Source organism: Halomonas sp. OfavH-34-E, from assembly GCF_024124525.1.
GTDB classification, from domain to species: domain Bacteria; phylum Pseudomonadota; class Gammaproteobacteria; order Pseudomonadales; family Halomonadaceae; genus Halomonas; species Halomonas litopenaei.
The window spans coordinates 1-57,671 of record NZ_JAMXRY010000015.1; the positions used below are offsets into that span (position 1 = coordinate 1).

Annotated in this window: 43 protein-coding genes and 2 pseudogenes (1 of these 45 running past the window's edge); 4 read left to right on the forward strand and 41 right to left on the reverse strand. The window is 62.1% G+C overall.

The window, feature by feature from the left end; genetic code table 11:
- From NH448_RS08425 to NH448_RS08465, 9 genes and pseudogenes are all read right to left on the reverse strand, one after another.
- Nucleotides 1-662 (reverse strand): annotated as a pseudogene (locus NH448_RS08425) (hypothetical protein); the annotation flags it as partial.
- Nucleotides 659-2,788, reverse strand: coding sequence for a DUF3483 domain-containing protein (locus NH448_RS08430; protein ID WP_253028666.1), 2,130 nt, complete (start codon nt 2,786-2,788; stop codon nt 659-661). The pseudogene NH448_RS08425 and the gene NH448_RS08430, both read right to left, overlap by 4 nt.
- 60 nt (nt 2,789-2,848) lie before the next feature.
- Entirely contained in the window at nt 2,849-4,951 is a 2,103-nt protein-coding gene (locus NH448_RS08435) for an NADH:flavin oxidoreductase (RefSeq protein WP_045994975.1), read from the reverse strand.
- Nucleotides 4,952-5,193: 242 nt separating this feature from the next.
- Nucleotides 5,194-5,739 (reverse strand): DUF5943 domain-containing protein, encoded by a 546-nt coding sequence (locus NH448_RS08440; protein WP_045994976.1) that lies wholly within the window; start codon nt 5,737-5,739, stop codon nt 5,194-5,196.
- A gap of 42 nt (nt 5,740-5,781) precedes the next feature.
- Nucleotides 5,782-6,795, reverse strand: coding sequence for a dipeptidase (locus NH448_RS08445; RefSeq protein WP_045994977.1), 1,014 nt, complete (start codon nt 6,793-6,795; stop codon nt 5,782-5,784).
- Nucleotides 6,796-7,078: 283 nt separating this feature from the next.
- Entirely contained in the window at nt 7,079-7,777 is a 699-nt protein-coding gene (gene mtgA, locus NH448_RS08450; RefSeq protein WP_045994978.1) for a monofunctional biosynthetic peptidoglycan transglycosylase, read from the reverse strand.
- 197 nt (nt 7,778-7,974) lie between these two features.
- The gene (locus NH448_RS08455; RefSeq protein ID WP_045994991.1) at nt 7,975-9,090 is read right to left on the reverse strand and encodes a GlxA family transcriptional regulator; all 1,116 of its coding nucleotides are present in this window, start codon (nt 9,088-9,090) and stop codon (nt 7,975-7,977) included.
- A 574-nt stretch (nt 9,091-9,664) separates the two neighbouring features.
- Nucleotides 9,665-10,522 (reverse strand): S-formylglutathione hydrolase, encoded by an 858-nt coding sequence (gene fghA / locus NH448_RS08460; RefSeq protein WP_045994979.1) that lies wholly within the window; start codon nt 10,520-10,522, stop codon nt 9,665-9,667.
- 209 nt (nt 10,523-10,731) lie between these two features.
- Nucleotides 10,732-11,841: an S-(hydroxymethyl)glutathione dehydrogenase/class III alcohol dehydrogenase gene (locus NH448_RS08465; protein ID WP_045994980.1), complete on the reverse strand. Its 1,110-nt coding sequence runs from the start codon at nt 11,839-11,841 to the stop codon at nt 10,732-10,734.
- Between the two features lie 184 nt (nt 11,842-12,025).
- Between NH448_RS08465 and NH448_RS08470 the strand changes: the two genes are divergently transcribed.
- Nucleotides 12,026-12,955 (forward strand): LysR family transcriptional regulator, encoded by a 930-nt coding sequence (locus NH448_RS08470; RefSeq protein ID WP_045994981.1) that lies wholly within the window; start codon nt 12,026-12,028, stop codon nt 12,953-12,955.
- Between the two features lie 96 nt (nt 12,956-13,051).
- On the opposite strand, the gene NH448_RS08475 is transcribed toward NH448_RS08470, so the two are convergent.
- The gene (locus NH448_RS08475) at nt 13,052-13,993 is read right to left on the reverse strand and encodes a tetratricopeptide repeat protein (RefSeq protein ID WP_083970666.1); all 942 of its coding nucleotides are present in this window, start codon (nt 13,991-13,993) and stop codon (nt 13,052-13,054) included.
- A complete protein-coding gene (locus NH448_RS08480; protein WP_253028667.1) occupies nt 13,966-14,133 on the reverse strand; it encodes a hypothetical protein in 168 nt (55 codons plus the stop codon). Before NH448_RS08480 ends, NH448_RS08475 begins: the two co-directional genes overlap by 28 nt.
- Before the next feature lie 56 nt (nt 14,134-14,189).
- On the opposite strand from NH448_RS08480, the pseudogene NH448_RS08485 reads away from it, so the two are divergent.
- Nucleotides 14,190-14,426 (forward strand): annotated as a pseudogene (locus NH448_RS08485) (IS30 family transposase); the annotation flags it as partial.
- 246 nt (nt 14,427-14,672) lie between these two features.
- On the opposite strand, the gene NH448_RS08490 reads toward NH448_RS08485, so the two are convergent.
- The 28 genes from NH448_RS08490 to NH448_RS08625 all read right to left on the reverse strand — a co-directional run bounded on the left by NH448_RS08490 (nt 14,673) and on the right by NH448_RS08625 (nt 53,182).
- Entirely contained in the window at nt 14,673-15,710 is a 1,038-nt protein-coding gene (locus NH448_RS08490; RefSeq protein ID WP_157033143.1) for a DUF6708 domain-containing protein, read from the reverse strand.
- An 8-nt stretch (nt 15,711-15,718) separates the two neighbouring features.
- Nucleotides 15,719-18,556: a T6SS effector BTH_I2691 family protein gene (locus NH448_RS08495; RefSeq protein ID WP_253028668.1), complete on the reverse strand. Its 2,838-nt coding sequence runs from the start codon at nt 18,554-18,556 to the stop codon at nt 15,719-15,721.
- Nucleotides 18,544-19,434: a DUF4123 domain-containing protein gene (locus NH448_RS08500; RefSeq protein WP_083970667.1), complete on the reverse strand. Its 891-nt coding sequence runs from the start codon at nt 19,432-19,434 to the stop codon at nt 18,544-18,546. Before NH448_RS08500 ends, NH448_RS08495 begins: the two co-directional genes overlap by 13 nt.
- Nucleotide 19,435: 1 nt before the next feature.
- Nucleotides 19,436-22,105, reverse strand: coding sequence for a type VI secretion system Vgr family protein (tssI, locus tag NH448_RS08505; protein ID WP_045994985.1), 2,670 nt, complete (start codon nt 22,103-22,105; stop codon nt 19,436-19,438).
- Nucleotides 22,106-22,175: 70 nt separating this feature from the next.
- Nucleotides 22,176-22,454: a PAAR domain-containing protein gene (locus NH448_RS08510; RefSeq protein ID WP_045994986.1), complete on the reverse strand. Its 279-nt coding sequence runs from the start codon at nt 22,452-22,454 to the stop codon at nt 22,176-22,178.
- A gap of 2 nt (nt 22,455-22,456) precedes the next feature.
- Nucleotides 22,457-23,584, reverse strand: coding sequence for a hypothetical protein (locus tag NH448_RS08515; RefSeq protein ID WP_253028669.1), 1,128 nt, complete (start codon nt 23,582-23,584; stop codon nt 22,457-22,459).
- Between the two features lie 74 nt (nt 23,585-23,658).
- A complete protein-coding gene (gene tssA, locus NH448_RS08520) occupies nt 23,659-24,777 on the reverse strand; it encodes a type VI secretion system protein TssA (protein ID WP_052704276.1) in 1,119 nt (372 codons plus the stop codon).
- A 377-nt stretch (nt 24,778-25,154) separates the two neighbouring features.
- Nucleotides 25,155-25,700 carry a type VI secretion system tube protein Hcp gene (locus NH448_RS08525; RefSeq protein ID WP_045991880.1) on the reverse strand — a complete coding sequence of 182 codons (546 nt, stop codon included), beginning with the start codon at nt 25,698-25,700 and terminating at the stop codon, nt 25,155-25,157.
- Between the two features lie 199 nt (nt 25,701-25,899).
- Nucleotides 25,900-28,368, reverse strand: a complete 2,469-nt coding sequence (gene tssM / locus NH448_RS08530; protein ID WP_239452516.1) for a type VI secretion system membrane subunit TssM — start codon at nt 28,366-28,368, stop codon at nt 25,900-25,902.
- Nucleotides 28,365-29,330 carry a type VI secretion system-associated protein TagF gene (tagF, locus tag NH448_RS08535; RefSeq protein ID WP_052704275.1) on the reverse strand — a complete coding sequence of 322 codons (966 nt, stop codon included), beginning with the start codon at nt 29,328-29,330 and terminating at the stop codon, nt 28,365-28,367. Before tagF ends, tssM begins: the two co-directional genes overlap by 4 nt.
- Nucleotides 29,331-29,361: 31 nt before the next feature.
- On the reverse strand, nt 29,362-33,447 hold the full coding sequence (locus NH448_RS08540; RefSeq protein ID WP_045991879.1) for a type VI secretion protein IcmF/TssM N-terminal domain-containing protein: 4,086 nt from the start codon (nt 33,445-33,447) through the stop codon (nt 29,362-29,364).
- Nucleotides 33,448-33,459: 12 nt separating this feature from the next.
- On the reverse strand, nt 33,460-34,221 hold the full coding sequence (icmH, locus tag NH448_RS08545) for a type IVB secretion system protein IcmH/DotU (RefSeq protein WP_083970266.1): 762 nt from the start codon (nt 34,219-34,221) through the stop codon (nt 33,460-33,462).
- Nucleotides 34,218-35,561, reverse strand: coding sequence for a type VI secretion system baseplate subunit TssK (tssK, locus tag NH448_RS08550; RefSeq protein WP_045991878.1), 1,344 nt, complete (start codon nt 35,559-35,561; stop codon nt 34,218-34,220). The genes icmH and tssK overlap by 4 nt, the downstream gene beginning before the upstream one ends.
- A 19-nt stretch (nt 35,562-35,580) precedes the next feature.
- On the reverse strand, nt 35,581-36,189 hold the full coding sequence (gene tssJ / locus NH448_RS08555; protein ID WP_045991877.1) for a type VI secretion system lipoprotein TssJ: 609 nt from the start codon (nt 36,187-36,189) through the stop codon (nt 35,581-35,583).
- A gap of 10 nt (nt 36,190-36,199) precedes the next feature.
- On the reverse strand, nt 36,200-38,866 hold the full coding sequence (gene tssH / locus NH448_RS08560) for a type VI secretion system ATPase TssH (protein WP_045991876.1): 2,667 nt from the start codon (nt 38,864-38,866) through the stop codon (nt 36,200-36,202).
- Nucleotides 38,863-39,966: a type VI secretion system baseplate subunit TssG gene (tssG, locus tag NH448_RS08565; RefSeq protein ID WP_045991875.1), complete on the reverse strand. Its 1,104-nt coding sequence runs from the start codon at nt 39,964-39,966 to the stop codon at nt 38,863-38,865. The genes tssH and tssG overlap by 4 nt, the downstream gene beginning before the upstream one ends.
- Nucleotides 39,930-41,765 carry a type VI secretion system baseplate subunit TssF gene (tssF, locus tag NH448_RS08570; protein WP_045991874.1) on the reverse strand — a complete coding sequence of 612 codons (1,836 nt, stop codon included), beginning with the start codon at nt 41,763-41,765 and terminating at the stop codon, nt 39,930-39,932. Before tssF ends, tssG begins: the two co-directional genes overlap by 37 nt.
- Nucleotides 41,765-42,226, reverse strand: coding sequence for a type VI secretion system baseplate subunit TssE (gene tssE, locus NH448_RS08575; RefSeq protein ID WP_239452515.1), 462 nt, complete (start codon nt 42,224-42,226; stop codon nt 41,765-41,767). The genes tssF and tssE overlap by 1 nt, the downstream gene beginning before the upstream one ends.
- A 94-nt stretch (nt 42,227-42,320) precedes the next feature.
- Entirely contained in the window at nt 42,321-43,811 is a 1,491-nt protein-coding gene (gene tssC, locus NH448_RS08580; protein ID WP_045991872.1) for a type VI secretion system contractile sheath large subunit, read from the reverse strand.
- A gap of 15 nt (nt 43,812-43,826) precedes the next feature.
- Nucleotides 43,827-44,357: a type VI secretion system contractile sheath small subunit gene (gene tssB / locus NH448_RS08585; RefSeq protein WP_045991871.1), complete on the reverse strand. Its 531-nt coding sequence runs from the start codon at nt 44,355-44,357 to the stop codon at nt 43,827-43,829.
- A 45-nt stretch (nt 44,358-44,402) separates the two neighbouring features.
- Complete coding sequence (locus NH448_RS08590; protein WP_045991870.1) at nt 44,403-45,155, reverse strand: hypothetical protein; 753 nt, start codon at nt 45,153-45,155, stop codon at nt 44,403-44,405.
- A 142-nt stretch (nt 45,156-45,297) separates the two neighbouring features.
- Nucleotides 45,298-45,714, reverse strand: coding sequence for a hypothetical protein (locus NH448_RS08595; protein ID WP_157033014.1), 417 nt, complete (start codon nt 45,712-45,714; stop codon nt 45,298-45,300).
- An 894-nt stretch (nt 45,715-46,608) separates the two neighbouring features.
- The gene (locus tag NH448_RS08600) at nt 46,609-47,595 is read right to left on the reverse strand and encodes a branched-chain amino acid ABC transporter permease (RefSeq protein ID WP_045991868.1); all 987 of its coding nucleotides are present in this window, start codon (nt 47,593-47,595) and stop codon (nt 46,609-46,611) included.
- 1 nt (nt 47,596) lies between these two features.
- Nucleotides 47,597-48,484, reverse strand: coding sequence for a branched-chain amino acid ABC transporter permease (locus NH448_RS08605; RefSeq protein WP_045991867.1), 888 nt, complete (start codon nt 48,482-48,484; stop codon nt 47,597-47,599).
- 70 nt (nt 48,485-48,554) lie between these two features.
- Nucleotides 48,555-49,802, reverse strand: coding sequence for an ABC transporter substrate-binding protein (locus NH448_RS08610; protein WP_045991866.1), 1,248 nt, complete (start codon nt 49,800-49,802; stop codon nt 48,555-48,557).
- Nucleotides 49,803-49,941: 139 nt separating this feature from the next.
- Complete coding sequence (locus tag NH448_RS08615) at nt 49,942-50,694, reverse strand: ABC transporter ATP-binding protein (RefSeq protein ID WP_045991865.1); 753 nt, start codon at nt 50,692-50,694, stop codon at nt 49,942-49,944.
- Nucleotides 50,691-51,467, reverse strand: a complete 777-nt coding sequence (locus tag NH448_RS08620) for an ABC transporter ATP-binding protein (RefSeq protein ID WP_045991864.1) — start codon at nt 51,465-51,467, stop codon at nt 50,691-50,693. The genes NH448_RS08615 and NH448_RS08620 overlap by 4 nt, the downstream gene beginning before the upstream one ends.
- A 335-nt stretch (nt 51,468-51,802) precedes the next feature.
- Entirely contained in the window at nt 51,803-53,182 is a 1,380-nt protein-coding gene (locus NH448_RS08625) for an L-serine ammonia-lyase (protein ID WP_045991863.1), read from the reverse strand.
- Nucleotides 53,183-53,421: 239 nt separating this feature from the next.
- On the opposite strand from NH448_RS08625, the gene NH448_RS08630 reads away from it, so the two are divergent.
- Both NH448_RS08630 and NH448_RS08635 read left to right on the forward strand, forming a co-directional pair.
- Nucleotides 53,422-54,345 (forward strand): LysR substrate-binding domain-containing protein, encoded by a 924-nt coding sequence (locus NH448_RS08630; RefSeq protein WP_108448077.1) that lies wholly within the window; start codon nt 53,422-53,424, stop codon nt 54,343-54,345.
- A 179-nt stretch (nt 54,346-54,524) separates the two neighbouring features.
- A complete protein-coding gene (locus tag NH448_RS08635) occupies nt 54,525-55,172 on the forward strand; it encodes a hypothetical protein (RefSeq protein ID WP_045991861.1) in 648 nt (215 codons plus the stop codon).
- A 216-nt stretch (nt 55,173-55,388) separates the two neighbouring features.
- Here NH448_RS08635 and rpoD read toward each other — a convergent pair whose 3' ends face one another.
- Together rpoD and dnaG are read right to left on the reverse strand one after the other, a co-directional pair.
- A complete protein-coding gene (gene rpoD, locus NH448_RS08640) occupies nt 55,389-57,224 on the reverse strand; it encodes an RNA polymerase sigma factor RpoD (RefSeq protein WP_045991860.1) in 1,836 nt (611 codons plus the stop codon).
- A 312-nt stretch (nt 57,225-57,536) separates the two neighbouring features.
- Nucleotides 57,537-57,671: the 3' portion of a DNA primase gene (gene dnaG / locus NH448_RS08645; RefSeq protein ID WP_045991859.1), read on the reverse strand. 1,680 nt of this gene lie beyond the right edge of the window; 135 of the gene's 1,815 nt are visible here — the last part of the coding sequence; its start codon lies beyond the right edge, outside the window; the stop codon is at nt 57,537-57,539.

Genomic DNA, 57,671 nt, shown 5'->3' on the forward strand with positions numbered 1-57,671 from the left:
TCCAGGGCGGTATCGGGAAACAGCCAATGGCGCGGCGCCAGCGCGTCGTCCACTCGGGTGCAGGCCGCCAGACGTGCCTCGGGGGCATAACCCTCCGCCACCGCCAGGCAGACCACCCGATCGGCCCCGGCCTCGCCGAGCGCCTGCTCCAGCGCGGGTGGCGGCGAATCCCCGAACAGGATGGCCACCACGGCCAGTTCAGCTCCCTCTGGCTTGGAACCGCTATCGGCCAGTCGACGGGCCAGGCCGAACAGATCGCGATCGTGCTCGGTCAGCCTGCCGGTGGCGGTATCCGGGACCACCGCGATCCAGCCCGCCGGGGCTTCCAGCGTCACCGCTCGGCGCCGGTCGCGGGCGGCCTGAACGGTTGCGGTCTGGGCGCGACCTGCAGGCGACGCGGTGGCTCCCGCCTGGACACCGCTGCGGTCGATACGCCGACGACCGTTGGGGCCAATAAAGCCCACCGCGTGCGGGTTCCGGCGCAACCGTCCCTGGGGGCCCATCCACGCCGGTGGCGAGGTGGCGCCCTCCAAAGCGGCCAGCACCGACTGATGCTGCGGATGCAAACGATTGCGGGCGATCCACTCTTGCCGGGGATCGCGACGCCGCCGAGCCGTCTCTACCGGGGTGCTGCCTCGCGTCGCTTTATCGGACGGGTTCATTGGCTCAGCTCCTCTACGTCACGGCCCACGCCTCGGTTCACGGCCGGGTCGGCGCCTCTTGCCACACCTCCTTTTGCGGCGACCGTCCTGTCGTGTGCTTGCGCCTTGCGCGCTTGGCGCTTGCCGGTGGGCAGCTCGATCAGCGCCTCCGCCACCAGCTCGGCGATATCGCGCACCTGGGCGGTGGCATCGACCACCCCTTCGAGCATGGCGGTGCACTGGGGGCAGCCCACCGCCACCAGCTCGGCGCCGGTCTCGGCCACGTCGGCCATGCGCATGTCGGGAATCCGCCGCTCGCCGGGCACGTCGGTGATCGGGGCGCCGCCACCCCCACCGCAGCAGCGCGAACGGAAACCGGAGCGCTGCATCTCGGATAGCTCGATGCCGAGCGCCGCCAGCACCTGGCGCGGCGCCTCGTATTCGCCGTTGTAGCGCCCCAGGTAGCAAGGGTCGTGGTAGGTGACACGGCCGCGCTGACGGGACTCGAGCGTGAGCCGTCCGTCGGCGATCAACTCCTGGATAAAGGTGCTGTGGTGGCGCACCCGGTAGTCGCCGCCGAAGGCGCCGTACTCATTGCCGAGCACGTGGAAGCTGTGGGGGTCACAGGTGACGATGGTCTGAAAGCGATAGTGTGAAAGCGTCGCCACATTGGCCCGGGCCAGACGCTGAAAGGTCGCCTCGTCTCCCAGCCGGCGTGCCACGTCGCCGCTATCGCACTCCTCGTTGCCAAGCACGGCAAAGTCCACCGACGCCGCCCGCAGGATCTTGACCAGGGCGCGCAGAGTACGCTGATTACGCATGTCGAAGGCGCCGTCCCCCAGCCACAGCAGCACATCCACCTGGCCGTAGTCGCGCATCAGCGGGAGCGCCAGGTCGGCCGCCCAGTGCATGCGTGACCCGGGGGCAAAGCCGCCGGGATTGTCGGTGGCGATCAGATTGTCGAGCACCGCCGCGCCCTTGCCCGGGGTCTTGCCGCGCTCCAGGGTCAGGTGGCGGCGCAGATCGACGATGGCGTCCACGTGCTCGATCATCATCGGGCACTCTTCCACGCAGGCCCGGCAGGTGGTGCAGGACCACAGGGTATCGGCATCGAGCAAGGCGCCCCCCGCCTCGACGACGATGGGTCCTCCCGGCCGGCCCTGGTTCTGAGACTTGTCTTGACCTCTATCTTGAGTGAGCGGCCGGCCGGGATAGGGCGAACCGTGGTAGCTGTCGGCGCTGGCACCGGTCATGCCCCGCACCATGTCCTGGATCAGCTTCTTGGGATTGAGCGGCTGGCCGGCGGCGAAGGCCGGGCACACCGCCTCACAGCGCCCGCACTGCACGCAGGCATCGAAGCCCAGGCGCTGGTTCCAGGTGAAGTCCTCGGGACACGCCACCCCCAGCGGCGCCTCGGGGTCGTCCAGATCGAGCGCCTTGAGCCCAGTGGAGCGCGGCGTGCGCCCCTCGCGCTCGCTTGAGCGCGTGGAAAAGCGCTCTGCCCGGCGATGCCAGGCCAGGTGCAGCGCACCGGCGAAGGCGTGCTTCATCGGCCCGCCCCAGGTCATGCCCAGCAACATCTCGGCGAGTCCCAGCGCGAGCCCCACCAGCAGCACGCCGGCAAGCGTCCAGCCGAGGATGCCGCCGAGCCAGCCTGGCGGCAGCAGCGAGGACAGCAGACTGACCAGTGCAACGCCGGCAAGGCTTGCCGAGAAAACCGTGAGGCTCCTGGGCAGGCGCATCCAGGGGCCACATGACAGCCGCGCCGGCGGCGAGCGCCGCCGCCTGGCGACCAGCCTGGCACCGACCAGCATCAGCACGCTGGCGGCCAGCATCAGGCCGGTCAGGCCGAGCCTTAGCCCCGCCGGCATCGGCACCAGCAACACCAGCAGCATCAGCAGCGCAGCGGCGACGAAGCCCCCGGCGGTGGCCACGTGGGTGTGGGCGAAGGCCTTGTCCCGGGCCACCACGTGGTGCAGATCCACCAGATAGCGGCGTGGCATCGCCGCCAGGCCCGCCAACCAGGGCACCGGCGAGGGCCGCCCACGTCGCCACAGGGTGAAGCGTCTGGCCCCACCCACCAGGGTCAGTGTCAGCACGGCCAGCACCAGCACGGCCAGCAGGTCAGGAAGAACGGTTGCGGGCATCTTCTATCTCCTCTCGACGAGGGTCAGGCGGGCGGCGACAGGGCCGCACTCGTGGCTCGCTCAAACGTCCTTGCACAGACGCAGGGCGTCATAGATGGCGGCGTGCACATTGCGCGGCGCCACCCCGTCGCCCAGTCGGAACAGCACGAAACCGGCGCTGCGATCTCCAGCGCTGCGACCTTCTCCGTCCAGGTACGCCAGGCAGGGCTGCGGCCTGGCCGCATAGAGCGCTTCCAGATCGACCTGACCGCGATTGAGCGAGGCCTCCTTCATCTCGAGGTAAAGCCGCTCGTCCGGGCGCACGCCGTTCTCCACCACGATCTGGTCGACCACACGCTCTTCCTGGACCCCGCTGTACTCGTTCTCGAGCACCGCCACCAGCGACGCCCCCTCGCGGTAGACCTCGTGCAGCATCAGGTCCGAGGTCATGATGACCTCCTTCTCGTACAGGCTGCGGTAGTAGGTGGGGAAGGTGGTGCCCCCCACCGCGGCCCCGGGCTTGATGTCGTCGGTGACGATCTCGACCCGGGCGCCCTTGTCGGCCAGAAAGTCGGCAGCGGACACCCCGGAGAACTCGCAGATGGAATCGAATACGAGCACGTTCTGGCCCGGTGCCACCTTGCCCGAGAGGATGTCCCAGGTGCTGACGACCAGGCTCTTTTCCGGGTCAGGGTCGAAGCCCCAGTCGGCGTACTGGTCGAGAAACGGCCGTCCGCCGGTGGCCAGCACCACCAGGTCGGGCCTCAGGTCATCGATGGTGGGTACATCGGCCCGGGTGCCCAGGCGCAGGTCCACCTTGAGCCGGGCAAGTTCGAGCTGATACCAGCGGGTAATCCCGGCGATCTGGTCGCGACTCGGGGCCCTGGCCGCCAGAGTGATCTGGCCGCCCAGGCTGTCCTCGGCCTCGAACAGGGTCACTTCGTGGCCGCGCTCGGCCAGCACCCGGGCGGCCTCCATGCCACCGGGGCCGCCACCCACCACCACCGCGCGACGCCTCCGGCCTTCGCTCTGGCTGATGACATGCGGCAGGCCCATGTACTCCCGCGATGTCGCCGCGTTCTGGATGCACAGCACGTCGAGGCCCTGGTACTGGCGATCGATGCAGTAGTTGGCGCCGACGCACTGACGGATCTGGTCGACCTGGCCCATCTTGATCTTGGCGATCAGGTGGGGGTCGGCGATATGCGCCCGGGTCATCCCCACCAGGTCGACGTAGCCACCTTCGAGGATGCGGTTGGCCTGGGTCGGGTCCTTGATGTTCTGGGCGTGGATCACCGGCACGCTGACCACTTCCTTGATGCCTGCGGCCAGGTGCAGGAAGGGCTCCGGCGGATAGGACATGTTGGGAATGACGTTGGCCAGGGAGTTGTGGGTGTCACAGCCGGAGCCGACCACGCCGAAGAAGTCTACCTTGCCGGTGGCGTCGTAGTAGGCGGCGATGGCCTTCATGTCGTCGTGGGTCAGGCCATCGGGGTGGAACTCGTCGCCGCAGATGCGCATGCCCACCACGAAGTCGTCGCCGACCTCGGCACGCACCGCCTTGAGCACCTCCAGGCCAAAGCGCATGCGGCCCTCGAAGGTGCCGCCCCAGGCATCCTCGCGCTTGTTGACGCGTGGGCTCCAGAACTGGTCGATCAGGTGCTGGTGCACGGCGGACAGCTCGACCCCATCGAGACCGCCCTCCTTGGCCCGGCGAGCGGCCTGGGCGAAGTCACCGACGATGCGCCAGATTTCCTCCTCCTCGATGGTCTTGCAGGTGGAGCGATGGACCGGCTCGCGAATGCCCGAGGGTGACACCAGGGTGGGCCAGTCGTGGCCATCCCAGCGCGAACGACGCCCCATATGGGTAATCTGGATCATTATCTTGCCGCCGTGACGGTGCACCGCCTCGGCCAGATTCTGAAAGTGCGGGATGATGCGGTCGGTGGACAGGTTCACCGAACTCCACCAGGCCTGGGGGCTGTCGATGGAGACCACCGAGGAGCCGCCGCAGATGCATAGCCCGCAGCCGCCCTTGGCCTTCTCCTCGTAGTAGCGCACGTAGCGCTCCGTGGTCATGCCACCGTCGGTGGCGTGGACCTCGGCGTGGGCGGTGCTGACCACGCGATTGCGAATGGTCTGACTGCCGATGGTGATCGGCTCGAAGATCGCGTCAAAGGCCATGGGGAAACTCCTCTGCCCGGACGAAGGTGGAACCACGGCAGACGCCTTGGCCTGCGGTGGTCGCTGACGGGAGCCGCTGGCTGAGCTCGCCGACGGGTGTCGCTGGCTGGCCTCGCCGACGGAGGTTGCTGGCTGGGCTCGCCGACGGGGGTTGCTGAATAGGGTCGCCGATCGGGTTCGCCGAACAGCGTCACCTGACAGGAACACCAGAGCTGCGCACCGAATCGACGAGATAGCGCAGCTCAGCGAGACACGGTGGCGAGCGGCTGGACCTCGAAGCGGCCTACCTCGCAGCCTGGCTCGGCGGCGCTCTGGGTCTGCTCGGCACTGGTACGCAGTGCCGACCCCGAGGCCGCCAGGATCTGGTCCATGGCACCGGCGAACCAGCCGGTGAACATGTACTCGACCCGGTAGCCGACCTTGCCCAGCTGGTAGACGAAGGCGCTGTGTTCCAGTCGCACCCGGGCGGTACCCGCCTCCAGGTCGATGGCCTCGGTGATGAAGCGGCCCCAGCCTCGCTGGGACAGACGCGTCATGTAGTGCTCGAACACCGCCTCGCCGGCCAGACCGTGCAACTCGGCCTCCTTCTCGCACCAGTGCCAGGCGCTCTTGTAGCCGGCGTGGTAGAGAATCTCGGCGTAGGCCTCGACGCCCAGCGCCTGCTCCACGGCGATATGGTTGTTGATAAAGAAGTGTCGCGGCACATACAGCATCGGCAGGGCGTCGGTGGTCCAGACACCGGTCTCGACGTCCACCTCTATGGGCAGTTCAGGCGCCATCTTGGTCACGGTCGACTCCTTGGCAGGCGTTATTGTTGTGGTGGTTGTGTGCTATTCGCCCCAGACATCGGCCAGCACCCGTACCCAGTTCTCGCCCATGATCTTGCGCACCTGGGCCTCGCTGAGGCCGTGGCGTAGCAGCGCTTCGGTGAGGTTGCCGAACTCGCCGATGGTGCGAATGCCCTTGGGATTGATGATCTCGCCAAAGGAGGTCAGGCGACGGGCGTAGCCCTTGTCGTGGGTCAGCCACTCGAAGAAGGCCTGGTCGTGGCCCTGGGTGAAGTCGGTGCCGATACCGATGGCGTCTTCGCCGACGATATTCATCACGTAGACGATGGCCTCGACGTAGTCGTCGATGGTGGCGTTGACCCCGGCCCGCAGGAAGGGGGTGAACATGGTTACGCCGACGAAGCCGCCGTGGTCGGCGATGAACTTGAGCTCCTCGTCGGACTTGTTGCGCGGGTGTTCCTTGAGCCCGGAGGGCAGGCAGTGGGAATAACAGACCGGCCTGGACGACTCGAGGATCACTTCGCGCGAGGTGTTGGCGCCAACGTGAGACAGGTCACACATCACCCCGACCCGGTTCATCTCGGCGACGATCTCGCGACCGAAGCCGGACAGGCCACCGTCGCGCTCGTAGCAGCCGGTGCCCACCAGGTTCTGGGTGTTGTAGCAGAGCTGGACGATACCGACGCCGAGCTTCTTGAAGATCTCGACGTAGCCGATCTGGTCCTCGAAGGCATGGGCATTCTGAAAGCCGAAGATGATGCCGGTCTTGTCTTCCTGCTTGGCACGCCGGATGTCCGCGGTGGTGCGCACCGGCAGCACCAGGTCGCTGCACTCTTCCATCAGCGCGTTGGTGGCCACGATATTGTCCACCGTGGCCTGGAACCCCTCCCACACCGACACGGTGCAGTTGGCCGCCGACAGCCCACCACGGCGCATGTCTTCGAGGAGTTCACGGCTCCACTTGGCGATGATCAGACCGTCGATCACCGTGGCCTCGCGGTGAAGCGCCCGGGCGTCGATGGCACCAGTTTCGGTTTGCGTCAGAGGGGAGTTCATCGCTGTTGTCCTTACCCGCTTCAGGGAGAGCGCCAGCAGCAGAACGCTGGCGTTGTGCGGGCAGGATAGCGCCGCCCCGGGGGGCCACGACGCCTGATTGCGACGACGAGAATTCCAAAAGCGTCACCGCCGTTCCGGCAGCGACAAAAGGCACCCGTGGGCAAAGGAACGAAGCGAAACGACGCGCCTCAAAACACCGCGAAGACGTGCCGGAAGCAAAGGGGCAAAGGGAAAGAAGCGAATGGACAGAACCCAAAGGATCAAGGACTGCGACGCCTGCCGGCTACAGCTTCTCCAGGTAGCCAAGGCCCAGGTTATTCATCTGTCGCTGAATCCAGGCGGCGTGACGGGCGGTGCGCGGCCCCGGGTGCGAGGCGCTGCGCTCTCGCGGGTTGGGCAGCACCGCCGCCAGGCGGGCCGCCTGGGCGGCGCTCAACTGATCGGCACCGACGCCAAAGTAGTGGCGACTGGCGGCCTCCAGGCCAAAGACCCCCCGGTCGAATTCGACGATATTGAGATAGACCTCGAGGATGCGCTCCTTGGGCCACAGCAGTTCCATCAGGGTGGCGAACCAGGCCTCGAACACCTTGCGCACATAGTCCCGCCCGGTCCACAGAAACAGATTCTTGGCGGTCTGCTGGGTAATGGTGCTGGCCCCGCGCAGCGAGCCTCCGTTCATGGCGGACTCGATGGCACGCTTCAACTCCACCAGGTCGAAGCCATGATGATCGGGGAAGCGCTGGTCTTCCGCCGCAATCACCGCCAGCTTGGCGTTGTCTGACAGCTCATCCCAGGGACGCCAGCGCTGCTGGATGTCCAGCGGCTCGCCGGAGAACCAGGACGAGACCTCGCGCTCCAGCATCACCATGGAGCCGAACACCGGCACCACGCGAAACACCAGCACCAGCACCACTGACCCCAGCGCAAAGGCAAGGGTGGCGCGTAGCAGAAGTCGGCTGAGAGGGCGCCACCAGTTGCGCATGCATCGGGCTCGGTTGGAATCGATCCGGGGAGTATATCAAGGCCTTGGGTGGGGCGGGCAATCGCCGCTGTCAGCATTTACCGGTGTGGCCAAAGGCCCTCCTGCCGATATCTGGCGTCCAGGCATACCGAAGCCTGCTCCCTGGCCTCGGCCAGCAAATTCGGCCAGCGAAGGCGCATTGTTCAACACGCCCTTCGCTACTTGGGCAACACCTTGAAGCTGCCGTAGGTCGGCTCCCCCCGCGCTTCTTCCAACGCCGACAGCGCCCGGGATACCGGTTCGTCAGGGGCAGCCGCCAGCAGCGGGGATACGGTGCTACCGGCCACCACCGGCGAGAAGGCGCTCCAGCCCAGTCGCTCCTCCCGCGGCGGCAGGCCGAAGCACTCGCGGTAGCACTTGGAGAAGTGCGGGGTGGAGACGAAGCCACAGGCGGCGGCGATGTCGATGATCGACATCGAGGTCTGCTTCAACAGCTGACGGGCGCGATTGAGCCGCAGGCGCATGTAATAGCGCGACGGCGAGCAGTGCAGGTTGCGCTGGAACAGCCTTTCCAGCTGGCGCCGCGACAGGCTGACGTAGCGGGCCAGCTCGTCCAGGTCGATGGGCTCTTCAAGGTTGTTCTCCATCAGCGCGACGATCTCCTGCAGTCGCGGCTGGGTGGTGCCGAGCATATGCTTGAGCGGCACCCGCTGCTGGTCCTGCTCGCCACGCACCCGATCGCACACGAACATGTCGGAAATGCCCGCCGCCAGCTCGCGCCCATGGTCACGCCCGATCAGCGTCAGCATCATGTCCAGCGGCGCCGTGCCGCCGGAGCAGGTGAAACGGTCCCGGTCCATGGCGAAAAGCTTCGACGTCAGGCCGATGCCCGGGTAGGCCTCCTGCAGCGCTGCCTGGCACTCCCAATGGGTGCTGACCTCATAACCCTCGAGCAGCCCGGCCCGGGCCAGCGCCCAGGCGCCGGTACACACCGAGCCAAATCGCTTGAGGTGGCGTGCCTGGGCCTTCAGCCAGCTGACGTGGCCCTGGTGCACATGGCGGGTCGGCGCCACGCCGCCGCAGACCACGACCATATCCAGCGACAGCGGCACCGTGATCGACGAGTCCGGCGTCACGGTCAGGCCGTCGCTGGCCTGAAGCGGCGCACCATCCAGGCTCAGGGTGAACCAGCGATAGAGTTCCTGGCCCGATAACTGGTTGGCCATGCGCAGCGGCTCGATGGCCGAGGCCAGCGAGATCAGGGTGAAATGCTCGAGCAGCAGAAAACCTACGGTCTGTGGCCCCTCGGGCCGGCTGGGCAGGGTCATGGTCATCTTCTCCACAGCGTCGGCCTCCTCGTCGCAAGCCACGAGGTACCGTCACGTCCATTTGTTGTTATCGCGACGTCGTAAACGGAACAGGACTCGCGCATGGTGTCGACACCCTCGACGTTGCCAGCGTCGCTACGGGTATCGCAGGCAGGAGCGTCCGTGCTTTTCTCCGACGACTTTACGCCTGGCGACTGAGTCTCGGCATCACAATAATCGCTATCGGCTGCCGCTTGACCAGTCGTCTCCGACAATGATGTCGCAGGTGACTATGACGAGGTCGCATCTGTCATCTGACAAGGCAAAGGATCGGCCATATTTCCCCATTCACGACAGGGCTATCTCTACAGGCGACCCGTCGATGCCTTGCCGGGACGCCGCCTTTGGCTCGCCAGCCAGCGCACGCCCCCCTGCCCGGACACGCCAAAACCCAGCACTCTCTTCCCCCACTCCATGGTCCGGAAGTTCAGGCCGCAGAAATCCCGGGCAAAAAAATAAGCCCAGAAACGCCACGGCCCCCGATGATCGGGGGCCGTGGAGGATACCTTGGAGGGTACTGCAGGTTGGCGAGAAGTCTCGCTCAGCGCTTGGCGTAGAGCTTCTCGGCGTGGTAGCGCAGGTGATCCTCGATAAAGGTCGCGATGAAGAAGTAGCTGTGGTCGTAGCCGGGCTGGCGACGCAGGATCAGCGGGTGATCGCGCTCGGCACAGACCGCCTCCAGCCGCTCCGGACACAACTGCTCATCGAGGAAGTCATCGGCGTCGCCCTGGTCGATGAACAACGGCTGACGTGAGGCGCCACGAGCCACCAGTTCACAGGCGTCGTACTGGGTCCACTTGCTGGAATCCTCGCCCAGATAGGCCGAGAACGCCTTGCGCCCCCAGGGGCACTGGGTCGGATTGACGATCGGCGAGAACGCCGACACCGAGCGGTAGTGCCCCGGCTTGCGCAGCGCCAGAATCAAGGCACCGTGGCCTCCCATGGAATGACCACTGATGGACTCGCGACCGTTGAGCGGGAAGTGCTGACGAACCACCGAAGGCAGCTCTTCGGTGACGTAGTCATACATCCGGTAGTGAGCCTTCCACGGCTCCTGGGTGGCATTGACGTAGAAGCCCGCCCCGGAACCCAGATCGTAGCTGTCGTGCTCACCCGGCAGGTCAGTCCCCCTGGGACTGGTGTCGGGGCAGAGGATGGCGATGCCCAGTTCCGCCGCCAGCCGATGGGCACCGGCCTTCTGCATGAAGTTTTCGTCGGTGCAGGTCAGCCCCGACAGCCACCACAGCAGCGGCACCTTTTCCGTCTCGGCCTGGGGCGGCAGATAGATGGCGAAGGTCATCTCGCAGTCCAGCGCCCGCGAATGATGACGATAGCGCTTGTGCCAGCCGCCGAAGCTGCGATTGGCGCTGACCAGTTCCAGATGTTCGCTCATGGACATGGCGACTTCCCCTCAACGATGAAGCCCCGAGGTCCGGGGCGGATAAAACGACGCGGTGCGTTCTGGCGGATGACGCGGCCGTCTGGCGGTGGGGCGAGCTGGCATCAATACTGCGCCAGCATTCGACTCACCGCCAATCGGCGCCCGCCTGGCCCATCGCTTGGGTCAGGCGGGCGTGGCCTCATCAGCGCCGTCTCGATGCTACCGGCTCAGTAATGCAGTACGGTGCGGATGCTCTCGCCGGCGTGAAGCAGGTCGAAGGCTTCGTTGATCTTCTCGAACTCCATGTTGTGGGTGATGAAGTCGTCGATGTTCAGCTCGCCCTTCATGTACTGCTCGACGTAGCCCGGCAGCTGGCTACGGCCCTTGACGCCACCGAAGGCGGAGCCCTTCCATACCCGACCGGTCACCAGCTGGAAAGGCCGGGTGGAGATCTCTTCGCCGGCGCCGGCGACACCGATGACGATCGACTCGCCCCAGCCCTTGTGACAGCACTCCAGCGCCGAGCGCATAACGTTGACGTTGCCGATGCACTCGAAGGAGTAGTCGACGCCGCCGTCGGTCAGGTCGACGATCACCTGCTGGATGGAATCGCTGTAGTCCTTCGGATTGACGAAGTCGGTGGCGCCAAACTGCTTGGCCAGCTCGAACTTGTCCGGATTCACGTCGATGGCGATGATACGACCGGCCTTGGCCATCACCGCACCCTGGATTACCGCAAGGCCGATGGCACCGAGACCGAACACAGCCACGGTGGCGCCCGGCTCGACCTTGGCGGTGTTCATCACCGCGCCGATCCCGGTGGTCACCCCGCAGCCGAGCAGGCAGATCTTGTCCAGCGGCGCTTCCTTGGACACCTTGGCCAGCGAGACCTCCGGCACCACGGTGTACTCGCTGAAGGTGGAAGTGCCCATATAGTGATAGAGCGGCTTGCCGTCCAGCGAGAAGCGCGTGGTGCCGTCAGGCATCTGGCCCTTGCCCTGGGTGGCACGGACCGAGCTGCACAGGTTGGTCTTGCCCGAACGGCAGAACTTGCACTCGCCGCACTCGGCCGTGTACAGCGGGATGACGTGGTCGCCGGGCTTCAGGCTGGTGACGCCCTCCCCCACTTCTTCCACCACACCGGCACCCTCGTGACCCAGTACCGACGGAAACAGCCCCTCCGGGTCGGCTCCGGACAGGGTATAGGCGTCGGTGTGACAGACGCTGGTAGCGACCACCCTGACCAGCACTTCGCCGGCCTTGGGGCCTTCGACATCGATTTCGGTCAGGGTAAGCGGCTTGCCGGCTTCCAGGGCAATGGCGGCGCGAGACTTCATGGCAATCTCCTCGGATCGGGGGTTGCACGCCAGGCATGAACGACCAAGCCTGGCGCACTGACGTAAGGGGCACGGGTCATCCTGACCCGGTTGATGATGACCACAGTCTAGACCTCGCTACGGACTGGGATAAAGCACGCATTCGGCATAACATTGTTGCTGTCTCGCAACAATGGAGAGCGCCATGCATCCCTGGGCCGGCATTGAAGCCTTTATCGAAGTGGTACGCCTGAAGTCCTTTGCCGCCGCCGCCCGACGCCTGGGTGTATCCAGCTCCCACGTCAGCCGACAGGTGGCCGCACTGGAGAGCCGCCTCGATACGCCGCTTCTGTATCGCACCACCCGCCAGATAAGCCTGACCGAGGCCGGTCGCCTCTACTATCAGCAGTGCGAGGCGCTGGTCGACGGCTTTCGCGAGGCCGACGCCGTGGTCAAGGACTTCGAGGCCCATCCCAGGGGCGAGCTGGCGCTGACCTGCGCCACCACCTTTGGCGAGCGCTACGTGGCGCCTCTGATCAATGACCTGTTGATCCAGTACCCCCAGCTCGGCGTGCGCCTGCACTTCACCAACCGCCAGGTGGACCTGATCGAGGAAGGCTTCGATATCGGCATCCGCATGGGCACGCTGGAGGACAGCACCATGATCGCCCGCCGCCTGGCCGATCGTCGCGAGTACGTGGTGGGCTCCCCCGACTACTTCCAGCGCTATTCGCAGCCCCACGCCCTGTCCGAGCTGAAGCACCACCGCTGCCTGCATGGCTCACGTGATCGCTGGCGCTTCGCCGTCGACGGCATTCCCCGGGAAGTGGCGATCAAGGGGCCCTGGCAGGGCAACTCCGGCCCGGCCCTGCTCGACGCCGTGCTGAAGGGCGTGGGCCTGGGTCAGCTTCCCGACTACTACGTCGAGCATCACCTGGCCCGTGGCGAACTTGTCTCGGTACTCGACACCTACCGTCACAGCGATACCGGCGTTTGGGCCGTCACCCCCCACCACCGCCACCGCTCCCCAAAGGTCCGCGTGGTCATCGACTACCTGGCCGAACATCTCGCAGAGCGCCTGCCACCGCGATATCGCGACAGGCGAGGCATCGACGAGCCAGCGCCATCCGATTAACCCCAGCGACAAAAAGGCCCTCGATACGCTTTCGTATCGAGGGCCTTCGACAGCTGGTCACCAAAAGCCTTGCCTCCTATTGCCTGCCACCTGCGACTACTGAAAGGTCCCATCCTCCTGATACTCAAGCCCGTAGTAGCTGGGCACATAGATATTGTGTTCTTCCTGCCACTCCCGAGAAAGGCGGATGGCCTCACGGATCTGCTCAGGGGTCATCTTTTCTTCGAGGCGGGCTTTGTCGGGAGCGCTGCCGGGTGAGAGAAGGTCGTAATATTTATAAGCTTGGACGAGGTCGATATCCGTACCTATCCCTTCTTCGTAAAAGCCCCCTAAGCTTGTGAAGCCTACCATCTCATCGCCGTAAGTCATTCCGTCCATTTTTAACAACCAATCCATTGCTTCTTTGTCGTTTCTCACTACCCCCCTGCCCTCATGAGTAAGCCCAGCCAGATTCAACGAAGATACTCGATCTCCTTGCATAGCTGCCTTTTCATACCAGTAATATGATTGAGAAAAATCCTGTTCGACAACTCCGCTAAGTCTCACACCTCGATACACATGACCCAGCACTCTTTGAGATTTCACCAAACCTAGTTCTGCCGATGCTTCTAAGTACTCCAATGCTATTTCAGTATTTTTACATACACCAATCCCTTTATAATATATATCAAACAAACTATATCCAGCTTCTACGACGCCTAGTGACCACGCCTTCTTTAAAAGCTCCACGCCTCTTTGTTCATCCCTCAGCCGGTCATGCCCAGTAACATTCCCAAAGTTCAAAACACCTTCCAAATAAACATAATAAGGATTTTCATCATCGGATTTTTGAGCTATTTCATTAGGTGTACTAGAAGAAAAAACCAGTTCTAATGCAAGAGGGCCTGGATCTGGATTATACACTCTTGCAATTTCAGAAATATCCTTAACATCTACATCATCATTGCAGGAATCACATGCGACCAAAAAACATGAAACCACTAAAATAACAAAAAATAACCTCACCATTCTCACGCAACAACTAAAATAAGATAACATTTAAAACCGCTCCGAGCACGTTCCTCATTTCCCAAGCCGCCATCAAATACGACGGAAAGCTCTACAAATTCGTCAATTTCAAAATTTCCAAACGACTCATCTAAAAAAACGCTAAAAAACCCGGCGGTCTCAATGAGCAAGTGCAACACCTGATCGATCGGGTGTTGCACTTGCTCATTGAGACCGCCCAGCCACCTACTTCGCGGATCCACACAGCCCGTGGCAACGTGGGTCTAACGAGAATACCATTGGTCTGCTTCGACAGTATCTGCCCAAAGGAACGGACCTATCGACCTACACCCAGGAGGAGCTCGATGAGATCGCAGACTCACTCAATACCAGGCCTAGAGAGACGTTGAACGCCAAGACGCCTCTGGAGGTATACGCGGAGGTTCTCCAGAAGTCAGTGCCCGGATCTCCGGCACTCCAATAGTGTTGCGCTTGTAGGTTGAGACCGTCAAGTTCCACAGCTTTCCGCTCAGATCGACGTGACAACAAGTGGAGGTCCTTCGTTTTTGACCAAGCGCTACATGCTTGTCAGATAGCGACCCGGAGGCGTCGATTTTTTGAAGAAAACTTATGCAGACACACTCTAATGCAGGATAATCACGAAGTACCTAAAGGTCGGAAAGTTGAGGCTCTGCCATGTGCATAACATTAAAAATAATACGCTCCTCTACTATCCATTGACAAACATCATGAAATAAGTATAAGCCGCCCAGATAATCCCTGAAAGAGTAATTAAACTACCAATGCAGAAACATATAATAGGCCAAGTGCCTTCGACGAAACTAAATGGTGCATTATCATCTGCAGTCTTAGCATAGGGGTCATCCTTTTCAGTTTGGCACTGGGCCTCCACATCGTCCGGCCATTGAGGTCTTTTGCTGGTATATACAGCCACCATTCGCCCCCAGACCAACGGCACATAAAGAGGAGAAAGAAGCAACTGAGCAATAGGGGAAAAAGCTAGCATGCCAAGCCCTCTAACGATACAAAAAGACAAACTCTCTCTCTCCTTGTCGACAGGCATACATAACTCAATTAAATCTGAATTTTTTTCGTATCCATCGGGTTCCTCCATATAGCGACGAATAAATTCCCATATTCCTAGCGCATACTCCTTTTCACCCCAAGCAGGGTATCCAAGAGAAAATGTTTGTAACACATTTTTTCGATCTCCATCAAGAACATGCGCCCTAATCTCGTAGAACGACTTAGGAAACCAAGCGATTTTATTTTCTGCCAAATAGACAAAAATATCTTCCCACTTCACTTTAACCATATCTCCTCTAGGTAGAATAGCATAAACCATTCTGCTCTTTCTGTTTAGGCGCACTGGGTAGTGTGTCAACTGAAATGCCTCCAAACGAAAAAATGACCAACCAAGAGCAATAGGACCAGCGCACGTCACTACTACAAATATGAAAAACAACCAGTCGCCGCCTAGAAGCGTGGCCAGACCCACTACTGAAAGGCCAAGGCCGCCAAGCATGAAAAACATAACACCAGCAAATACACCTTGTCCTTTATGGACGTACCAACGATCCACCATCTCCATATAGCAATCATTGATCTTTATAACAGATATCAAATCTCTTGCTGGAGTTTCCTGTTCCCTACTTTTGCTAATTTCCGAATCAATTTCTTCCTTTCGCAATTTGCGGCGAACAGGAAAACCATGAAACTTACCATTTGTCAATCCCACTAAATCCATACCACCTCCTAATCAAAGAGTTCTTTCATTGCTTCTGTTTGAGATTTAAAGTCAGCAAAGCCATCATGATTTCTATCAACACCAAAATAAGAGCGGCGAATCCAATGTTGAAGGCTATCTTTCACCACAATAAACAACGCTATATTTACTGCAACTGCTATGCCGGCCAATATCCACCCCCATCCGGGCACAGTGATAGTTGCAAGAATGGCATTTCTGCTAACAAAAGTTATTAACAAAAACGATGCCCCCCCTGCCAGTGAAGAACAAAAATATAAAAAAGCCTCAAGATTCTGACCTCTTTCAAGGGCATTCTTCGTGGCATAAAAGTCAAGACCACTAAACAAAAAAGCGGAAACAGAACCAAATACACGAACTCCACCCAAAAGGCCGCTGTTAAGCCTGCTACTCTCCCATATCTGCAACCTACCACCGAACAGAGCTCTTCGACTCAGTAACGCATGTCCCAATTCAAATGCAGCTCCTACTGTTCCCGCTGTAATAGCTATCAACTTGCTCCCAATAAGAAACTTACTCTTTGCGTCCGTGGCTTCGAATATTGTATTCGCCTGAAATAAGAGCGTTGTTCCACCTATAATCATACTAACGATACTTAACTGTATATTACGATTGGCCAAGGCTCCCCAGGCCGACCCCGTCAATGCTGCATGGGATAAATGTTGGCTTACCGGTTCTGACATAAGGCTTGCTGATGCGGCTCTTATGGCTCCTTGGTCATCTATTGCATCTGCAACATCAAGAATCTTATAATAATCGTAACTTACTCGATAGTTCCCTCGACCACCAACTGCTCCGGATATTTCAGCAGCGTGCCTTGTAGCCATCAGCATTCTACGGTCAAAAATTTCTGCATCCACGTTGCCAAAGCGTCGGTTAACTTCTCCCATGCTCTTTCTGAGGTCTGCAACAACCATTCTTAACGTGGCATCGTTCACAGATATTTTTACTATCGGCCTCTCGGCGATCATACCGAGAAGCAGGAAGGCTGGCTTCGTTCTAGCCGTAGGCTCATCCTTCAATAATTTGACATAGGGAGAGATTATCGCTGCCAATAACCTTCCCAACGTACCCTTGTGTTCCGGCAAATCTTCAAACACCTTGAGGTACGCGGCTATTACACCCTGCCACGGCAGACTAATTACGTCACCGTGACTGACATCAATATTATTTATTGAGCTAGTCATCTCTGACTTTAGCTTGCTTGAGTCAACCAAAAGACCGCGCAGCAACAAGTTGTCACGTGATACGTCTACACTGCTTAACCAGGCAACGTACTGATCATGTAACGTTTTATACTGCTGCGTATCTGCTAAACAGCGCGCAACAGTCGCGGCAAACGCTACACCCGATTCAGTGTCACTATCATCGTGGTTAGCCTCAAGATAGACAAGTAAACACTTAGACTTTAACCACTTTTTATAAGCGTCACCCAGAGGAGCCATCACTTCTCTTTCGAATCTTTCCTTCGCTGGCCCGAATTCTTCCCTTTCCCACCTTTCCATCATTGTGGGACCATCATCTTCACCAGGACTGCTTCGAGCCAACATCTTGTCATATTTTGCCCATGCATCGTCCGCACACTGTTTCACATACTCACTTTCGACCGCATCATAGTTACGCTCTCTGATAGCCTCCCTACTATAGTATTCATCTAACGCCGGAGTCGACTCCCACCCTGGCCCCCCCGAACTTTGAGTAATAGCTCTGTCCTTTTGTATTTGATCGTATGTACGATCTGCTCGTTCTCTAGCCCTCTCCAAAACTTCGGTTATTGCCCTTTCCCTGATAGCCTCCTCTACCCCATTAATCATCGATGCCGTTACGACTTGCCACCTATGCTCAGGTGATTCTAAAAACTGCTTTGTTCGAGCGGTCATCAAGGACGCAAGGTCATAGGTGATTCCAGCAGGATCATCCAGCGCTACCATCATCGGTAACATATCATCAGCATTTGCCTGGATTTCGGCCCATTCAATCAGACCATCAATCTGCCCTTGCACCCCGATGATGTCAGATACGCTCGAGCCTAGCGAGGTCGGGGGCGGCCAAGAGGCGTCATCCTGCTGATCACGAATACCGGTACGGCTCCATGGGTAACGCGATTCGGCCAGTCTGTCACTGAGTTCTCTGAGCGGCGCCGCATGCTTGCCTTTCCCACCTGGTGTGCCAAGTGACAGCGGCTTTTTTTTATCATTGCCATATTTTGCTGGAATACCGCGCCAATCCGAAAGTGAAATACAACGCATCTGATCACGTCGACGACTTGCACCTTCACCAACGTGTGCATTAGTTGCATGCTCGTGCCAGACACGCTTCGTCCAAGCCGTTTCAGAATATGCAAAGTAAACATCCCCACCATTCTCAGGATCAAGAATAGTAATACAACGTCCAGGGTAATGATGTTCGGGATTATCCTTACAAGTAATCTCTTCACCTTTCGATGGAGGCTGAAGTAGTGCGTCAATACCTCCCTGAATTTCGTTTGGATTCATTGCGACCAAAACATCATGATCAATCTCAAGAACGTAGGGATATAAAAACCCCATTGGAGTCACTAAGTACCCGCTCCAAGTACTCCTGACTTCGTGATAAACATACAGGTATCCCGGGCGCAGAAGTCGAAGTGTATATACTTGCCCTTCTGGCAGCTCTACGTCTTCTACTCCCACACCGAAAGGGTAGTCAAGTCGTGGTGCTTGCGTCTTCTCCACAACATCCGTACGTGCTACTGCATAGCGCAGCGGCAAAACAGGAAGTCCTTTTTTTTCACAGTATGGACACTCGGCTATAGACCGCTGATTTTTTTTGCTCATCACCGCCCCCATGTATAATATTGCTTATTTACTTCACCAGCCATGCGTTTCATATCAACCTCGTCAAGGTCAAAGCATACCTCGCGATAATCGACGCCTCGCCCTTGTATACAAGCAATACGCTCGGCCAATATCGGATGCGAATGTATCTGAGGGTGAAAGCGCACACCCTGTTCAACAAAAAGTATTCGCCCGTACGTATCCTCCGACGACAGGACATCATCTGCTTTTTCAAACAGGTGATCGATCAGTGCCCATAGAGAGGGTGACTGGTGTAGCTGCGGCATTCGAATCACCAAATGGTCAATCATTCGGTTTACTTCAACCACGTTATCGATGCGCTTCCACTGAGATGAAGTTGGCATTAAATGGAAGATCGACGCTTCCATATAAGGCCGATGGCTTCGACAGTACCATTGCCCCTTCTCATCCGGCCAAACCCATTCGGTGATGGGGCCAAGTAACCTATCAACCTGTTCCGGTTCAAATATCCAGGAAAAGTGTCGAAAAACATGTGGATCGTAATAGCGCAACCACCAGTGCCTCGGGTCTCCTGGACGACGTTGGACCAGGTGATGCTTGAGATGCGCCGCGACATCGTCAGCGGTGGCATGGCTGGCGAGCAACGCACAGAAGTAGGAGACGCCACGCTTCTGATAACGAAGGATGCGCTCGAAGATGGTCTTTCGATCATCGTGAGACAGCCCCTTCAAGCTGATTAACTGAGGCAATATGTGTGGCCGCATCTTGGCTTTCGTCGGCGCCAACGGTATGGCGGGCAAGCCTTTCCAGTCGTCTTGCTCGACGTTTAGCGGGTTGAGCAACGCATACGAATATTTGGTCAACCATTCAACCGGCAGGCTTTCAACAATGGGGTGGTGGCTCGACATCTCAGGACCTCCCCAACGGAGTAGCACCTGCCCGCGTCTGCTCCGCTCCCTTAAGCTGGCTTTCACACCCTCCTTCGGGCAGTTCTGGTAACGCACCCTCCAGGCTCGCGGGGCCTGAAAAGTTGTGCTGGGCACCCTTGATGTCGATCTTGCCCGGGGCATGCACTTCGATATTGCCGTCCTTGAGCCGCACATAGGCGCCGGCGCAGGTGAGCAGGATCTCCTTGGCGGCACTGACTTCCACGCTGTCCTCGGTGGAGGTCACGCTCAGGGTCTTCTCGGCGGTCAGGGCCATCGCGTCACTCTGGGCCTGCACCTCGACCTTGCCCTGGGCGGCGAACAGCTTGATCCCGGCGCGCTGGATAAACAGCGACAGGCGTTCGGAAAACGCGCCGATCAGGCTACGCCCGGCGGCCAGGTTGATGTCCTCGCCGCTGGTCACCGTCAGCGACTTGCCCTGGGCGAAATGGGTCGACTGCGGGGTGCTCATGGCGATGCCGGCGGGTGAGGCCAGGTGCAACCAGGGGCTCTCTAGCCGCCCGGCCTCGCCCCGCCCTGCCAGGCTTGCGCCTTTGGCGGTGGACTGATCGGCGGACTGGTCAACGTCCTGGCCAGACGCTGCCCCGCTGGACTCACCGTAGGTGGCCTTGGCGTCCTCGCTGGCCCGCTTGATGTCGCCGCGCACCTCCAGCGCTTCGGCGTCGTGTTCGGCGGCGCTCTGGCTGAGGGTATCGGCGAGCTGCCAGGCGCTGTCGAGTTCACGGTAGACCGGGGACAGCGCGAGCTGTTCGCCGCTGGCACCGAGCTGCCCCCAACTGGTCAGCAGCAGGCCGGCGTTGGCGCGCACCGCGCCGTAGGCGTCGGTGCGCAACTCGAAGCCGGTACCACGAAAGGCGCCCCTGGTGTTGCCCTGCTGGTGGATCAGGTAGCCCAGGTTCAGTTGGCTCTTGGCGTGCTCGGAGTTAAGGCGTACCCGCTCCTGATCGGTGGCATCATCAAACACCAGTTCGTTGTACTTGCCGCCCCGGTAGGTCTTGGACTTGAAGCCCGACAGCAGGCCGTTGGAGTGCCATTCGGGACGCTGGTCACCGTTGTAGACCCGTCCGGTGACCAGCGGGCGATCCGGGTCACCCTCCAGGAAGTCGACGATCACCTCCTGGCCGATGCGTGGCACGAACACGCCGCCCCAGCCGCCGCTGGCGTTGGGCTGGGCGACCCTGAGCCAGCAGCTCGATTGGGCGTCATTGCCACCCAGCCTGTCCCAGTGGAACTGCACCTTGACCCGATTGAGCCGGTCGGTGTGGATCTCTTCACCTTCGGGGCCGACCACGATGGCGGTCTGGGGGCCGCCGACCACCGGACGGGGGTGATCGAGCGACGAACGGTAGGGCTGGCTCAAGCGCTGGGCTTCGAAGTCGACCAGGTAGTGGCCGGTCCCGGCACGCTGATAGTCGTCGCGGTGGAGGCTCTCGTCTTCCAGGCCGTGGGCCCGGCGGGCATGATCAAGCTCCTGCTGCAGGCTGCCCGGCAGGGTGGTCAGGTGGGCCGACACCGGCAGAGCGTTCTCGGCGTGCACGCTAAGGCCCAGCAACAGAAAGGTGCGCTCGTCGCTGTCGCCGTGCTGGTGGCGTTCGTGCTGGGTCAGCTCGAAGTGACGTCCAACCTGAAGCTGGCGGGCACCACCGGCACCAAAGAAGCGCTTGGCCTTTGATTCCAGCGCTTCGAGCCGGTTGGCAGTCAGACGTTCGCCGCGAAAGTGGTCGCGATAGTAGTACTCGCCAGGGCTGTCGTAGACCTCCTGGTCGGTCAGGTTGCCCTGATTGTGCAGGGTGTCCAGCGAGGTTCGCTTGATCAGCCTTGGCTGCTTGTAGTCGAAGGTGCCAAGGCTGACCCGGTTGGGTTGCTGCTGTCGCCGTCCGCCCCACTGGGTGATAGCGTCCTCGGTCTCGGTGGCGTCCTGGCGGTGGAAGCGGATCTGGTGAGGCGCGACCGCATCGCAGGTCGCCACGTCATCGGTGATCACCAGCCGATGACCGAGCCCTGCAGCGCCAGTCGCCGCGTTCTCGCTCTCGCCCGCGTTCTTACCGTCATTTTCCGGGTTGCCCAGATGCTCGAAGTAATAGAACAGGCCCTCCTGCTCCATCAGGCGATTGACAAAGTGGTAGTCGCTTTCCCGGTACTGGACGCAGTAGCTGCGCGCCGGGTACTCGCGCCTCAGATCGAAGCGCCAGCCGCCGTGGGCCACCTCGTGGCCCTGAAACACCCGCTCGATCACCTCGATGGCGCTGTGGTCCTGGAAGATGCGACTGTCGCGGCCAAGCTCGAGCATGGTCAGCCAGGGAACCAGGCTCAACTGGTAGTAGTAGACGCCGCCGTCCTCGCCCAGCAGCGCGGCGGACTCCACCAGCGCCGAGAGTTGCCGATACTGGCCATCGGCCTGGCGTATCGACAGTGTCGCGGGTCTGGCCATCAGCGATTTGAGCTCGATGTTGCCGGACTGAGAGATGGCGTCGAGCCGGTAACGAAACGGCCGCGAGATACGTTCCTCACCCACCAGACGATGGGGGATCAGCTCGACACCCTCCAGCGCCAGGGTGACTAGCCGCTGATGCTGCGACAGGCTGACGTCGAACGACGCCAGCATCTTGTCCAACCACGATGAGTTATTCATTGCCTTTGTCCTTTGCTGCGATGCCCGAAGGGCCTTCCTTGGCGACGACGGCGAGCGAAAAAGGGCGTTGTCAGCCGAGTCCGTGGACGCCACCACAAGCCGAGATCAAGGTCGCGCCGCAGGCGGTGTGGCAGCCGTGAAAGGCCACGCTCTTGCCGTTCAGGGTGATGGTGGGGTGGCCTTCGACGATGGGGCAGACGCCATGGCCCTTCTGCGGGCAGGCCACCATGTCCCCGACCACCGCGACCGGGGTGCCGTTGAGCAGGTAGTTGGACTGGGCGCTGACCACGGTGCCGCCGTGGCTGGTGGTATCGCCCAGGACGATGATGCCGTCACCAGAATTGAACATGTCTATACCCCACGTTGTGATTGCACCCCGCCGACTCCCTCGGCAACGGCGCTACAAGGCAAGAGGAAGGCAGTACCACTCGTTGTCTCGCTTGCTACTTCAAGTATTAGTGCACTGCCAGCGTGTTTTTTTTCGGTCAAGGCAGCAATTGCCAAGACAATCTGAACCGCATTGAGAGCACTACCCGACCAGCCACAGAAGCTATCCGTAAAGTAAATATCTTCGATAGTGTCAGGATGGCCCCAGCGATCAAGTAACGCAGCACATACATCGGACACCCTCTCCGGTAGTTTTCCGACATCAGCAATCGCAACGGAAGGTTCGCTATCAACTAAATCTGAAGAAACTGTATTGAGGAGTTCTCTCATACAATCCAGTCGCGATCGTCTGGACTGCTGTGCTCGTGCACTGTGGTGTAAATTTACCGATGGACTAAGCCACCAACCATCTTGGAAAGCGCTGCTATTTCCCTCGATTCGCTGAAGTAGCACTGCTGCACATGCTTCCCCTGGATGCGTGCCTTTATAGCGCGGTGGGCTCGCCAAAAGCGATTGCTGCTCAAGCTGGATGACCCCACTGCTCGAGCAAAAAGAGTCAGCACTAATCCAGAGTATGTAGGGACTAGTTAGCACCGACGCGGCAACTGCCGCGTGCAGACCAATGCTATTATCAAGGCATATCAACTTACCCATACTCTGATAAAAAGAAGATGCTTTCAGCAGCTCCCTAATGTACTCAAGAAATGCGTGAGTGCTAACAAGGCCATCGGATGGAAAACTCACTGCGATATCGAACCCCATATCAGAGATCGCATTTTTGGGAGCTTTATCCAACAAATCTAGAGCTTCCAACGCCAGAGAATGTACCAACTCCAATAGTCGCGTCGTCTTCTGATCAATAGCCTGTCCATCCGGCGATGAAGCAATAGGTATCGTGTCTACGACCTTATGACACAGGAAGCAATTCCCACCAGGAGACTGGACGCCTTCCAACGGTGTAGGCACCGCAGGTGCTGGAACATTCCCCCACCCCACCAGTCCCGCCGAGGTCAGCGCCACGCCATCGATCACCCTCAGCCGGTCAGGGTCGTAGCGCCGTTCCGGTGCTGGCGTTGCCTGCTGCCTGGCCATCTGCTCGAGGGTCGATTGCCGTGGCCTGAGGCGGTCGTACAGCGACGCCCTGCTTGAATCCCTGTCCCCTCGGTTCATGAGCTGTGCTCGTCTCTGGTCTGGGTGCCCAGGGTTTCGCGGATGCTGTCGACGACGTTGTCCTCGCGAATCACGTCACGCAGCCAGTCTTCCAGCGGCATCCGCCCCCAGCGCACCGCTCGTTCGACCAGATAAGGTACCGGGCTGTGGGGCTCGGCGGCCTTGAAGTACTGGGCTACCGCACCGAGCATGGCAAAGGCTTCTTCGCGGGTCTCCGGGGTGGTGCGAAGCGCGCCGCTTGGACGTTGAGATCGCGCCGGGGTGCTGGCCTGCGGTGTGGGCGAGTGTTCCGGGATGCTGTCGTCTTGTGCTGGATCCTCGACGACGTCGAGACGAACGCCCTTGTCACCCAGCAGGCGCTCGATCAAGCCAAGACAGTCCTTGAGTACCGTCGAAAGTCGGCTGAAGCTCGGCGCCAGGTCTCCGAGCCGGGCGACCAGCACGTCGTCCAGCGCCGAAAGCGCGTGCAGGCAGGCTTCGATATGGCGGTAGAGTTCGATCAGTCGTTCGGGGTCTGTCAGCACCACCGAACGCTGGAAGATCTCGGCATTGATCTTGCCTTCCTTGAGCGCTTCGTCCATGACGGTGGGGTCATTGCGCGCCAGGTTCTCTACCTGGCGTGACTCTTCGTAGCGATCCAGGCCATAGCCGTGATCACTGCTCTGAGCCCCGCCCTGACCATCGAGCAGGGCGATGCTGCCGACCATCGACGCCAGGGTGTCGTCCAGCCAGGTGAAGCGCCCCAGACGTTCTTCCTCACCCTCTTCCAGGGTGGGATAGAGCCCCCCCCAGTAGGTCTCGCACAGGGCCGCCACCAGCTCCAACCCAAAGGCCAGGCCTGCAAAGCCGTCACGGTGGGCCAGTCCTTCGCACAGCCAGCCGGCCAGCATCAGGTCCTTGCTTTGCTCGGCCAGGGCCTGAGACGACAGCGCGATCACCGCATTCCAGTCGGCGCGCTTGAGGTCCGACTGCCAGTCACCCTGGCTTAGATAGCTGGGGTCGGCTCGCCGTGCTTCCTTGATCTCGTCGACCACCAGCGAAAAGCTCAGGTCCTCCCCTACTCCCTGCTCACCGATCGGCGCGAGCAGGGCCTCGCGATTCCATTCATCGACCATGGGCGTTGTCTCCTGCATCTAAGGTCACACCGGGGGCATCCCTTGCCCCGGGCGCTTGTGGTTCTGGTAGTCGTCACTGGTGGCCGTCACCGGCGTCCACCATGAGGTGTCGTCCTCGATGATCGATCCCAGGCAGCCGGGTTCCGCGGTGTTCTTTCAGGCGTCCTGGTCCGGCCTTGTGGTCTGGCTTGCTTTCCTTGGCGTGTTTTCCTTGGCTTGCTTTCCTTGGCCTTCTGGCCTGGCTTCCTGGTCAGCCCCCGGAGATAACACCACGGGCTCGAGGGGCTGACCGGGAAGCACGGCCATGGGTTGCCCCATGGCCGTAACCCGCCCGACGTCTCTTCAACCAGCAGATGTCAGGCGTTCCCAAGCGTTGATCAGGAGTACACGCGGTTGCGGGTACGGTCCCAGCCACCGGCGATGTTGCCGCCACCCTGGCCGTCCTGACGCTTCTGCTGGGTGTAGGTGACCTTGATTCGCGAGTAGTTGAACTTGATCTCCTCGGTCGGCAGGTCGTGACGGGAGTCATGCACGGAGTCCGTGCCACCGCCGCTGCCGGTGTCAGAGAAGCCCGACATGCCTTCCATCTCGGTGGAGGAAACGATCACTTCCTCCAGACGGACTTCGGCGTAGCGCACCTGCTCACCACCGGCACGGTGCACCTGCAGCACCACTTCCTTGATGTGCTGGCCGCGGCAGCAGGCTTCGAACAGCTTCGGAGACGCCTTGTCGATGAACTTCTTGATGGCGAACTCGCTGAGATTGACGCGCTCGGCTGAGGCACCACCGGCGGAACTGGCGGTGGCCGAGGTGGACTGACTGGCGCCGAACTCGAAGCTGAGCAGCTCGATCCAGTCGGTGTGGTTGGAATCCAGGCTTTCACCGGGGATACCGTCGACCTTGAGGTATGCATCGAATGCCATGTGTTGTCTTCCTTTTGATTGCGATGGTGAAAATCAGGCGTTGCGGGCGACGATCGCTGATCGCCTCCACGGGCCTGTGACCGGGCACGCTACCGCCAGAAGCATCCTGGCTTCTGTTGCTGCCCTTGCGACCCACCCCCTCTATTGCCCGTGAGGGAAGCGATGCCGTCTTGCCGACGGAACGGAAGATCCCGCGTGCTCAGCTCGAGGCACGCACGGCGATCTCCACCCGACGATTGGGGGCCAGACAGCGAATCCGTTCGCTGCGGCCAAGTTGTGATTCGCACTGCACCAGGGGGCGCTCGCTGCCGGCACCGACGGCCTCGACCATCTCGGGTGTGACTCCCTTGCCGATCAGGTAGGTGCGTACGGTCTGGGCGCGCTCGAGCGATAGACGCTTGTTGGTCTGCGCAGAACCGATCTGATCGGCGTGCCCGGTGATGGTGATGCGCCCGATACCGGGGGTGTTGACCAGGCGTTCGGCGATCCGGTTGAGCTGCTGCTGCCCCGCCGCCTGCAGACCGGCAAAGTCGGCACGACCAAAGGAGAACAAGGTGTCCGACTCCAGGGTGATGGTCTCCAGCGTGCGCAAGGAGTGATCCAGCAGGCCGTCGATATAGTTGCGGCTCGACGAGATCAGAAACGAGTTGTCGTCGATGCGTGGCACGTCCGGTGCCTCTATCTGGCGTGCATAGAAGGCGATCTGACGACTGGCAAAGTCGAGATCCCGAGGATCGCGCTCGCCTGTGTCATGGGCGCTGATCGCTGGGTACCAGTAGTCCGGCAGGCGCTGGCGCAGCAACGCCTCGGAGACCTTGGGCCTTGGGGTACGCGACAGCTCCACGTAGGTGCCGAGGGCCGCATTGCCGAAGTCGGCCAGCGCCTGAGGACTGTTGTCGGCAGGACGCGCGTTGGGCTCGACATTGGGCAGGTCGATCGCCGTGATGCGTTCGGATTCCCCCGAGCGATACACCGGAATGGTCGGCAGGGTGTAGAGCGCCTGGCCCAGGTTGTCGGCCACCGGGCGCAGCATGCTGCGCTCGATCTCGTCGAAGTAGGCCTTGCGCAGCGCCGGCGAGATGTCATCGCCGTGGTACAAGCCCATCCCCAGTGACCAGGGCGCGCCTTGCCCATCGCGTTCGACGTAGTGGGCGACGCCGACACGCAGGGCGTCCAGCGCTTCCCAGCGGGTGTAGCCATCGAGGTGCTGGCCATCGGCCACTCGCGCCTCGGCCAGGCTGGTGTCGATGGCGGCGAGTTCGTCGGCGTTACGCGAGAACGACAGCGCCCAGCCGCTGACCATCACCGCCGCCAGCGCCAGCGCCACCCAGCACCAGCGTAGCTGGCGCCGACGCTCCCGATTGGGACCGCTGTAGAGTCCGACCAGGTGCTGGTCAGGCAGGATCACCTGGGAGAACAGGCCGGTCACGAACAGGCTCTTGCCGTCCTGGGGAGCCGTGACACCGCGACTGGCGGCAAGCCCGAAGCGACTCTCCACCGCCCGGGCATGCTCGCCCATGGCGGGCTGACCATCAGCCAGCGCACTGGTGAAGTAGAAGCCTCTGAGCAGCGGTGAGCTCTGATAGGGGTTGGCCTTGAGCAGGGACCCGGCAAAGCTGGATAGCAACGGCGCCAGGGCGCGCAGCTCCAGCGGGAACTCCAGCGCCGCCGGATCGTCACGGGTATGGATCATGTCGCCTTCGACCAGGCGCTGCTCGCCGATGGTGCGACAGCGCTTCACCAGGCCATCAAGGGCTTCGCCAAAACGCCCGGCCCAGTTAGCCGTCTCGAAGTCCTGGTGGGCAAAGGTCCAGCCCAGCACCTCGTCACGCTCTGTCGGTGCCAGCTGGTGGTGGAACTGACGAAAACCAGGAATCAGGTCACTCTTGGTAAACACCAGGTAGATCGGCACCACGGTCCCGAGCTGATCGTAGGTCTCCTGCAGGCGCTCGCGCAGCCTCAGCACCAGCGATTCACGCTCGGGGGCAGGACGACCGATCAACTCGTCGATGCTGACCGCCACGATCAGGCCATTGAGCGGCCGCCGCGGGCGATGCTGGCGTAGCAGGCCAAGAAAGGCCCGCCAGCGCGAGGCGTCCTCTTCGGAGGCGGTATAGCGACCGGCCGAGTCGAGCAGTACCGCCTCGCTGCTGAAGAACCAGTCACAGTGTCGGGTGCCACCGACGCCGGCGATCCGCGCGTGCTCACGGTCGGCGAAGGGAAAATCGAGACCGGAACGATAGACCAGGGTGCTCTTGCCCACCGCCGGCTGGCCGATGACCAGATACCATGGCAACCGATAGAGCAGATCGCGCTTGCGCCCCTTGCCACCATCACCCTTCTTCATTCGCTCCAGCGCTTCCAGCAGTCGCTCGCGCAGCAGGCTGACCTCTTCGCGGTCCTCTGGCGAGGCGCCCAGCACGGCGTCATCGGCGCTCTGGATCAGCGCGGATTCCACCTCGTCCTGGCGATCCACGCCGCGGTAGAGCAGCAGCAGATACAGTGCCGAGGCCACCAGAAAGAACAGGATGCCAGCCAGCACGCTGCCCAGAGAGGAGAACCCCCACCACACGCCCAGTCCCCAGATCACGAAGATCATCGCGAAAAAGGCCAGCGCCATGGCATAGGTGCGGTACTTGCGCAGTAACAGTGACAGTCGCTTGATCACAACGGGGCCCCATCCAGTTTACTGGCACGGTTCCCATCGGGAAGGCGTGCCAAAAAGGTCTTCATGTCGAGCGTCGCTGCGGGAACGCTGTCGGCAGGCTGGACAGGAGTGAACGCCTCGATCGGTTCCAGCATGTCCAGCCGCGACAGCCTTGGCGCCAGATTCATCACCATCCGCAGGGCATCGCGATCCGCCGTGGCAAAGCGCCAGAGTCTTGGACGCAAGAAGTCATCCACCAGCAGGCTGGCCTTGGCCTGGTGCCTGCCCTTGCCGGCGCTGTCACGCTGATGGCTCCCTTCCAGCCAGTGCATCCACAGATCCGCGGCAGGCCGCTTGAGCGCGCGCTCCGCCGGCAGCGGCATCACCGCCTGCAGTGGCTCGCCGTGCTTGATCCCCTCGCGAAGGGCCTGCATGCGCAGGGCGAAGGCGTTGCCGGCGAACTCGGGAAAGGCCGGTGACAGGGCCTCGCACAGATCGCGGTAACGCACGTCCTGGAGGTAACGTTCGAGCAGACGCTGGTGCAGATTGAGGTCGGCCTCGCGTAGTCCGCGCCATTCGGCGAGGTGCTGGTGCAATACCTGAACGTCGGCGACACCGCTGGCAACGCACTGCAACAACGCACGGATCTGGTTGCAGAACACTTCGCTCAGGGTGTGTACGCCGACGCTGCCTTCGGCTTCCGGCGCGACCGCCAGACGCTGGAAGATCAGCAGCGGGTAGCGCCGGCCGCTGGCGTCGCCGGACATGCGGATCCCCCCGAGCAGCCAGTAGCCGTTGCTCGCCCGGAAGTGGAAGAAGCAGGTCGGCATGGCATCGCACAGGGCCTCCCACTGCGGCTCGCTCTCGGCCAGGCGGAACAGCGCGCCCTGGACCCATTCGTCCAGTTCGCGCACGTCCTTGTGGGTGGCGTTGCTGGCCACGAAATCGGCGCTGCTCGGTGCCTTGCCGAAGAATCCGATCATGCCTGGCTCTCCCCGGCGGTGGTGGTGCTCATCATCGGGCCCCCAGGGTCGGTACGCGCAGTTGGCGTACCTTCTTCAGGTCGGTGAGCTTGACCCCGCCGAAGTTGCGCGCAACGAAGCTGACCGGACCCGCGCCGGTGTACCAGGTGAAACGCTGGCGCACGCCGTCGAGGTTGGTGACGTCGGCGGAGTCGATCATCCGCAGAAGCCCCCAGCGCGACGGAAAGTCGAAGACGTTCACGTGCATGCCGCTGTAGGTCACCACGTCCAGCTTGGCCCCGGCACGGCGCGGTTCGCCGGGCCAGGTGAAGCGCTGCCAGGTCTGCTGGCCATTGCGGTAGACCTGTTCCTGGCCATCGATGGTCAGGCTGATCGAGGTCAGGTTGGGGGCCGGCTGGATCATGATCTCGAAGCCGTTCTCGACATCGCCGAGGCTCGCCAGCACATCGCCCACCTGGGTGCCACCGGCAATGGTCTCGGTGATCCGCGGATCCACCAGCGGCTCGTCCCCCTGCCAGGCCTCGCCAAGATTGCCGACCTCGGCCTGCTCGAACTGGGTGAACAGCCCTGTCTCGGGGTCAACAAACAGGCGAAGATCACGCACCGAGGCCTCATTGGCGGAGTCATTGACCGGATAACGCCCCCTCACCATGCTGTTCCAGGGAGTGGCAATCTGGTCACCCCAGGCCACCGCCAGATAACCGGCGATGGGCCCGTTGAGGCTGTCGACAGAAAATGACACCGGGTCACGGAACAGCCGCAACAATGCCTGCACCAGCTCGTCCTGGGAGGTATCGATATTGGCCGAGACGTAGTTGCGCAGTGCGGTGACCTCGTTGGGGCGATCGTCGATCACCTCCTGCACCAGCAACTTGGTACGCTTGCCGGGATCACCACGCTGGATGCTGTCCAGACGCACCTTCAACTGGCGCAACAGCAGCAGGTAGCGATCCATCTGGGAGGCGTCATTGCCATCGGCCGGATCGCTGTCGAACAGCTTGCCCACCGGGCTGAAGTAGCTCGCCAGCACGCCATCATGGACAGCCAGCAGGTCCGTCGAGTCCAGCGCCGCCAGGGCCGTGTCACTGCCGTCCTGGCTGATCCAGTCGACGGTGCGCCGCCACACCCCGGGGCCGTCGCCTTCGCCTCCCTCGCCTGTGGCACTGCCTTGGATGTCGCCGTCTATGGTGCTGGCCGCGTCGTCCGCCGACGCCGCCGCCAGTCGCTGCTCGACGCTCGGGCTGTCCCAGCGAGTGTTGGCGTCCACCGCCTGCAATACCTGCTTGATCGGTGAGCGCTGGTAGTCACTGAGTCGGGTCAGCTGCTGACGGGAGACGTCGAGTCCTTCGAAGCGACGAATGCCGACGCTGGCCAGGAAGCGCTCCCAGGCGAACAGGTAGTCCCGCTTGTAGCGCCGCAGGATGGCATCGGCGAAGCGCGCCTTGGCGATCTCCGCGTCCTGTTCGGTCTCGCCATCCAGCACCCAGTCCCGCTCCTGCTTGATTTCCGACGCCAGGGTGTCCTTGAGCTCGGGCAGCACGAACTCGCGCCACACTCGATAGGTAAAGAAGGCCGGCACCGACTCGCTGGCATACATCAGTTCCTGGGTGTCCTGGGGCAGCATGGCGGCAAGCGTCAGCGGCGGGAACTGGGCCTGGGCCGCCAGGCGCAGCCGCAGGTACTCGCGGTCGGCAGGCGAATTGTCGATCAGGAAGGCCTTGAGGTCGGCACGGGCCTGGGCTACCAGCAGCTCGTCACGTGCCAGAGCCGGCGCCGTGCCGGCCTCGAGGTAGCTGGCGTACAACTCGACGTTGTCGCGGATGAGCGGGTCCTTGTGCTCGACCTCGCCACCCTCGGCGAGTGCCAACCACGCCTGATACAGCGCCACTCGAACGAAGTCGGCCTCGGGATGCTGCTGTGGCCCGGTCAACACCAGGTAAAGCTTGAGGGCGTCATAGCCTTCGATCAGCTGGGCCACCTGGGACGGCGCCAGGCGATTGACCGCCGCCTGAGAGATCGCCGAACCGCCCTGGCCCAGCGCGGGACCGCTGTGAGCCAGATCATCGAGACCTTCCAGACCATCGCGCCAGGCATTGCGAGCGCCTTCGCGCAGGGCATCCCGGCCTTGCATGCGCGCCCCCCAGTACGCATCGGAGACGCTGCCGCGCAGGCGATAATCGACTTCCCCGCGCAAGCGGCTGGCCAGTTCCCCCGGCGAGCGCGGCACACTGCCAAGGGATGGGCGCGAGGTCAGGCGGTCGCGGATACTGTCGCGCCGATCGTCCAGTGCTTCTCGCCCGTCTGCCAGCAACGAGCCCTCCTCACCAGCCGAGTCGGCAGTCGTCCCCTCGCCACTGGCGACACCGGGCAATTGACCAAGCACCGCCGCGCTGTCGATATGGGTCTCCAGGCCAACGTCGTCGGCCATCACCCCGATCGCCTCGAACCGGTTGCGCAGGCTGGCCAGGACCGGCTTGAGCGCCTGGGCTTCAAGCATCGTCAGGTAGGCGTGTTCCACGCCGGGTTCGAGCGAACGATGCACGGCGAAGACGTCGCCTTGCCAGAAAGGCCGGCCCTGCGCGTCCGTCCGTTTGAGTCCAATGAGTTCGTCATGCAACAGCGTAAGCCGCACCCCGGGAGGCTCGGCCACGGCATCATCGACCTGCCCCTGCAACGCCGCCAGGCCCTCGCGCTGAGTCCAGTAGCCGTAGCCGAGATACCCCAGCAGGGCGACCCCGGTCACCGCGGCCAGAGAGGAGACCCACAGCGTCGCGTTGCGCCGCCGGCCATGACGGCTGTAGTGCTCGACCAGATTGCGGTCGGCGATGACGACGTCCTTGAATAGCCCCTGGATAAAGTAGCTGCGCTGGGCAACGGGGGCCGGCTCCTGGATATCGACCGGCTGCGCCGGCGCCTTGTCGAGCCTTGGGCCCCTATCCTGGGCAAGTGATTGCTCCGACACCGGCCTGAACGGGCCCAGGGCGAAGTCTTCTTTCACCTGATCATCGAAGATCGGTAGCAGGCGCTCACCTTGCTGCAGCGCACTGGTGAAGTAGACGCCCCGCGTCAGTGGTGCCGTGGTCCCGCTGATGGTCAGGTCGAAGGGATCGAGGAAGTCCTGAAGACGCCCCTGTATTTCGGCGATGTAGTCGGGGAAGCGCAACAGCGCGTTGTCGACCTCGACCTCTTCACTACGCAGACGCTGCGCCAGACGGTGCCTCAACGCCTGGCTCATGCCGGCCAGCCGCTGCTGAAACAGTGCACCGACACCCTTGCCGCGGATCTCCGATATCGAAAAAGTCATGCCCCAGGGGCGACGCCGCGCCTGTTCGTCGAGGCTGTCGAAGGTCTCGTTGAAGCCAGGCAGCAGGTCGACCTTGCTGAAGCAAAGATAGACCGGGGGGGTGGCGCCCAACGCGTGATAGTAGGTGTTGATCCGCTCGATCAACTGCTCGGCCAGGGCGTGATTGCGCTCACGCGATGCCTCCAGCAGCTGCGGCAGGTCAACCACCACCACCAGGCCATTGATCGGACGACGCTTGCGCCGTTTGGCCAGCAGGCGCAGGAAGTCGGCGAAGGCACGTGCGGGCTGGTCCTCGGTGATATAGCGCCCGGCGGTGTCGATCATCACGGCGTCGCTGCCGAAGTACCAGTCGCAGTACTGGGTGCCGGCGTCCCCCGACAAGGCGGCGACGCTGGAGTCGAGCCCAGAGCGGCTGAGCAGCGAGGTCTTGCCCGAGGCGCTCAACCCCACCACCAGGTACCAGGGCAGCTCGCTCAGATGGGTGCGCCGCCCACCACGCGCCTTCAGCACCCCAAGCGCCGTCTTCAGACGCTCGCGCAGGACGTCGTAGTCGCCGGCGTCACTGCTGGCGGCTTCGCGATCGACCTCGAGCTGAAGCAGGCTTTCAAGGCCGCGTTCGTTGCGCAGCTTGCGGTACTTGCGCAGGACCACGGCCAACAGCCACAGCGCGGTAAGGATGGCGACCGCAACTCCCAACCGCTCGAGTCCACCACCGAGACGGGGGATCCACCACAGGCATGCCAGCACGCCCAGTCCCCACAGCAGCAGGGAGATCAGCCAGAAACTCTTGAGAACTCGCAGCAGTCGGCGCATGACGGTGCTCCCTCAAGAAGTCGTGAACAGAGACGGCAGGCGCTCGATCAGCGCCTCGACACGAGCATCGAGCAGCCCGTCCAGCACCAGAAAGGTGACGCCGCAGACCAGCACGATCAGCAACAGGTAGACCCACACGGGAATCTCGTAGCGCAACAACTGTCCGACCTGATCCGGCAAGCGCCAGCTGGGTGAAAGCTCGGCGGGCAAAGGGCGATAGCGCGCCAGATCCTGGCCCAGGGTGTTGGCGATGTAGCGCAGCTGGTCGCGGTGTTCGAGGCGAAACTTGCCCTCGAATCCCAGCGCCAGGCACAGGTGATAGACCTCGAGCACATCCAGGTTGCCCTTGAGATCGCTGCGCAGGCTGTCGAGACGTTCGAAGAAGCCCTCGCCGGCCAGATGCACGCCGAAGAACTTGTACTGCAGCGGGTGAAGTTCGATGTACTCGCGCATCTTGCTTTCACCGGCGGCCAGCACGCTCTCGTCGAGAAAGGCGCAGAGTGCGTACTGGGCGTCACGAAACTGCTCGAGGGAGTAGCCGCGGGCCAGCGCCCGGGCTTCCATCTCGTTGAAGAAGGCCTCGACCCGCGAGAGGAAGGCCTCGACGCTGGGAGCCTCGCTGCCGCGACGCACCAACAGCACCATCGAGAAGAAGTCCTGGGCCAGTTCGCTCAGCCGCTGCGCCTGTTGCCCTGTATCGCCCCCTTGTGACGCTGTGGTGGAGACGGACTCCCAGCGTGAAGTTCCCTGCTGTGCTACGGAGGTCTGGTTCATTTCAACACCGCCATCAGTTCAATCTTGAGATTGGTGAAACCGCTTGGAACGTAGAAAGCGATGGCCTCGGCCGACATCATTCGCTCGTACATGCGCCCCCTGGGCTCCAGCGCGAAGTAGTGGTTGTCCAGGCGCACCGGGATTGCCACCGGCAGGCGCGCGGCGTGGGCCAGGGTGCCGCCTGGCATGGCGCTGTTGACCACCACCTCGATGTCTTCGGGGGAGCCGACCTTGAAGGCGCGCGGCACCAGCTCGATCAGCTTGGCGCCGGGCATATCGGCGTGGACGCAGACGTAGAAATCGGCGTCGCCAAGGCGCGGATCGTGCAGTCGACCGACGTAATAGGAGGGCTTGGTCTGCTCGAGGGCGATCGGGATGTACTCGTTCGGCACCACCGTATCGAGCAGCTCGCGAGCCCGGGTCTCGAGCGTGAACAGTGACGCTGCGGCATCCAGATGCTGGTAGCTCGGTAGCTCATCAAGACGATGAGCGGTCGAGAAGGTCATCAGGCTGGCGACCAGGTCCGACAGGAAGCGAAACAGCTCCACCGGGGACAAACGCGGATGCGCCAGCAGGTGCGAAAGGTGCGGATAGGCGCGGTTGACGGTGTACAAAAGCCAGAACAGGGTCACGTCGCTGGAGCCGAACTCGGCGACCTTGTCCGCGCGCTCCCTGCGCCGACTCGACAGGGCATCGTTCTTGGCCTGCAACACGCCGATCAGGCGCTGAACCAGAGTCAGCAGGACCGGGCTGGCACTCAGGTGCAGGCAGGGCGGAATAAAGTCGCTGTCGAGGGCGAACTCGCCGGCGGTGTTGCGCTTCAGACGCAGGATCGGGCAGTGGCTGCTGCCCTTGAGCTCATCACCGTCAAGCAGCAGTGCCACGTTCAACTCCAGCAGTGCCAGCTCGTTTTCCAGCTCGCCCTCCAGCAGGTCCGGCAGGGTCTCGAAGCGCTGGCGGAAGCGACGGTCATGGCCGCGGCGGTGCGCCTCATCGACCACATTGGGCGAGAACGGCGTCACCTGGCGCAAGGCGGCAAAGACCTTGCACTCGGCCACCCCGCTCAGCTCCCCGAGATCACGCGCCGGAGGCAGAGGATCGTGCTGAGGCGCGTCGAACAGGGTGCCGTCGGCAAACACCATCTTCAGACGCGACAGCTTGAGGCGACCATGAGCGAGCTCATCCAGGTCGACCTCGAGTACCTGGACCCCCCAGTTGAAGGGCCCCGAGCGTGTACTGGCCTCGCCCAACTGGTGCTGGTGAAACTCATCCTGATACTGAAAGTGCTGGGGCTGGAGAAACATCCCCTCCGACCACATCACCCGATTGTGTTTGCTCACGGCTGGCTTCCTTGTCGTGTCAGGGCGCAAAGGCCCGGGCCAGGCTGCCGGCGGTGGCCACCAGCTCGGCGCTGTCTTCGTCCATGGGGGTAATGCGACTGCCCTCGAGGGTCAGCACCACACCATCCGGCGAGGTCAGGATGCCGTCCTTGCGCATGGCTTCGGCATCGAACACCAGCCGCCAGCCCTCCCCCTCGATCTGGCGGAAGAAGGCCACCACCGCCACATACCGGGTGCCCGGGGCCATCGGGGCCACTTCCACCTGGGTGCGTCCCGGCAGAACCACCACCTCGCGTTCGCCGAGCAGGCTGTCGCCCAGGCTGTCGCTGGCGCTGGCCCACAGCGCTTCACTGTTGGCCGCATTGAAGGCAGTCAAGGCGTCGAGCTGATAGATGCGCACCACCACCGACAGCGGGTTGCCCTCGGCGTCGGGGTTGAGCGACTCATCACCCTTGAGCGCCACGATCACCCGCTCCTGCTGGTCGAACAGGATGTCCCCGACCGTGCCGTCCATCTGTTTGCCAAGCCGGTCGCTGACGCCACAGCCGGCAAGCGCCAGCGTCGCCAGCACCAGCAGCGTGAAGGCGAGCCGCCGCGTCGGCGCCGGTCGGGGAGCATGCATGTTCATCACGATCTCCTTAGCCCTGCACCAGACAGGCGTCGTCGGCCGACTCGACCATCGCCGGGCGATAGCTGAATCGATCCTGATCATCGATACCGATCACCAGGTCGACGACCTCGCGATCCTCGGCCATACAGCCAAGCACGCGCTCGGCAAGTGCCGGCATCAGGCTGCTGGTCAACAGGTGGTCGATGCTGCGTGCGCCGCTATCGGTCTGGGTGCAGCGTTCGGCAATGCGCGCGGCCAGGGCCTCGTCGAAGCTCAGGTGGGCGCCGTGGTGGTCCTGGAAGCGCCGGGCCAGACGCGCCAGCTTCAGATCGACGATGCGGGTGAGGATGTCCCCGGTCACCGGGTAGTAGGGCACGATCTTGAGGCGGCCAAGAAAGGCCGGCTTGAACACTCGGTTGAGGGTGTCGGTCATCTCACCCACCAGTGCCTCGGGTGCCGGTCGCGCCTCGGCCTCCAGACAACGCTGCATGATCCAGTCGGTACCGACGTTGGAGGTCAGCAGGATGACGCTGTGGCGGAAATCGATCTCGCGGCCTTCGCCGTCCTCCATGACGCCCTTGTCGAACACCTGGAAGAACAGCTCGAGCACATCGGGGTGGGCCTTCTCGACCTCATCAAGCAGCACCACGCTGTAGGGCTTGCGACGCACCGCCTCGGTCAGCACACCGCCCTCTCCATAGCCGACATAGCCGGGAGGAGAGCCCTTGAGCGAGGACACCGTGTGGGCCTCCTGGTACTCCGACATGTTGATGGTGATGAGATTGCGCTCACCGCCGTAGAGGGTGTCGGCCAGCGCCAGCGCGGTTTCGGTCTTGCCGACGCCGCTTGGCCCCAGCAGCAGAAATACCCCCACCGGCTTGCTCGGGTCCTCGAGCTTGGCCCGCGACAGGCTGATGCGCTTGCCGATCTCCTCCAGCGCGTGGTCCTGGCCGATCACCCGGCTCGACAGCAGTGCCGGCAACTGACGCACGGTGTCGATCTCGTCACGCTGCATCTTGGTCAGTGGAATACCGGTCCAGGCGGAGACCACCGCGCCGATGGCATTGCCGTCGACGCAGGGGTGGACCAGCACGCTGTCTCCGGCCGCCTGTGCGAAATCCTGACGCCTGGCCTTGAGCACCTCGAGGGCTGCATCTCGCTCTGGCCCCTTCTCGGCATCGGCGGCATCGGCCAGCGCCTGCTGGGCCTCGCGCAGTGCGTCGAGCGCCTCGCGCTGGCACTGCCAAGCGGCCTCGAGCACCTCGATCTCGCCCTGCACGTCCGCGATCCGCTCATCGAGCTCCGCCAGCCGGGTGGCATGATCGCCACCGCGCTCGCGCTCCGCCGCCAGCGTCTGGCGTTCGCTGTCGAGATCGCGCAGGCGCTGCTGGGCATCCTCAAGCTCGGCGGGTACCACCGCCTGGCCCAGGGCCACCCGGGCACAAGCGGTATCCAGCACGCTGACCGCCTTGTCCGGCAGCTGGCGCCCACTGATATAGCGATGGGACAGGCGCACCGCCTGCACCACGGCGTCATCAAGCACCTCGACCCCATGGTGTTCACGCATGCAATCGGCGAGGCCGCGCAGCATGCCGATCGCGACTTCTTCGCTGGGCTCGTCGACCTTGATCACCTGGAAGCGGCGGGCCAAGGCGGCATCCTTCTCGAAGTACTTCTTGTACTCCGCCCAGGTGGTGGCGGCGATGGTGCGCAGCTCCCCCCTGGCCAGCGCCGGCTTGAGCAGGTTGGCGGCGTCGCCCTGCCCCGCCTGACCACCGCTGCCGATCAGGGTGTGCGCCTCGTCGATGAACAGGATGATCGGGTGCAGGCTGCGCTTGACCTCCTCGATCACATCCTTGAGCCGCTGCTCGAACTCGCCCTTCACACCGGCACCGGCCTGCAACAGGCCCAGATCCAGGGTGCGCAGTTCGACATTGGCCAGTGCCTGGGGCACCCGCCCCTCGACGATCTTCAGCGCCAGTCCTTCGACGACCGCGGTCTTGCCGACGCCGGCCTCGCCGGTGAGGATCGGATTGTTCTGACGCCGCCGGGTGAGGATGTCGATCATCTGACGAATCTCGCCATCGCGCCCGAGCACCGGATCGATACGCCTGGCCCGGGCGTTGGCGGTCAAGTCGATGGTGTAGCGATCGAGTGCCGGGGTCTTGCCCGAGCGTGATGGCGGTGCACCGGCCGCCGCCCCACTGTCGTCACCGCTGGTGCCGTGTTCCGGGCTTGCCGCCAGCAGGTCATCGAAGTGAAGGCGCAGCTCGTCGGCGTCCACACGCTCGAGCTCCGGTGCGCTCTCGACCACCACCCGGCGCAGCTCCTGGTCATCGAGCAGTGCCAGCAGCAGGTGGCCGCTACGAATTCGGCTGGCGGCCTGCTCGATGGAGGCGATCATCCAGGCGCGCTCGATCAAACGCGTGATATGCGGCGACAGCGCCGGCGTACGAGTGCAACCGGTCTTGAATGACTCGGTGGAACGGTCCAGTTGATCTGCCAGACGATCCAGTGCCAGCTCGAAGTGGCGCGCGACGCGCACCACATCGTTGTCGTCCCCCTCCAGCAACTTCAGCAGCAGGTGCTCGACATCCACCTCGTACTGCCGCTTGGCCAGGCACAATCCCGCTGCCTCTTCCATGGCCTTGCGACTCACTTCATCCAACTTGGCAAACAGCGTCTTGAGACTCACGTCCTGGCTCCCTCAAAAGGAATACGAAAAATCACCTGGCCATCGCGGCGGCGGGTGCGCTTGCCCAGCCAGCCCAGACGACCGAGGGCTACCCCGCCCGGCCTGCCCTGTCCGCCAAGCGTGGCCGGCGGCACCTCATCGGCGCGCAGGCCAAGCTCCAGCTCGAAGTCGAGCTCTGCACCCAGGTAGAAGCGGGTCGCCGCCACCAGCTGCCGGTGGTCGGCCTGGTCGGGCAGAAAGCGCGCGAAGTCGTCAAGGCTCAGCGGCGAGAGCACCACCCGCACGCAGGACTGGTAGTCCCACACCCGTGAGCCGGTGACCGCCGATTGGCCAAGTCGCGCGTTACGCTGCCCAAGGCGCGTCCGCTCTCGCCCGGGAAGCGTCAGCCAACGACCGGCGAAGGGCTTGACCCTGCAGCTCACCCCGAAGGTGAAGGCGAGCATCGCCTCGAGGTTGGCGCCATTGCGTGGACGCTGGGTCAAGAGGCCGGCGAAGTAGCTGAAAAGGTGGCCAGGCAGTCGCGCATCGTCCTTTGCCGGGTCATCGCCGATGCTGCCGTCGACCTCGGCGACGAAGTGGCGGGTCTGGTCACTCAAGCCGACCAGCGACAAAAGCTGGCGCTGAAAGTCGGCCTGTCCCTTGCGCTCGTGCTCGATGTGAAAGCGATACTTCTGCCAGGCCTGATAGAACATCGCCGTCATGCGATGGGAGAAAAGATCGAGAAAGGCGTGGGCGGCGTCGTCACGCAGCTGGATATGACGATCGATCAGGGTCTCGGTATAGGGCCTGGGCAAGACCCCCGACGGCCCCACCAGTCCCAGAAAGGTCACCTGCATCTCGGTCAAGGGTTGTTCCAGCGGCGACAGCCGCTTGCCGCTCTCGAACGACAGGTCACTGATCTCGCTGGCGGGGAAGTCCAGCGACAGCCGGGTGCGAAAGCGCAGCGGGTCCTCGTGGGGACGCGACTCGGGATCGAGCCGCCCCTGGTGGCTGTAGTGCAGGCGCAACAGCCTCACGAGCTGAAAGAAGCTGAACCGGTACGGCTCAGCCCGCGCCTGGTCGATCAGACCAGGGGCTGAGTGCCGGTTCTGGGCGGCCATGTGACCACCTCCTTTTCGCGCTGCTGGCTGACCAGGGTCAGCTGGCTGAAGCTGTTGATCGAACAGTACTGACCGAAAAAATGGTCGAGCACCGTGCCAAAGAGATAGATACCGCTGCCGATGAACTGACGTTCGTCGAGTTCCAGACGGATACCGAGGCCGCGCACAAAGGCCGGACGCGGATGACCAATGCGCGTCATGGCGACGCTGGTGTCGATGGCGGTGATGCCATTGATCTGGCGGCGGGCGGCGTCAGCGTCGCGATAGTTGTAGAGCGACAGGATCTCCAGCAGGGCCTCGCGCCCCTGGGATACCAGCGACAGATGGTTGAGTGACAGGTGCGACACCAGGCGCCAGATCGTGCCCTTGCCCAGTGGTGGCCGAACGGCACTGGTGGGCTTGCGCAGACAGCGAATGGCCTTGACCACCTGCTCGCTGGGCAGAAAGAGATCCCCCTGGGGGTTGCCGAAATTGAGCTGCTGGGGAAGATCTCGATTGCTGCAGGTGACCCTGAGACTCAGGGTATCGGTGACGCTGTCCACCAGGGTCAACTCGCGATCCACCAGCCGCAGCAGCACGTCGGTTCCCTGGTCGCGATGGCGCTCCGAGGGGACCCGCTTGGCGCCCCAGTAGCAGTCTCCCCGGTTCACCCGCTGCCCCCGGGGTTCGAAGAAGGGATGACAGACGCGCACCTCGTTGGTGTCGGCGGCCTTGCGGACACGCTTGACGTCGTGAATCGACAGGATCTCGACGCCGAACGGATGACGCACGTCGGCGGCCACCGGGTACTCGTGGCGGGTGTGGGTCAGCTGAATCGGCTCGGCCATTCGCTCGAACAGGTTGATGATCGGGGTGCAGCCGAGGCGAAAATGATTACGAGCGATATTCTGGGCCAGTCGCTCCAGCCGATCGCTCTGGTCGTAGTCGCCGAACAGCAGGCTTAGACGTATCCGATGCCCCTGGACCTTCGCCAGCGCTCGATCGAGGCCCACGATGTCGAAGAACATGAACTTCTCGGGGAAGGTGAAGTACTCGTGCAGCAGGCGGTAACCCAGGAAGGAACGCTCCGAGTAGTCCATCAGCCCTTCTTCGGTGCCGAAACCGACCGGTTCGATGGCCTCCAGCGGCAGGCCGATCTCGCGCCTGCGGCCCCCTTCTTCCACGCTGACGCTCAGGCGACAGAGGTTGTTGAACAGAAGCTCGTACAGCGGGTGCATCAAGGCCCCCTCGCCGTCGAGAAAGAAGCGCAGCCGGTCGACGCCGAGCTTGCCAAGCGACTGCTGTCCGGTGACGCCAAGGTCGAGATCGAGTCGCGCCACGGCGTCACCGTCGCGGCCATTGAATGCCGAACGCTCTTGCCGGCTGAATCGCGCGGCCTCTACCCGCAACGGCCACACCGTGACGTCATAACAGGTACGAAAACTGAGCACGCAGCCCGCTACCGGCTGAGACGACAGCTCGGTATGCCGAGCCACCTGGTAGCGGCTGTCGAGGGCCGAGTCTTCCCCCAGGTCGAACTGCACCACCGACAGTGACGGCGTCGGTTTCAGATAGTGCGGATAGAGGACGTCCAGAAAGGACTCGACGATTTCCGGCAGGTCGTCATCGAGCTTCTTGTGGACCCTGGCTGACAGAAAGGCGAAGGCTTCGATCAGCCGCTCGGTGTGGGGATCGGCACAGTTATCTTCTTCCAGCTGCAGCCGGGAAGCGACCTTGGGGTACTCGCGAGCGAACTCCTGCCCCAGAAAGCGCAGGTGAGAGAGTTCCTTCTCGTAGTAGGGCAAGAGTTCGTCGAGCATCAGGTCAGGTTCTGCACTTTGTAGCGTTGGGTTTCGGCCTGCAGCACCGCTTCGCAGGCCACCTGGTGGTGGCTATCGACAAGGACCAGCACGGCTTCGAGGCGAAACTTCAGCAACCGCTGCCGCGAATCCTGCTCACGTAGCTGCACCTTCACATCACGAAAACGACAGTCATTGGCTTCGATGGCGTAGGCCAGCTGGCGCTGGATGTACTGGCGGTCCTCGCTGCTGTTGAGGCCCCGACCGAGGAAGTCAGGCAGGCCATAAGCCAGCATCGACTGCTGCAGCAGAGGAAAGCCTTGGAGGTGATCGGCCAGCAGCTCACGGCGCGTGTTCACCAGGTTTTCGAGGTCGGCGACGATCGTCGACTTGTACTCCTCCAGGGTGCACCAGCAGCGACCGGCGGCGTCCTCGACCCGGTGCGGCTCGTCATCGAGCAACCGGCTCCAGAGCGTAGGCATCACCATCCTTGTGCCTCTTGCCTGCATGACTGACCTCCCCTGTCAGCGACCTTCCTCGCGTCCTGCTTCCTGCCCGGCGCGAGCGCCGCCGTGATCAGTTGCGTGAAGACTGCGGCAGTTCCGCCACCAGGCGCAGTGACGCCGTCAGCTCATCGAGCTGATAATGCGGGCGCAGGAAGGTCACCGCCTTGTAGACGCCGGGCTTGCCGGGCACCTCGGCGACCTCGACGTGAGCCTCGCGCAGCGGGTACTGGGCCTTGGCTTCCTGGCTGGCGTTGTCATCCAGCAGCACGTACTGCGACAGCCACTCGTTGAGATAGCGCTCGACGCTGGTACGCGAGGCAAAACTGCCGACCTTGTCGCGCATGATGGCCTTCATGTAGTGGGCGATCCGCGAGGTCGCGAAGATGTACTGCAACTGCGCCGACAGACGCGCATTGGCGTTGGCGACATCGGTGTTGTACTGCTTCTGCTTCTGCGCCGACTGGACCCCGAAGAAGGCGGCATAGTCGGTGCCCTTGCAGTGCACCAGTGGAATGAACCCCAGATCCGCCAGTTCCTTCTCGCGTCGGTCGGTGATGGCGATCTCGGTCGGACACTTGAGCGCCACCTCGCCGTCATCGGTCTGGAAGGTGTGAGTCGGCAGATCCTCCACCAGCCCGCCACCCTCGACACCACGAATGGCCACACACCAGCCGTAGTTGGCGAAGGCGTCGGTCACCCGCGCACCCATTGCGTAGGCGGCGTTCATCCACAGATACTGGTTGTGGTCACGGCCATCGACGCTCTCGACGAAGTTGAACTCCTCCACCGGCGCGGTCTCCGGGCCGTAGGGCAGGCGACCCAGCACGTGGGGCAGAGTCAGGCCGACGTAGCGAGCATCCTCGGAGTTGCGAAACGACTTCCACTTGGCGTATTCGACGGTGTCGAACACCTTGGAAAGATCCCGCGGTCCGGTCATCTCGGTGAACGAATCCCAGCCGAACAATTCCGGTGAGGCGGCCGAGATAAAGGGGGCGTGAGCCGCTGCCGCCACGTGGGACACCTGCTCGAGCAGATAGATGTCCTCGGGACTGCGCGAAAACTCGAAATCGCCGATCAGCATGCCGAAGGGAGCGCCGCCAAAGGTGCCGTATTCTTCCTCGTAGACCTTCTTGAACAGTGCACTCTGGTCAAACTCCGGCGCCGACTTCATGTCGCGGACGAGATCCTTTCTGGTGGCGTTAAGCACCTGGATCTTCATGTTGCCGCCGGTCTCGCTCTGGTCGACCAGGTACTTCAAGCCACGCCAAGAAGACTCGAGTTGCTGGAACTCGCCGGCGTGCATGATCTCGTTCATCTGCTCGGAGAGCATGGCGTCGATCTCGGCGATGCGCGCATCCAGCACCGCGATCAGGTCCTTGCTCGGCAGTACTTCGCCTTCGAGCACCTGGGCGACCAGCTCCTCGATCAGATCCCTGGCGCGAGAGCGCTCGTTCTCCGAACGCGCCACGCGGCTTTCGGAGATGATGCTCTCGAGCAGCGAGGACTCCGGGGCGAAAACGGTGCTTTGTTCAGGCTGTGCCTGCATTTCCTTGTCTGACATGTCCTGGCTCCGGCTCTACGGGTTCTTGTCGTCGCTGACAGCCTGCTCGCGGCCAAACTCGTCACCGAGCGCCTTGAGCTTTTCGCTGTTCTGCAGCACGTCCATCAACAGCTCTTCGAGCTTGTCGTTGCCGCCCATCTTGTTGCGCAGATCCGCCAGCTTGTTGCGTACTTCCAGCAACTTGCGCAGGGGCTCGACCTGCTTGACGACGTTCTGCGGCTCGAAGTCCTCGAGCGCGTTGAAGTTGAGTTCGACCGGCAGCTGGGTGCCATCCTTGGACAGAGTGTTGTCGACCCGGTAGGCAAGCCGAGGCTTGAAGCCCTTGAGCACGCTGTCGAAGTTGTCACGATCGATGGCAACGAACTTGCGGTCCTTGAGTTTCGGCGGCGGGCTCAGTGGGTTGCCGGTGTAGTCACCGATGACACCCGCAACAAAGGGAAGCTCCTTCTGTTCCTGGCTGTCACCGATCTCCACGTCATAGGTGATGTGTACGCGCGGGGCACGAATACGGCCCAGCTTGTGTTGTGTACTGTCCTTTTCCGCCATGGCGTCGACTTCCTCGAATGTGCGTTTGATAAACTGATGTCGGGCTCAGATCGCTGCTACCGCCTTCAACAGGCGCTCCTTGATGCCGTCTTCTATCGCTTCGATATCACCCAGCTCGACCAGCTCCTCGAAGGAGTTGTTGCCGGCGACTTCGGTACTTCGCAGAATCATGCTGTGAGCGGGCAGATGAGACGCTACCGGCGCACCTATCACGCAAAACGGCATATCGCCGAAATCTGACAGCCGTTCAAAGCTGACGGGAAAGCGAAGCCCGAGCAGCAGTCGTCCCAGTCCGGGCTCACGGTTAAGGCAGAAAAACAGCATCAGGTAGTGCGCCACGAACCTGAAAAGCTCCGCCGTGCTGCGATTGGGGTCCTTGATGATCTGGCGAAATCGCTGCAGCTCGAACCCTCTGTATCCCACCACCCACTTGACCGGACTGGTCACTCTCACCGGCCTGGCACGGCCTTCCAGAGTCACGTCGTATTCGTACGGATAGAGCTGTGGCGTCGAGCTCAGAATATCCAGCGGGACTTCCAGCTCCTGGATCAGGCGAAACGGCTGTGCCCCCGCCGTCGCCTCGAACAGCGCCTTGAAGTCCTTGAACGCATGCTGCGCATCGCGACCATTGCCTTTTGGCGCTCCCAACAGATATTCGCCGAAGATGCGCTGCGGCCGAATCAATAGCGCCAGGGTCGCCAGGTAGTCCGTTGCCTGCTCCTGGAGCAGGTCGCCGACGACGCGGGTCTGCTTTCTCAGCCTGATAAACCCGTCGAGATCAAAAGATGGATCCGCCACCTGGCTTCCTCCGCTTGAAAGACTCACCCATCCTGGCTCGTCTGAAAGTCTGCATAGGTTCCAACGCCGAGAGGCCGTTGCCCTTGACCGAAAAAGGCCAGGACGGATCGACAGAACGTCCAGCTCGTAGCGAGGCCAATAGCTACAACAGTGGCTCTGCCTGACGCAGGACGAAGCCGACCAGCTCATCGCCATCGCGGGCAGAATCCGGTGGCACCCAGAGCAGACGATCGCCCTCTTCGCTCAGCTGAAGCGTGATCTCTTGCGGGCGGGCTTCGAGGCAGTAGTAGGTGGCATCATCCCGGTGCTCCTGACGCCAGTCGCCCCACAGCGTCGAAGACACATTGCCCTCCGCCGCATCGACTCGGGTCCGGTGCATGAAGAAGCCATCAGGCTGCCCGCTCTCTGCGTCCCTCTTGAGCGTGATATCCGCCCGTACCAGGCGACATCCCGTGCAGGGAAGCTCACCGACAAAGCGCTCGGTGACGACCACCTCCTGCTGACTGGACTCCATCACGTCAGACGACGAACACCCACTGATCAAGGCAATCAGAAGCACGGACACTACCGCCCCGAAAAGGCGATAACGTGAGACAATGCAAGGTCGGACACCTACCGGCAGATTCACGACATTGCATAGAACTGCTGTTTTTTCTTCTTGCATAACGATGTACGGCCTCCCTGCGAGGAGCCTTCAACCCACTTAAACGTACTTGTCCCGAAAATTCCGCCTCGGTCCTTGGCATATCAACACACGAAAATTTGAGCAAAGCTGACATCCATCATGGTTTGACTGCCAGCCACCAATACAATGATGAAACAGCAAAGTGGTTTAACACCAAGCTTCACCAATAATCACATTAGCGCTTATGTAAGTATTATGTCGCCAATGTCAGGAATCCTACCATCTCTCCAATGATGCGGCGCACCAAATAAAACCTTTTTGGTGTACGCATACGACCAATAATTTGTAAGAAATATCCTATCAACAAGTACTTATGTTTGAAAAATAAGGGGATAAAACCAACATCCGCAGTAAATCAAATACTGCAAAAACTCGAACAAATTTATTTTTTTCAATAGCTTAAACAAATCACCAAAGTTCAGCCTTAAAGTCACCTTATGCAAAAACCCATTTGTTTGCAGGACCGGCCATAGTTAGACGGCAAAATCCTACAAAAAACACCACAACAAACTCTGTGCCAATATCGCCAGAAATTCACATGGCAAAATTTGGTCACTTATCCACCGGAGCTTGCCGAATAAACGCGCACACCCATCCACCACGGAAGGGAAATGAACCGGGAAGACACCAACGTCAGGTATTACAGGTCAGGCAAGACCCGTGCGGGGAGACCAGAGCAGGAAGGCCGCAGTACTGCAGACATACCGGTAACAACAATGCCCGACCAGAAGGCCGGGCATTGCGTCAAGGACACCGAAGGAGGGATGACTACTTGAAGTTCTTGCGCACCATGTTCTGGATCTCGCCAACGATACCGCTGCGAAAGCTCAGGACGCAGAGCACAAAGATGGACCCCAGGATGACGCTGACCCAGTTGCCCAGCGGCGACTGCGCCAACTGAGTCTGCAGGCTGACCACCAGGCCAGCGCCGACCAGCGGGCCGAACAGGGTGCCGACACCACCGACCAGGGTCATCAGGATGACCTCGCCGGACATGTGCCAGTGGGCATCGGTGAGCGAGGCAAGCTGGAACACCACCGTCTTGGTCGCGCCGGCAAGGCCAGCAAGTCCCGCCGAGATGACGAACGCCACCAGCTTGTAGGCGTCGACGTTGTAGCCCAGTGACACCGCCCGTGGCTCGTTCTCGCGGATGGCCTTGAGCACCTGACCGAAGGGCGAGTGCACGGTGCGCTGGATGATGGCGAAGCCGATCACGAAGATCGCCAGCACCACGTAGTACATCGCCAGGTTGTCGGACAGGTCGATCAGCCCCAGCAGCTTGCCCCGCGGCACACCGTGCAGGCCATCCTCGCCCCCGGTGAAGGGCGCCTGGATGTAGAAGAAGAACATCATCTGGGCCAGCGCCAGGGTCACCATGGCGAAGTAGATGCCCTGACGGCGGATCGCCAGCGCCCCGAACAGGGTGCCGAGGATCACCGCCGCCAGGGTGCCGACGACGATCCCGAGTTCCGGCGTCAGGCCCGGATAGCTCGACAGCAGAAAGCCGGTGACGTAGCCCCCGGTGGCAAGAAAGGCGGCATGGCCGAAGGACAGCAGTCCGGCGAAGCCCAGCAGCAGGTTGAAGGCACAGGCGAACAGCGCGAAGCACAGCACCTTCATCAGGAACACCGGGTAGGCAAACAGCGGCGCGACCAGGGCGATGGCCAGCAACACGATCATCAGCATGCCCTGGCGTCGGCGCGCGGCGCGGGCCCGGGTCTGAGTCGGCGTCGGCGAAGTAGTGGTTGTGGACATCTCAGGCCTCCTTTCCAAACAGCCCGGCGGGCCTCAGCATCAGCACCATGATCATCACCAGGAAGATCACGGTGTTGGCTGCCTCCGGGTAGTACACCTTGGTCAGCCCCTCGATCAGCCCCATGGCAAGACCGGTCAGGATGGCACCGAGGATCGAGCCCATGCCGCCGATCACCACCACCGCGAAGACCACGATCAACAGACTCGAGCCCATGGTCGGTGACACCGGGTACAAGGGCGCGGCGAGTACCCCGGCGAAGGCCGCCAGGGCCACCCCGAAGCCGTAGGTCAGGGTGACCAGCAGCGGCACGTTGACGCCGAAGGCCTGCATCAAGGCGGGGTTCTCGGTGCCCGCCCGCAGGTAGGCGCCAAGCCGGGTTCGCTCGATGATGAACCAGGTGCCCAGGCATACCACCAGGGCCGCCACCAGCACCCAGCCGCGATAGGTCGGCAGGAACATGAAGGGCAGCTTGATGCCGCCGCTCAACGCCTCGGGAATCGGGTAGCTGGCCCCGGACACGCCGAACAGGTTGATCAGGCTACCCTCGAAGATCAGCGCCAGGCCGAAGGTCAGCAGCAGCCCATAGAGGTGATCCAGGTGGGCGATGCGCCGCAGCACCAGACGCTCGAGCAGAGCACCGAAGGCGCCGACCACCAGCGGCACCAGCAACAGCGCCAGCCAGTAGTTGATGCCCAGGTACTGAGCCCCGAGCAGTGCAGCAAAGGCACCCAGCATGTACTGGGCGCCGTGGGCGAAATTGACGATCTTCAGCAGACCGAAGATGACCGCCAGCCCCAGGCTGAGCAGCGCATAGAAGGCGCCGTTGATCAGCCCCAGCATCAGCTGGCCCATGAACACCGCCAGCGGTACGCCGAATATCATGGTCATGATGATTTCCCTTGAGCATCAGGCCGGGGCACCACCCTGGTGACCCCGGCGTAGATCGAGCGCGGGCGGCTCAGTTGACGAGCTTGCAGGAACTCTCGGACAGCGGACGGTAGGCCTCTTCGGCCGGGATCGTGGCCTGGATCTCGTAAAGGTCCCACTCGCCCTCGGAGTCGGCGGGAGCCTTCACCTCGGCCAGGTACATGTCATGCACCATGCGACCATCCTCGCGAATCTGGCCATTGCGAGCGAAGAAGTCGTTGATCGGCGCCTCGCCCAGCTTGGCCCTGACGGTGGCAGGATCGTCGGTGCCGGCGTCTTCCAGCGCCTTCAGGTACTGGGTGGTGCTGGAGTAGATGCCGGCCTGAACCATGGTCGGCATCTTGCCCACCCGCTCGAAGTAGCGCTCGGCCCACTCGCGGGACTCGTCATCCATGTCCCAGTACCAGCCGGTGGTCAACAACAGGCCCTGAGTCGTCTCCAGGCCCATGGCATGGACGTCGTTGAGGAAGATCAGCAGGCCGGCCAGCTGCTGGCCACTCTGGGTCAGGCCAAACTGGCTGGCCGTCTTGATCGCGTTGACGGTGTCGGAGCCGGCGTTGGCCAGACCGACGATCTTGGCGCCGGAGCCCTGGGCCTGAAGGATGTAGGAGGAGAAGTCGCTGGTCGGGAACGGATGGCGAACGCGATCGATGATCGTGCCACCGTTGTCGGTGACCACCTTTTCCACGTCGCTCTCGAGGGCATGACCGAAGGCGTAGTCGGCGGTGAGCATGAACCAGCTGTCGCCGCCCTGCTCGACCACCGCCTTGGCGGTACCGTTGGCCAGCGGATAGGTGTCATAGACGTAGTGAATATGGTTCGGGGTGCAGTGTTCGTTGGTGATGCTCGAGGCCGCCGAGCCGGAAATGATGGCCAGACCACCGGCCTCCTCCAGCACCTTGGTCACGGCGATGGACACCGAGGAGGCGACCATGCCGGCCACCAGGTCGACGTTCTGCTGGTCGACCCAGCCGCGCACGGTGTTGGCGCCCACGTCGGCGCTGTTGCGATCGTCGGCGCTGAACACCTCGATGGGGGCACCGGCGACTTCGCCGCCGAAGTCCTCTACCGCCATCTTCAGCGCTTCGAGGCCGCCGGGGCCGGCCAGGTCACGGTAGGTGCCGGACATGTCGGCCAGATAGCCGATACGCACCTCGCCATCGCTGATGGCGTCCTGCGCCATGGCCGACGATGCCAGGCCCAGGCCGGTGGCGGCGGCGACCGCCAGGGCCAGGTGGCGGCGGGCAAGACGGGGGGAGGAAGCGTGTACCTTGGTCATGGGAGGCTCCTGGGGCCAGCGGCCCTTGTTGTTGTTGAATAGGTTATTGTTTAGCAAGTGGTTGTTGAACGGCTACTGCCGGACATCTTGTGGTCGATGCAAAGCTTATCTAAGGGCTGGAAGACAGCGGCCATGGACACTAGACCCCGAGCAGGCTGTTGAGGTGCTCACGACGAGCGTCCAGATCACGCGCCTCGATGGTCTCGATGATGCGACCGTGTTCCATCACGAAGTGGCGATCGGCCAGGGGCGCGGCGAAGCGGAAGTTCTGCTCCACCAGCACGATGGTCATGCCCCGAGACTTGAGGGTAATCAGCACCTCGGCGAGCTTCTGGTTGATGACCGGTGCCAGCCCCTCGGTGATCTCGTCGAGCAGCAGGATCTCGGCCCCGGTACGCAGGATGCGGGCCATCGCCAGCATTTGCTGCTCGCCGCCGGACAGCCGCGTCCCCTGACTGCGACGCCGCTCGTAGAGGTTGGGGAACATGGCGTAGATGTCATCCAGGCTCATTCCGCCCGAGCGCACGGTGGGCGGCAGCAGCAGGTTCTCCTCGACGTCGAGACTGGCGAAGATGCCACGCTCCTCGGGGCAGTAGCCGACCCCCAGACGCGGGATGTGATGAGGCTTCATGGCCAGGGTCTCCTGGCCGTTGATCTTGATCGAGCCACTGCGCGAACCGACCATGTTCATGATGGTCTTCAGGGTGGTGCTGCGTCCGGCACCGTTGCGCCCCAGCAGGGTCACCAGCTCTCCCCGCTTCACGCGCAGCTCCACGCCATGCAGGATATGCGACTCGCCGTAGAAGGCGTTGACGTCCGCTAGACTGAGCGCCTCGTCGCCATGGGCGCCGACCGCCGGTGAAGCAGTTGGCCTGTCGAGAGTCTGGTTCATGCGCTGGCCTCCTCACCGACGCTGGCTTCACTGCCCATGTAGGCTTCACGCACCGCCGGATCGGCCGAGACGCTGGCATAGTCGCCTTCGGCCAGTACCGAGCCCCGGGCCAGCACGGTGATGCGATCACAAAGACGACTGACGACGCTCAGATTGTGCTCGACCATCAACACGGTACGCCCGGCAGAAACCCGCCGAATCAGCTCGACGATACGGTCGACGTCCTCGGCTCCCATGCCCTGGGTGGGCTCGTCGAGCAGCATCACGGTGGGCTCCAGCGCCAGGGTGGTGGCCACCTCCAGCGCACGCTTGCGTCCGTAGGGCAACTCCACGGTGAGGACATCGGCGACGTCGGCCAGTCCCACCTGCTCGAGCAGTTCCATGGCACGCTGGTTGAGTGGCTCCAGCGAGCGCTCTGACTTCCAGAAATGGAAGGAGGTGCCGAGATTGCGCTGCAGGGCCACACGCACGTTCTCGAGCGCGGTCATGTGGGCGAACACGGCGGATATCTGGAACGAACGCACCAGCCCCAGCCGCGCGATCTCGTTGGCCCGCATGCGGGTGATCGGCTTGCCGCGATAGAGGATCTCGCCGCGGGTCGGCGGAAGAAACTTGGTGAGCAGATTGAAGACCGTGGTCTTGCCGGCGCCGTTGGGGCCAATCAGGGCGTGGATATGCCCTTCCGTGATCTTGAGATCCACGCCGTCCACGGCGGTGAAGCCACGAAACGACTTGGTCAGGCCACGGGTCTCTAGCACGTACTGCTGGGTCATGTGGCGTCCTCTGCGGGACCGGGGTCCCTGGCTTGAGGTTGTTATGGTTGTTCGATGCCGCGATGGCGACGCTCTACTTTACGTTTACGTAAGCTAGAAGAGTCAAAGGCCCGACGCAATTGGCCAAGCGTTGAACAAGACCAAAGATGTATTCTCCGCATTTCAATAGGTTGCTTACGACAAACCGGCAACACCTTGGCCCCGCGAGGTTTTCCCCCTGAAAAGCACAAGGCCCCCGTCGCGCTGGCGCGACGGGGGCCTGAAAGAAGAGGCTCCAATGGTTCGGTCCTCGTCGAGCGACTGGTCAACCACCACGACCAGCGCCCGCGTCCTGCTCAGCACTCGATGGCGTTGACGGCGAGTCCCCCCTTGGAGGTTTCCTTGTACTTCTCCTGCATGTCGGCGCCGGTGTCGCGCATGGTGCGGATGGCCTTGTCCAGCGAGATGAAGTGCTCACCATCACCGCGACAGGCCATCAGGGCGGCGTTGATGGCCTTGACCGAGGCAATCGCATTGCGCTCGATGCAGGGCACCTGGACCAGGCCTCCGACCGGATCGCAGGTCAGCCCCAGGTTGTGTTCGAGGCCAATCTCGGCGGCGTTCTCGACCTGGGGAACGCTGGCCCCCATGACTTCGGCGAGTCCGGCCGCGGCCATGGCGCAGGCCGATCCCACCTCACCCTGACAGCCCACCTCGGCGCCGGAGATGGAGGCATTCTTCTTGCACAGGATGCCGACGGCGCCGGCGGTCAGCAGGAAGTTGACCACGTCCTTCTCACAGGCACCGGGCTGAAACTTCATGTAGTAGTGCAGCACGGCGGGAATGATCCCCGCGGCGCCATTGGTGGGCGCGGTGACCATGCGCCCACCGGCGGCATTTTCCTCGTTGACCGCCAGGGCGTAGACGTTGACCCAGTCCATCGCCGAAAACGTCGTGGCGATCAGCCCCGCGTCATCGCCCATCGCCTCGAGACGGCGATACAGTGACGCGGCGCGACGCTTGACGTTGAGCCCGCCAGGCAACACCCCTTCCCCCTCGACACCACGGTTGACGCAGGCCTGCATGGCTTGCCAGATATCCCACAGACCGGAGCGCACCTCGGCTTCGCTGCGCCAGGCCTTCTCGTTTTCCAGCATCAGCTCGCTGATGCTCATGCCATGCAGACGACACAGCGCCATCAGTTCCGCGCCGCTGTTGAAGTCGTAAGGCAAGGGGGTGGTGTCGGAATCCAGCGCTCCGTCCCCGGCCTGGGCCTCGTCGATGACGAAGCCACCTCCGACCGAGTAGTAGGTCTCGCGCTTGACCTCCTCGCTGTGCCCCTTGGCCACCAGCGTCATGGCGTTGGGGTGATAGGGCAGGCTCTCCTCGTGCCATTGCAGGTCTCTGGCCCACAGGAAAGGCACCGCCACCTGACCACCGAGCAACAGGGTCTGGCTCTCGAGCAGCTCTTCGATGCAGGGGCCAACAACGGCCGGATCGATGCGGTCTGGACGCTCACCCATCAGTCCCATCACGCAGGCGCGATCGGTGGCGTGGCCCTTGCCGGTGGCCGACAGCGAACCGTAGAGGTGAATCTCGATCCCCGCGACGCGCTCCAGCAGGTCCTGCGACCGCAGCGCCTCGACGAAGTCGTAGGCGGCCTTCATCGGCCCCACGGTGTGGGAGCTGGACGGCCCGATCCCGATCTTGAACAGGTCGAATACGCTGATAGCCATGGCGCTGCCTCTTGTACGAATGACGCGAAGTGTGGGGCATGAGGGGCGGAGGTCCGAGACCTGCGAGGTCAATTTCGCTAAAGCGAGGGCTGTCGTTCCTCCGGGATATCGTTATGCTGGCTGCCATCGCTTCGATGGACAAGGCAGAATATCTTGCCTTCACTATAGCTCAGCTAAACCATACCTAAACCACCGCCATACCACGGCCAGACCATGACCTCTTGTCGGAACACATCGCAATGAGTCGACTGCTCAACGCCCAGACCCACGCCTGGCTGAAGGGGTTCGCCGTCAGCGCCCGCCACCTGTCCTTCACCCGAGCGGCGGAGGAACTGCACGTCACCACCGGCGCCGTCAGCCAGCAGATCAAGCAACTGGAGGACCGGCTGGGCTTCAAGCTGTTCCGACGCCTGCCCCGTCGCCTGGAACTGACCGAAGAAGGCAAGCGCCTGGCCGCCGTGGTGGACGACGCCTACCAGGCGGTGGGACTCGAGGTGAGTCGCCTGCGCAGCGGGGTAATGAGCGGGGTCATCCGCCTGCGCTCGGTGCCCTCCTTCCTCAACAAGTGGCTGATGCCCCGCCTGCCGCGTCTGCAGGCCAGGTTTCCCGATATCGAACTGCATATCACCGCCGAGGACAGCAACATCTCGTTGCGTGACGGCGACTTTGACCTCGCGCTCGACCTCAACGACGGCCACTATCCGGGACTTGCCATCACCCCGCTGATGCAGGAACGCATCTTCCCGGTCTGTTCACCCGGCCTGCTGAAGGGCCGCCCACCACTCAGACGTCCCGAAGACCTGGCCTGGTACCCGCTGCTGCATGACATCACCGCCTGGCGCGGCAGCCAGGAGTATGGCGAGTGGCGCCACTACCTGTCCGCCATCGGCGCCCCTTCGATCAATCTGGAGCGTGGCTACACCTTCAACCGCAATCACCTCACCATGGAGGCCGCCATCGCCGGCATGGGCGTGGCGATCGCCCGGGAAACACTGATCACCAGCGAGTTGAAGAGCGGCGCCCTGATCGCCCCCTTCCGTGCCCGCGTCGACAGTGGCAAGCAGTACGGCATCGTCCACGCGGCAGGCGCCACCGACGATCGCCGGGTCAAGGCCGTGCACGACTGGCTGGTGGAGGAGGCCAGCCGCAGCACAAACCACTAACCCCCGTGCCTGGACGAGCGGCCCAGGCCAGGTCATCGGGCACCTGTCTTGCGCCTTGCCTATGCTGTATAAGCATATGGCGAAGACTGGCGAAGAATCCTTCGGGATTCCCAGACACTCCCCCGGCTCGACGGGTATAATCACTTCCAGATACACCCCTTTTCTGGAGATTGAGAGGGATGCTCAATACCCCCCCTTCCATCACGCCTACCATCAGCTTTCGCGCGACCTGCGCCAGAGCCTTGCTCTATATCCTGATCATCGGCGCGATGATGCAGGGCGTGCTGTGGGAGACCGGCCTGCCCGAAAAGATTCGCTTCAGCGAAGTCGGTTTTACCGAGAGCATGCAGACGCTGTGGCTGCTGATCAGCTGCCTGTTGCTGATCTACGCCCGCCAGGTGCTGGACGGTCTGCCACGGGTGACGCTATTGATGTTCGGCCTGCTCGGCGCCGCCCTGATTCGCGAGCAGGACGCCTTTCTCGACGCCTACGTCTTCGACGGCGCCTGGCAGACCCTGGTGACCCTGCTGCTGCTGCCCATTCTCTATTGCGTGCTTCGCCAGCGTCACGCCTTCGTACGCGAGTTCGAGGAGTTCGTCGAAAGCTTCGCCTTCGGCCTGTTTGCAGCAGGCTTCCTCTGCACCTTTGCCTTCTCGCGGCTCTACGGCCGCAGCGAGATGTGGGAGGCCCTGCTCGCCGAACGCTACGTCAGGGTATTCAAGGACGCCGCCGAAGAGGTCACGGAACTGTTCGGCTATACCCTGCTGATGTTCGCCATGGTCGAACTGGTGCTGTGGATCCGCCGGCGCCAGGCCAGAAGCCAATAGCTCGTGACCACCACAGCGTCGTGACACGACAACGCCCGCGGCCATCACCGCGGGCGTTGTCGTTTTCAGCCTTCGCTCGCCGGAAACGCTCGCGTGCGGCAGCGCTTCACCCTGATTCGATGACATGAAAAAACACCCGTGGCTTTCGCCACGGGCGTCCTGTGCTCACCCTACTGCTTCGCTGTCGACGCAAGCCCTGCTCGGTCGAGACAGGCGTTACTCGTCGAGGAAGGAGCGCAGCGGTTCGGAGCGGGTCGGATGGCGCAACTTGCGCAGCGCCTTGGCCTCGATCTGACGGATACGCTCGCGGGTCACGTCAAACTGCTTGCCGACCTCCTCGAGGGTGTGGTCGGTGTTCATGTCGATACCGAAGCGCATCCGCAGCACCTTGGCTTCGCGGGCGGTCAGGCCACCGAGCACGTTGCGCGTGGCTTCGACGAGGCCCTCGCCGGTGGCCGAGTCGATCGGCAGCACCATGGTGGAGTCTTCGATGAAGTCACCCAGGTGCGAATCGTCGTCGTCACCGATCGGCGTCTCCATGGAGATCGGCTCCTTGGCGATCTTGAGCACCTTGCGCACCTTGTCTTCCGGCATCTCGAGACGTTCGCCCAGTTCTTCAGGCGTCGGCTCGCGCCCCATCTCCTGCAGCATCTGCCGCGAAACGCGGTTGAGCTTGTTGATGGTCTCGATCATGTGCACCGGAATACGGATGGTGCGCGCCTGGTCGGCGATGGAACGCGTGATCGCCTGACGAATCCACCAGGTGGCGTAGGTCGAGAACTTGTAGCCGCGACGATATTCGAACTTGTCCACCGCCTTCATCAGGCCGATGTTGCCTTCCTGGATCAGGTCGAGGAACTGCAGGCCGCGATTGGTGTACTTCTTGGCGATGGAGATGACCAGACGCAGGTTGGCCTCGACCATCTCCTTCTTGGCACGGCGAGCCTTGGCCTCACCGATGGACAGGCGACGATTGACCTCCTTCACCTCGCTCACCGGCAGCTGGATCATCTCCTCCTCGAAGGCGATCTTGCGCTGGGCACGCTGAACGTCAGCCTTGAGCGGAGCGAGACGATCGGCGTAGCGGGCGTTGTCGGCCATGAAGTCGTCGAGCCAGCCGAGCCGGGACTCGTTGCTCGGGAAGGCCTTGATAAAGGCCTTGCGCGGCACCTTGGCCTGCTTCACCAGGAGCTGCATCACCGTCTTTTCCTGGGCACGCACCTGCTCGACGCTGATGCGGACCTGTCCGACCAGACGTTCGAAGTGCTTGGGCACCAGCTTGATCGGAGAGAACAGCTCGGCCAGACGTGCCAGCTCTTCCTGAGCCTCACGGGACTGACGACCGTGGGTCTCGATGGCGGCGTTGGCGGCCTGACTCTGCTCGCGAATCTGCCCGAAACGCGCACGGGCCTCTTCCGGATCCGGGCCACCACCGGAGTCGTCCTCTTCTTCCTCGCCGTCTTCGTCGTCGTCGCTGGCAGCCTGCTCGTCCACCTCGGGCACTTCGGCCTCGGCCACGCCGGGGATGCCTTCGTCGGGGTCGATGAAGCCGGAAAACAGGTCAGAGAGACGTCCCGGCGCTTCCTCGTCCTGGGTGGCATCGTAGGCATCGAGGATCGACTCGACGGCACCCGGCACATAGGCCAGCGCCGACATGACTTCACGGGTGCCTTCTTCGATGCGCTTGGCGATCTCGATCTCGCCTTCACGAGTCAACAGCTCGACGGTGCCCATCTCGCGCATGTACATGCGCACCGGGTCCGTGGTGCGACCGACATCGCTTTCCACCGCGGCCAGGGCCGCCACTGCCTCTTCAGCCGCGGATTCATCGGTTGAGTGATCCGACATCATCAGGGTATCTTCGTCGGGAGCTTCCTCGACGACGTTAATACCCATGTCATTGATCATGCCGATGATATCTTCCACCTGGTCGGGGTCGGCGATATCTTCGGGAAGGTGGTCGTTGACCTCGGCATAGGTCAGGAAGCCCTGTTCCTTGCCGCGCGCGATCAACTCCTTCAGACGTGACTGCTGCTGCGCATTTCCAGCCATAGAAACCCTATCTCGACGAAGAAGAATGAAGCACCTGAAGCGCTAAGGTGGAGAAACTCGGTAAGCCGGACAGTATAGCGGTTTTGGGGCCACTTCTGCCAGTCTGGAGTGTTTGCGCGATGTCTCAGGTGTGTTAGTTTATCTGGTTGCGCCACTTGTCAGCGCCGTATCCCTTAGATGGTGATGGTAGGACAAAATTCAACCCTACCCGCATCCATACCTCATATTTGTCGTCGATCGCTCACAGGTTCTTACCATTGGTGGTAGCCGAACCTGCCGTCGTGACAGCGCTCGCGCCCTGCCGCAAGCGACCTAGCGCCCCGCCGCCAGCAACTCCATCAAGCGCCCGCGTTCTTCACTCGACAACCGCTCGCCGGACTGTTGCCGCCTCAGCAAGGCGTCGATCTCTTCCTGCCGGGACGGGGTCTGACTGGCTCTCTGAAAATA

Excerpts from the sequence above, each read along its gene's own strand:
- NH448_RS08610 (WP_045991866.1), bottom strand. The coding sequence starts at position 49,802 with ATGACCAAGGTACACGCTTCCTCCCCCCGTCTTGCCCGCCGCCACCTG.
- NH448_RS08620 (WP_045991864.1), bottom strand. The coding sequence starts at position 51,467 with ATGACCCAGCAGTACGTGCTAGAGACCCGTGGCCTGACCAAGTCGTTT.
- NH448_RS08445 (WP_045994977.1), bottom strand. The coding sequence starts at position 6,795 with ATGAACTCCCCTCTGACGCAAACCGAAACTGGTGCCATCGACGCCCGG.
- NH448_RS08625 (WP_045991863.1), bottom strand. The coding sequence starts at position 53,182 with ATGGCTATCAGCGTATTCGACCTGTTCAAGATCGGGATCGGGCCGTCC.
- tssA (WP_052704276.1), bottom strand. The coding sequence starts at position 24,777 with ATGGTCGATGAATGGAATCGCGAGGCCCTGCTCGCGCCGATCGGTGAG.
- tssJ (WP_045991877.1), bottom strand. The coding sequence starts at position 36,189 with ATGAACATGCATGCTCCCCGACCGGCGCCGACGCGGCGGCTCGCCTTC.
- NH448_RS08490 (WP_157033143.1), bottom strand. The coding sequence starts at position 15,710 with ATGGATTTAGTGGGATTGACAAATGGTAAGTTTCATGGTTTTCCTGTT.
- NH448_RS08525 (WP_045991880.1), bottom strand. The coding sequence starts at position 25,700 with ATGGCATTCGATGCATACCTCAAGGTCGACGGTATCCCCGGTGAAAGC.
- NH448_RS08430 (WP_253028666.1), bottom strand. The coding sequence starts at position 2,788 with ATGCCCGCAACCGTTCTTCCTGACCTGCTGGCCGTGCTGGTGCTGGCC.
- NH448_RS08495 (WP_253028668.1), bottom strand. The coding sequence starts at position 18,556 with ATGGGGGCGGTGATGAGCAAAAAAAATCAGCGGTCTATAGCCGAGTGT.
- tssG (WP_045991875.1), bottom strand. The coding sequence starts at position 39,966 with ATGGCCGCCCAGAACCGGCACTCAGCCCCTGGTCTGATCGACCAGGCG.
- tssF (WP_045991874.1), bottom strand. The coding sequence starts at position 41,765 with ATGCTCGACGAACTCTTGCCCTACTACGAGAAGGAACTCTCTCACCTG.
- NH448_RS08455 (WP_045994991.1), bottom strand. The coding sequence starts at position 9,090 with ATGACCATGACCCTGCCCAGCCGGCCCGAGGGGCCACAGACCGTAGGT.
- NH448_RS08435 (WP_045994975.1), bottom strand. The coding sequence starts at position 4,951 with ATGGCCTTTGACGCGATCTTCGAGCCGATCACCATCGGCAGTCAGACC.
- NH448_RS08500 (WP_083970667.1), bottom strand. The coding sequence starts at position 19,434 with ATGTCGAGCCACCACCCCATTGTTGAAAGCCTGCCGGTTGAATGGTTG.
- fghA (WP_045994979.1), bottom strand. The coding sequence starts at position 10,522 with ATGTCCATGAGCGAACATCTGGAACTGGTCAGCGCCAATCGCAGCTTC.
- NH448_RS08630 (WP_108448077.1), top strand. The coding sequence starts at position 53,422 with ATGAGTCGACTGCTCAACGCCCAGACCCACGCCTGGCTGAAGGGGTTC.
- NH448_RS08605 (WP_045991867.1), bottom strand. The coding sequence starts at position 48,484 with ATGACCATGATATTCGGCGTACCGCTGGCGGTGTTCATGGGCCAGCTG.
- tssC (WP_045991872.1), bottom strand. The coding sequence starts at position 43,811 with ATGTCAGACAAGGAAATGCAGGCACAGCCTGAACAAAGCACCGTTTTC.
- NH448_RS08540 (WP_045991879.1), bottom strand. The coding sequence starts at position 33,447 with ATGCGCCGACTGCTGCGAGTTCTCAAGAGTTTCTGGCTGATCTCCCTG.
- tagF (WP_052704275.1), bottom strand. The coding sequence starts at position 29,330 with ATGATCGGATTCTTCGGCAAGGCACCGAGCAGCGCCGATTTCGTGGCC.
- NH448_RS08515 (WP_253028669.1), bottom strand. The coding sequence starts at position 23,584 with ATGGCCAGGCAGCAGGCAACGCCAGCACCGGAACGGCGCTACGACCCT.
- rpoD (WP_045991860.1), bottom strand. The coding sequence starts at position 57,224 with ATGGCTGGAAATGCGCAGCAGCAGTCACGTCTGAAGGAGTTGATCGCG.
- NH448_RS08635 (WP_045991861.1), top strand. The coding sequence starts at position 54,525 with ATGCTCAATACCCCCCCTTCCATCACGCCTACCATCAGCTTTCGCGCG.
- NH448_RS08465 (WP_045994980.1), bottom strand. The coding sequence starts at position 11,841 with ATGAAGTCTCGCGCCGCCATTGCCCTGGAAGCCGGCAAGCCGCTTACC.
- tssI (WP_045994985.1), bottom strand. The coding sequence starts at position 22,105 with ATGAATAACTCATCGTGGTTGGACAAGATGCTGGCGTCGTTCGACGTC.
- NH448_RS08475 (WP_083970666.1), bottom strand. The coding sequence starts at position 13,993 with ATGTTATCTTATTTTAGTTGTTGCGTGAGAATGGTGAGGTTATTTTTT.
- mtgA (WP_045994978.1), bottom strand. The coding sequence starts at position 7,777 with ATGCGCAACTGGTGGCGCCCTCTCAGCCGACTTCTGCTACGCGCCACC.
- NH448_RS08510 (WP_045994986.1), bottom strand. The coding sequence starts at position 22,454 with ATGTTCAATTCTGGTGACGGCATCATCGTCCTGGGCGATACCACCAGC.
- tssB (WP_045991871.1), bottom strand. The coding sequence starts at position 44,357 with ATGGCGGAAAAGGACAGTACACAACACAAGCTGGGCCGTATTCGTGCC.
- NH448_RS08615 (WP_045991865.1), bottom strand. The coding sequence starts at position 50,694 with ATGAACCAGACTCTCGACAGGCCAACTGCTTCACCGGCGGTCGGCGCC.
- NH448_RS08600 (WP_045991868.1), bottom strand. The coding sequence starts at position 47,595 with ATGTCCACAACCACTACTTCGCCGACGCCGACTCAGACCCGGGCCCGC.
- tssE (WP_239452515.1), bottom strand. The coding sequence starts at position 42,226 with ATGCCTACGCTCTGGAGCCGGTTGCTCGATGACGAGCCGCACCGGGTC.
- icmH (WP_083970266.1), bottom strand. The coding sequence starts at position 34,221 with ATGAACCAGACCTCCGTAGCACAGCAGGGAACTTCACGCTGGGAGTCC.
- NH448_RS08470 (WP_045994981.1), top strand. The coding sequence starts at position 12,026 with ATGCATCCCTGGGCCGGCATTGAAGCCTTTATCGAAGTGGTACGCCTG.